This is a genomic window from Serratia sp. M24T3 (assembly GCF_000257645.1).
GTDB lineage: Bacteria > Pseudomonadota > Gammaproteobacteria > Enterobacterales > Enterobacteriaceae > Rouxiella.
The window spans coordinates 1-41,187 of the sequence record NZ_AJHJ01000041.1 but is presented as its reverse complement, the minus strand read 5'-3'; the positions used below and the strand labels follow the sequence as shown (position 1 = coordinate 41,187).

Here is a 41,187-nt window from a genome sequence, read left to right as displayed (position 1 = left end):
TTTAGAAACGCAGAAATTGTTAAGGTCAATTGCATCTTAAATCAACAGCATAGGCTGCGCTTACTGGGCATCGGCCCAGACCGACACAAGAGGAATTCAAGGCCATTCCCCTTGTGAATCCCCGGCCTTGTTATCTCGATAAGATCGAGGCAGAAGTATGAGTTCGTTTCAGTTACCACTGCGCATGACGTAGGTCGCGCCGCTTCGCGGTTTCTTCACTGCGGATTCGAAACAAAATCGTTTCTCATCACTTCGTTCAGCGCCGTCCTGATACCGCCAATATGAGCATCAAACCAAAAGCGGCAACCTTGAGGTCAAGTCCACGATCCTTCAAACTTCAAACTTCAATATCCGTCATTCCATTTGTTAAATTTTAAGCCGCTTAAACGAAACCCGTATTACGCGCAAAATTACAGCGACATTTTACTGTTATCAGAGTATTTTGTTTAGCATACAAAACAAATGAGCCTCAAAAAGGCTTGAACTGATGATTTGCCGGATGATTGACGGCTGAAAGAGATGATGAGCAATGAGTGAGACATTGGACCTGAACGCGGCGGTTTACCCTTTTCCTCCTAAGCCCGCTTCGCTAAACGACGATGAGAAAGTCTTCTATAAAGAGAAAATTAAAAGACTGCTTAAAGAACGCGATGCGGTGATGGTTGCTCATTACTATACCGATCCTGAAATCCAGGCACTGGCGGAAGAAACGGGCGGCTGCGTCGCCGACTCTCTCGAGATGGCACGTTTCGGCAGCCAGCATCAGGCTTCAACCTTGCTGGTTGCAGGAGTGCGTTTTATGGGCGAGACCTCTAAGATTTTGAGCCCTGAAAAAACCGTGCTCATGCCGACACTGAACGCCGAGTGTTCGCTGGATTTAGGCTGTCCCGAACAGGCCTTCTCTGATTTTTGCGATGCCCATCCCGATCGCACCGTGGTGGTTTACGCCAACACTTCGGCAGCGGTTAAGGCGCGTGCCGACTGGGTGGTCACGTCAAGCATTGCCGTAGAGTTGATTGAACATCTTGATAGTCTGGGTGAAAAAATCATTTGGGCACCTGATCGCCATCTGGGAAATTACGTTCGTAAGCAGACCGGCGCAGATATCCTCTGCTGGCAAGGTGCCTGTATCGTTCATGACGAGTTCAAGACCCAGGCGCTGACCCGCATGAAAGCTTTATACCCTGAAGCTGCCGTGTTGGTTCACCCTGAGTCTCCTCAGGCGATCGTCGATCTTGCTGATGCTGTGGGTTCTACCAGTCAACTGATTCAGGCGGCAAAAACCTTGCCTAACAAGAAGCTGATTGTCGCCACCGATCGCGGTATTTTTTACAAGATGCAGCAGGCTTGCCCGGACAAAGAACTGTTTGCCGCGCCGACTGCGGGTGAGGGGGCAAGTTGTCGTACCTGCGCGCACTGCCCGTGGATGGCGATGAACGGCCTCAAGGCGATAGCTGAAGGGTTAGAGCAGGGCGGAAGCCAGCACGCGATAGAGGTCGACGAGGCGCTGCGTGTGAAGTCTTTGATACCGCTGAATCGTATGCTGGACTTTGCTGCCAGCCTGAAACTTCGCGTTCAGGGTAATGCCTGAGGTTGATGCTTCAGAAAATGGGCCTGTTGCCAGGTGCAGCAGGCCGCCAAAACAATCAGTGATTAATTATCCCCGCCACTGACGATAGGCACGCTGCAAATCTACTCCCACTCGATGAGCAGAACCTCGCAGGGTGCGTTTACTGTCAATCAGCGTGACATTTCCTGCACAAGATAAGGTGTGTAAACCATCCGTGAAGGGAGCTGCGCTGGCAGGAGCTTGCAAAAACGCCCCTAAAGACAGCTCGGGCGCTTGTAAACTGGCTAACGGCATCTCCAGCAGACGCAAGGCACCGCCATAAGTGTGGCTGCAATCCTGCGTGGGTAACACCAGCGTGCCATCCTGTACAAAGGGCGTTCCTCCCATTCGAGCACCACTTTTATCCTGCCGCAGCGGCTGCTCCGTGACATTTTCCCATGGGCCAAACAGATGATTGGCGCGCGCCAGCATCAGCGTGCGGGTCCGCGCTTCTTTTGGCGACGGTGGGGTATAGAACATCCACCAGCTACCCTCGGCAAAAAATGGCGAGGCATCAATCGCGGCACAGGGAAATGAAAACTCAGGCACTTTTTCCCACTGCCATGGAAAATCAATAGCACGATATAGCGATAGCTGGCCGGATTTGTAGGCTTCGGGCAGCATCCAAGTCTCGCCATCAGCCTCAAAAACCACGGGATAGGAAAGATGCCATTGCTCTGAAAGCACCGTGCGCTGTTCAATCACCTTCAAATTGGCATCCAGCACGAAAACAGCAATGTCTCCTCGCCGGGTGCGATAGTCATAAAATTCTGCAAAAATATAGAGATAGCCATTACGCCAGAGACCAAAAGGATCGGCTAAAAAGCAGAGCGAGCGATCGGCTTCAATCCATTTAATGGCAAACGCATCCAGCTTTCCCGCGCTGGCAACCTGCTGAATGGGAGCCTGAATAATGCCAATACGCCATAAATCCGTAAGCAACATATCCATTGATTGATGAGTCTATTTAGTTGAAGTTTGGTAATGCAGCTTGTCGCCAAGGCTGGTGGTAATATTGGCAGTAATGCTGGCCGCAGCCTGGACGTAAAGCTCCCGGCTAAACCTGTTCAGCACGTATTGGCGTGCCTGTTGACCATATTGCCGTAGCGCAGCCGGCTGGGCAAAAATGCGCTCTAGCACGTCAATAAACGCGGCGGTCAAATCACCCTCTAGAATAAAGCCCGTTTGTCCTTCTAAAACGGCCTCGCGTAACTCACCAACCGGCGTGGCAATAACGGGTAGCGCAGCGTTCATCGCTTCATGAGCGGCAATGCACATCCCTTCATATCTAGAGGTTTGCACATAAACATGCAATCCGGCGAGAAAGCATTCTACTTCACCAGAAAACCCGGGCAATGACACGACTTCCTGCAAGTCATGCTGCTCAATTTTAGCCTGTAAAGCCTCGTGCTCAGGGCCGTCCCCAAGAATAGTCAAACGAATATGCGAAGCAAGCTGAGGATGTTTATTTAAAAATGCCGCTAATGCGTCAATTAAATATGCATAGTTTTTCACTTCATGCAGGCGGCCGACGCTGCCCAACTGCAAGACTGACTGGCCATCCCAGGCATTAGCCTGCGGAGCCTGGGGATTGCTGCAGAAGAATGGCCACGGCATGATCTGTTGAGCAGGAATGTGCATTTCGTCACGCAAGAATTGAACAACGGTTTGAGAGTCGCCAATCCACAGGCGTGACATTTTCCGCAGCCAATAGGTATGGAAACGCACGCTGGCGCTGTGTTTAAAGCTCACGACAGGGATGTTCAGAATACGACCGGCTAATTGGCCGATAACGGTTCCCCAGCTTAAAGATGTCCAAATGACGTCTGGGCGATCCGAGAAAATTGTTGCTAGATAGCTGCCGAGAATAATCGGCAAACTACGCCGCCGCTTCGCCAGCAGGCGATAGGTCAGCCCGGCTTCTGTAAGCCGCACCGCGGCCCCCAGATCGCGAGGTTCACAAGCGATAATAGAAACCTGATGTCCAAGTTTCTCAAGCGTTTGGACAATATCCGGGATAGCAAACTCAGCGCCTCCGGTTTCAAGGCTGGTGACGAGATAATGTATTTTCATTATTTACGCTTACCCAATTTGCAGATATTTACAGGGGCCTAACCCGTTAAAAAATCGTCATTACGTTTTGTGAAAATTACTTTGACGATTTGCACAAAACAGTGATTCAGAAAGGCAGGTATTGGCTTTTTGTCAGTGATTTTTGAAGTGTAAACACGGATTGATACACGATTTATAAACCGTAGTGATGAGGGGAAGTTTTCAAACAACTGGTTGAGCTGGCGTTGATATTGGTCTTGGAAAAGTCGCGGTAAGGGGGATGTCGACGATGCTTGTTGCAGGATTGAGATTGCAATAAACCCGCGTTTTATAAAACAGCTTTAAACGCGGGTCAGCAGGATTAAAGATCAGTGACGATGCACGTGATCGCCTGCATGGTCGTGATCCTCATGATCATCAGTAGAGCCATGACTGTGTGCATGATTGTGTCCGTGATGCCCGGAAGCTGCCGCGGTGGCAGCCTCGTCGCTAAGCGTGCAGTCATACATTTCACAAGCACCGAACTCCATCTGAATCGTCGAATGCCCGATTTTGTATTTTTCAGAAAGATGATGCTGGATCCGAGCGAGCAAGCCGTCGTGATCGTGCGGCGGAACCACCTGCGCGTGCAGAGTCATCAAACGCTGCTCGCCAATCTGCCAGACGTGGACGTGATGCACGTTGCGCACTTCGGGGATCACTAGCGACAGGTCTTTACGCAGTTTATCAATATCAATTTCCTGGGGGGTGCCTTCCAGCAGTTCGTGGAAACTCTCGCGCAGCAGTGCCCAGGCATTGCGCAGAACCAGGCACGAAACCAGCACCGATAAAATCGGGTCGATCGGTGTCCAGCCAGTATTCATGATGATCAGTGCCGCAACGACAGCGCCAATTGATCCCAAAAGGTCGCCCATAACGTGTAATGCGGCGGCTCGCACATTGATATTCTCTTTTTCTTCCCCCTGATGTAGCAGCCAGAAAGACAGCAGATTGGCAAAAAGACCCGCAATCGCGATAGCCAGCATGGGGCCACCCAGCACTGGCTCCGGCGTAGCAAAGCGGCGAATCGCCTCCCACAGTATCAGTACGACAATCAGCAGCAGCGCTGCGGCGTTAACGAAGGCCGCCATGGTGGTCAGGCGCAAGTAACCAAAGGTCAGGCGTGAATTGGGTTTACGGCGTGCAAACCGCACCGCCATCAGCGCCATCAGCAGGGCTGCGGCATCGGTCAGCATGTGACCAGCATCGGCGAGCAGCGCCAGCGACCCTGAAATCAGGCCACCAATGACTTCCGCCACCATAAAGACTACGGTAACCAGGAAGGCCAGCAGCAAACGGCGGCTGTTCCTGTCCTCAGGTAAAAGAGACCGAACTGACATTATTATTCCCTATATTTTCTAAGTATTGATAAAACGCTGGACAGCATCGGCGTTTAAGTCTGCGCACTTTTCCGTAAAATTTCTAACTGATGCAGCAAGGTCTGCAACAGATTAATTACCTTATTATAGGCCTGCTGGTGTTTCTTGCCGTGTTGACAGGCCTCGATTAACCGCTGGCACAGCGCAGCCTGATGCTCGTCGCCGATGATAAGCAGGCTGCCCTTGATTCTGTGCGCCGCCTTTGCCATCGACGGCCAATCTTGTGCAGCCGCCGCCTCGACCAGCTTTTGCCGATCCTCGCCAAGCGTCTGACAGAGCGTATCGATCAGGCGTTTAACCAGCGAAGGATTGCCATTGCCTCGCTCGTGTAATTTATCCTCGAAGGCCGCCAGCTCGGCCTGACGAGCGTTTAGCACCGATGTCAGAATAGCCTGAATAGCCGCTAACGATACCGGTTTGGTAAGGAAATCGTTGACCCCAAGCCGCTGAATCGGCAGGCGCGTGAATTCCTGTACATCCGCCGAGCACAGCACGATATGACAGGGAGAACGTCCGTGCTGTCTCTCTTGTCGGCGAATTAATCGACCGAGCAACGCGCCATCAGGGCGTGGCATATTGTAATCGATAAACAGCAAGTCAAATGTCTGTGTTGCGCAGGCAAGCAGGAAAATTTTGCCGCTTTCAAAAGTGCTTGCCACAATGCCGCAAGATAATAGCTGGCGCTGCATTAACAGTAAATTGGTCGGGTGATCGTCGATTACTGCTACCCGCAATGGATAAACCAAGTCATGGCTGGCCTGTTCCGCGCTGAAAGACACTTCAGGCTCCTTTAGCGCGCTCAGCGGCAGTGTAGAGCTAGGCAGGCTAATGTTTACCGACGTCCCCTCGCCGAGGATTGACGTCAGCCGGATTGTTCCCGACATTTTCTCGACAATCTCTTTGCAGACCGACAGCCCCAGGCCACTGCCCTGCACCGAGACACGCTGCGCTCCCGCCGCCCGATAAAATGGTTGAAACAGTTTTTCCTGTTCATCTGCTGCAATGCCGCTGCCTGTATCGCTGATGACAATCTGCAGTTCACCAGCCGTGGCTTCTACCGTCAACCAGCTCAGAGTGAGATCAATTCGACCCGACTCGGTGAATTTAATCGCATTGCTGACCAGATTATTGATGATTTGCATCAGTCGATTGCCGTCTATCAGCACTACCTCGGGCAACGGTTCTACCGTATGCAGAGTAAAGACAATAGGGCGCTGGCCAATGAGCGGAATAAACAACTTCGGCAGCTGCAACAGCCAGGATCGCAACGCCAGCGGTTGCGGGGAAAGCGTCAAAACGCCGCTATCGAGCCGTGCATAGTCTTGTAAATCGTTAAGCAGATTCATCAGCGACGAAGCCGAGCTGTAAACCAGCGGCAGATTATCACCGTTTGGCCGCCCATCTTTCAGCTCCAGCTCTAAAAGTCCGAGGATGGCGTGCATGGGAGTTCGTAATTCATGGCTGATGGTCGCCAGAAAGTGACTTTTAGACCGGTTGGCTTCCTCGGCCTGGCGTCGCGCAAGGTCCAGCCGCTGTCGCTCCTGTTTATCACGACGCTGCAGATAAAGGCGGCGAGAGAGAATAATCAATAGCACCACCACCACCGCCGCCAGCAGACTTAGCAGCCAGGTGGTTTGCGGCTGCATGCGGTTATCGTTTACCGCATCGATTACGTTACGCCGATCGCTAACCCATTGGTCGCGCAACGTTTGCAGGGTTTGCGACGGGATCTGTTGCAGATTTTTATCCAGAATACCCAACAGTAGCGGGGCGTTTTTCGGTACGCCGAAGGCAATCGGATAAGAAATATTGTTGGCGGCAAATGCCAGCTTGATCACCCCTGCATATCGCGACAGGGCAGTGAAGTTGGCGGTGACAATGTTATCAACCAATGCATCTATCTGGCCGTTGGCCAAAGCGTTATACAGCGAGGGGCTGTCATTAAATATTTGCACATTTAGTGAAGCGGGAATAATCGAAAGTGACAGATCGCCACGCAAGGCGCCGATACGTTTGCCGCTCAAACCCTGCCAGGTCGAGACATTCCCTGCCGATTGCGGAACGTACACTCCCCACAGCGAGCGATGATAGGCCATGCTGCTTTCATACTGCCGTTTGGCCTGTTCAAACAGCGGAAGTACGGCGCGAAAAGCCGCTTTGTGTTGATCGACTTCCTGATCCGCCTGCTGCTCATTGGCAGACCACACCGGGGAAAATCGCAGCCCGCTGTTCTGGGCAATAATATTCAGAATATCAACAACAAAGCCGTGCGGTTGTCCATCTGAACCGCGATAGACGAACGGGTAATCGTTTTCGGTCGCCGCGTAATGCACCAGCGGATTTTGCTTCACCCACTGTGCTTCCATGGGCGTTAGCGCGGCGTTGCCGGTGTCGAGATAGCTGGGGATTGGCTTATTCCAGCGGCCCTGTAGCTGATTCATAACCTCGACCGGTGTCGCGCTGATGGTCTGATTCAGCACATCCAATAGCTGCGCATTCTGGCTTGAAAAAATGAACGACAGGCTGCCGAAATTAAGCGTAGTTTCGACCTGATAAATTTGCCCGAGTTGGAGTTGGTCAATAATGAAGCTGGCGCTGGCTTCGTCGGCTATCAGATAATCACTTTTGCCGTTTAGCAGCGAGTAAATCGCCTGCAGGTTGCTGTCGAAAGACTGAATGCTGTGGGTGAGTTTGCTGATGCGATCATAGGCTTCCATGCCGGTCATTTTACTGATGGCAATTTCCGCGCTCTGCGAATTGACCATGACTTGACGAGCATTTTGTCGACTGCGAAGCACCCGTAACGGGCTAATGTAATAGGGTTTACTGGACCACACGCCCGGTGGCAACTAGTTTTGCGGCACACCAAAAATAGCGTCTATCTGCCCCTGTTTAAGCGCCTCGAGCAGGGCTTCCGGGCTGGAATAACCACTGATGGCAAAATGGATGCCAGTAACCTGTTGCACGTAGCTGAGATAGTCAGCATTCAAGCCGTAATAATCGTTGGCAATCAGGATATTATACGGGCTGCTGTTATCACTGAGGATCCCCGCGCGCAGCGTTTTTCCTCGCCAGGGATTTTGCACGCCATTTAGCAACATATCGGTCGGTAAGGTCAACGTGCTGACCAAATGGTAATTGGTGACAGACGCGGCATAACTGGCGGGCATTAGCAGACATCCTACCAGCAATATCAGCAGCTTCAGGCTTTTCATGGCTTCTGCAATTCTTTGTAGACTGCAGCCAGCTCGAACAGGTTATTGGCTCCGGTCTTGCGCAAGATATTCTTTTTGTGGGTGCTGACGGTTTTGTTGCTGATATTCAACATGTTGGCAATTTGCAGATTAGAATGGCCCTGCGCCAGCAAACCAATGATCTGCAACTCTTTTGGTGTCAACGAACCACTGGCGTCGTCGTTATCCGTTTCCGCATCTTGATCAAGCCAGGCGGGAAACACTGTCTCTCCTCGACTCAGTGCCTCAAGAGCTTCTACCAATATGCTCATCGACTGGCCTTTATTAATAAAGCCGCTCGCGCCACCGGCAAAAGCCAGTCTGGCATAAACCTCTTCTTCCTGGGCGGTATAAATCAGCACTGACTGAGCTGGATAGTGGCGCAGGATTCGTTTAAGCAGTTGCAAACCGTCAACCTGCGGCAGGCCGATATCGAGCACCACCAACTGATATTGACAGCTGGCCAGATTGGCCATCGCAGCCTGGTCGTCCTCGACACTGTGCAGTTGCCAGTCACGGCCGGAACGTTGTAGTGCGGCCTCAATGGCAACTTCTACTAAAGGATGGTCATCGACTAAAAGTAACCTTGGCATGCGGCACTCTGCAAAGATAAAAACGGGAAGCCGAAGCCTCCCGTCAGGATAGAACCAGATAATGCCATAAACCTGCTAAGCTGCAGCCTGTTTACCGGTAATTATTTGCCTGAAAAAAGGCTTATTTGCCGGTGTCAGCAGACTGTTTGGTGCCCGGAGTTTGATTAGGGCAGCGACCGTCTTTACACATGGTAATCTTGTGGTCTTTGTTTTTGCTGGTTTTATGGTGCATCGTGGTCGTTTTTTTATGTGGCGACTGCTGAGCGACATTGGTATTCGAGGTATTGATTTTACTGTTAACAACGCCGTTTGGTGCCAGTTTCTGAATCGAACCTGGGCTGTCAGACGCATTGGCGTTACCATTGTTGTTGGAACCAGAGCCATCTTCGGCGTATGCACCGGCGCTCAGTGCCAAACCTGCGGTCAGAAGTATTATTGCGAGCTTTTTCATTTGCTATCTCCTTATAAGTTTGAGCTTCAACCATCAATTCTTGTAAATGCTTATCAATATAAAAGCTTAGTCGATGATTAAGGGTAAGCAATGAGATTAATGCCGATTAATGGCGGAAAGTCGATTTACAGCTGTACACATTGCCGCTAGATTGGTCGCGATTAGAAAAACAGAACCGCACTTTTTTGAAATACCCAATGGAACAGTTATGAATTATCAAAACGACGATTTACGTATCAAAGAAATTAAGGAACTTTTGCCGCCGGTTGCTCTGCTGGAAAAATTCCCCGCAACGGATAAAGCCGCTAAAACGGTTTCCCAGGCGCGCAATGCTATCCATAAGATATTGAAGGGTAATGACGATCGTTTACTGGTAGTCATTGGACCCTGTTCCATTCATGACCCGAAAGCGGCAAAAGAGTACGCTACGCGTCTGCTGACCCTGCGCGAAGAACTGCGCGGAGAGCTGGAAATTGTGATGCGTGTTTACTTTGAAAAACCGCGTACCACAGTGGGATGGAAAGGTCTGATTAATGACCCGCAAATGAACAATAGTTTCCAGATTAACGACGGTTTAAGAATCGCGCGTAAATTACTGCTGGATATTAATGACACCGGATTACCTGCCGCCGGAGAGTTCCTGGATATGATCACTCCTCAGTATCTGGCGGATCTGATGAGCTGGGGCGCTATCGGCGCGAGAACGACCGAATCACAGGTTCACCGCGAGTTGGCTTCCGGGCTGTCTTGCCCGGTGGGCTTCAAGAACGGCACCGATGGCACGATTAAAGTGGCGATCGACGCGATCAACGCCGCCGGTGCGCCGCACTGCTTCTTGTCTGTGACCAAATGGGGCCATTCTGCCATCGTCAATACTGCCGGTAACAGCGACTGCCACATCATTCTGCGCGGCGGAAAAAAGCCAAACTACAGCGCCGAAGATGTTAAAGAAGTGAAAGAAGGCCTTAAAAAAGGCGGCCTGCCAGCCTCGATTATGATCGACTTTAGCCACGCTAACAGCAGCAAGCAGTTCAAAAAGCAGATGGAAGTTTGTGAAGATGTTTGCGGTCAGATTGCTCAGGGCGAGCAGGCAATCATGGGCGTGATGGTTGAAAGTAATCTGATTGAAGGCAATCAGAGTCTGGATACCGGTGCACCGCTGGTTTATGGCCAAAGTGTGACCGACGCCTGCATCGGCTGGCAAGACACTGAAACTCTGCTGCGTAATCTGGCGAACTCTGTAAAACAGCGTCGCGGATAATTCTTTCGCATTGCCGGTAATGTTATACCGGCAAATTGCAGCCAATAAAAAAAGAACGCCGAGGCGTTCTTTTTTTCGCATTCAGTTCAGCACTGAATTACTTGGCTTTACCCTGATTGGCAACCGCAGCAGCTTTTGCAGCGATTTCGTCAGCATTACCCAAGTAGTAGCGTTTGATTGGTTTGAAGTTCTCGTCGAATTCATAAACCAGCGGCACGCCAGTAGGAATATTCAGCTCAAGAATTTCATCTTCGCTGAGGTTATCCAGATATTTTACCAGCGCACGCAGGGAGTTACCGTGTGCAGCAACGATAACGCGTTCGCCGCTTTCCAGACGTGGCTTGATAACGTCAGTCCAGTAAGGAATAACGCGTTCGATGGTCAGAGCCAGGCTCTCGGTGGTTGGCAGCTCTTCTGGACGCAGTTTTGCATAACGCGGGTCATGACCGGGGAAACGCTCGTCGGTTTTTTCCAACTCTGGCGGAGTAACGCGGAAGCCGCGACGCCATTGTTTAACCTGCTCGTCGCCGTATTTCGCAGCGGTTTCAGCTTTGTCGAGACCCTGCAACGCACCGTAATGACGTTCGTTCAGTTTCCAGGATTTTTCAACCGGCAGCCATGGCTGATCCAGTTCATCCAGCACGCTCCAGAGAGTGTGAATCGCACGTTTCAGTACAGACGTGTAAGCGAAATCAAACTGGAAGCCTTCTTCTTTCAGCAGTTGACCTGCCTGTTTTGCTTCAGTACGACCTTTATCCGAAAGATCAACATCATGCCAACCGGTAAAACGGTTCTCTTGGTTCCATTGACTTTCGCCGTGTCTTACAAGAACCAGCTTGGTTACAGCCATAGCTAAACTCCTCAATTTACTGAAATTCCAAATGACGACTGTGATCATTATATGGCCTGACCCCCCGCGTCGGCAATCAATAAACGAAACGCGCAGCCCGAGTTGGCAGGCTGCGCGTTAATGGGAGTTTGCTTTACCGCTGATTACGCAGCTTTTTTCAAACATGTGCTCATATAGGTTTTACGAGCATCACCTTTGAGTTCTTTTTTGGCAGCATCCGCGTTACAAGTCTTCATTTTGTTTTGCTGCGGTGTCATGGCTTTGTCACCGGTTTTGGATTCCGCTTTCAAGCAGTGGCTCATGAAAGTCTTACGCTCGTCGCCTTTGAGGCTTTGCGTGGTGGCCTGCTGATTACAGTCGGTCATTTTCTGACGTTGAGCTGCCTGAGCCGGGGAAGGGGCCTTCATGGCATCGGCGGCCATAACATTGCCGCTGATGCACAGCGTAGCTAACAATGACAATAAAATGGGTAGACGCATAACGTATTCCTTTTTTAAACGTCCTGCTCACCAGGACACTCTGTAAGCGTAGATGGACTGTTGAATATTGGTTGGGGAAATTCCCGTCCAGCGAGGATAGATATCACATTTTTCGATAAATGATCGCTAAACAATCGTAACAACTCGGTTTTTTTATCCTGTCAAAAACTTACCTAAAAATTACATAAGATCACGGAACTTAGCGGTGAACTTCTATTGACATGAATGGTTATGATAATTATTATCATTTTCATTACGAATATTGATTATATAAAACCTGATAAATAACAGGGTATTGCTGTGCGTATGATTTGTCTTTTTTCGCTGGAAAAATGGCTGAGTAAAATAATAATCCTAATCTTCCTAAGGCCTTTTTTATGTCTCCACACAAGGGAAAACGTCACCTTAAGACCTTGCTGTCTTTAAGCCTGGTTGCCAGCTCGATTATGAGTGCCGTCGCAGCGGAAAATGCAGTTTCTACACCAGTGGTTAAGAACTCTGATAATAAAAACGCCGATACCGGCGATGTCATGACCGTTATTTCACCAAAAATTGAAAGAAAGGCCGGTGATGAAACCAAGATTACCGCCAAAGATATGCAACGTGATGGCGGCAATGATTTTGGTACTATCATGCGGTACCAGCCGCTGGTGAGCGCCACAGGTTCAGCGGGTGGATCTTCTGTCGGCAAAAGCGGTTTTGATCGCGGTGGTTATACCGGTTACAACATCCGTGGTCTGGAATCCAACCGCGTGGCGATAGACGTTGACGGTATCGCCCAGCCTAACGCCACAGGGCGACCTTATGTCGGACGCGCCGGGCAGGACACCTTTGGAATAGGCCGTGACTATATTGATCCTTATATGTACGGCACCGTCGATATTCAGTCTGGTGCGACCAACGTTTCCTACGCCAACACCGCCATTGGTGGCGCAGTTTCCTTCAAGCCGAAGACCGCCGACGATTATTTGAATGCCAGCAAGCACAGCTACTTTGGTTACCAGAGTGATTACGATTCGGCCAACCGCAGCTGGCACAACGGCATTACCGTTGCCGGTGGCGATCGCGACCTCAGCGGTATTGTGGTGCTGAGCCGCCGCGACGGGCAAGAGACGCGCAACAATAGCGGTACGCGAGATGCCTATCCGGCTAACTGGCATTCCGACGCGCTGATGGCGTCTGGAACCTGGGCTGCGACCGATACTCATACTCTGACGGGTACCGTCGATCTCTATCAGAAAACAAATCACACCAATTTTGACTCATGGAACACCGCTGGAACCGCCATTAACGGCAGGGATTATCAGAGCAGCGAAACTCGACGTTTCAGCGCAAGCCTGCTGGATCACTGGACGCCGTACTCGCTGCTGGTGGACACCATCGACACTCGCGTTTTCTATCAAAGAACCCAGGCGCACGATAATACCTACGGCCCGAATACGACTACCGGCAGCGGCATGGTGCGTACCTTCTCAGACTCGAATGCCCACACTCTGGGTTTCGATAACAAGATGGCCAAATCCTGGGGGATTCACGAATTCCGTTGGGGCCTGAACGGCAATATTTCTGAAACTGAGCGTCCGTTTAGCCAGTCGCCGAATCAAAGTGCATACACCTATATCATGCAGCCGGCTGCCAATAGCCGCACTTACGTATTTGGCGCTTTTGCCGAAGACACCATGACCTGGGATCTTGGCGGGCATAATTTCTCTGTAGTGCCGGGCCTGCGATTGGCCTACCAAAAATCCGAACCTAAGGATCTTTCTGCACTGGCCAGTGGTTCTCTGTCGGAATCAGAGCTGTCAACGCTGTACAGCAAAACCAGCGACACAGAGCTATTGCCGTCTTTGGCCTTTATCTATGATATCGCGCCAAAAGTGCAAACCTATCTGCAATACAAGCGCGGCGCACAGTTCCCGGATGCCAGCCAGCTTTACGGTTCCTGGAACCTTAGTTCAAGCTACGCCGGAACAGCTCAGTATGCGTTAATCGGTAATCCGAATCTGAAGACCGAAACCAGCAACAACTATGAGTGGGGCATCAAAGGCGAGGCGACGCCGGGGATCACTTTTAACCTCAACGCCTTCTACAGTCAGTACAAAAACTTTATCGCCTACACTCGCTATACCCGATCCGGCAGCCCAGCGGTATTTACCAATATTCCGAGCAACATTTATACGGCGTATGAAGCAGAAAACCGCGACAAGGCCTATATCTATGGCACCAGCCTCAGCGCCCGTTTCAACTTCGGCACCTGGTATCAGCAAGTGGATGGTTTAAGCGCCCGTCTGGCGTTCGGTTATGCCAAAGGCGCATCGAAATCGAGCTATGAAGGGGATAAATACGTCTCTCTGGAAAGTGTAGCGCCAATGAAACTGGTCACTGGACTGGCCTATGACGACCCGTCGAAACTTTACGGCATGGCAGTCACTGCAACCTTCAATAAAGGCAAGCAGGCAACGCCAACCAATCGTGAAAGCTATACCAATACCGGCGGAAATCTGGGAAGCTCCTCAACCGAATATGCGCGTATTCCGGGCTACGGAATTGTCGATTTGACCGGCTATGTGCAGGTCGCGCAAAACGTCAAAATCAGCGGTGGTATCTATAACGTCACCGACAGAAAATACTGGGATTACCTGAGCACTCGCGATACCGAGACTTCAACCGCCCAGGACAAGTCTGACCTGGCTCTGGCAACCATGCCGGGCAGAACCTTCCAGCTGGGTGTGAACGTCGACTTCTAATCTCGGCAATGGATAAGGCAAGATAAGCAAAGGGCCATCCTGTCGAGATGGCCCTTTTTTATGCGCGGTGAAAAGTTACAGCGCGAAAAACTGATACACTGTGGCTGAACGATAAATCTGACCCGGTTTCAACCAGCAGCTCGGCTGCGGCCAGGTTGAATGATTCGGGCTATCTGGCAGGAATTCGCTCTCGAGCGCAACGCCGCTATAATTGGCATACTGCCCCCCGCTGCGGTTCGGCGTGCCGTTGAGGAAATTACCGGTATAAAGCTGTAGGGCAGGGGCCGAGGTAAATACCGACATTTTGACTTTTTCGTCGGATGACCACAGGTGCGCCGCCGCGTTGTCACTGGCGTTACAGGTGGCGTATAGCAGGTAAGCGTGATCGTAGCCTTTAACCCGTTGCTGATCGCGATCGGCAAGAAAATCTTGAGCCAGCGTTTTCGGCTTGCGGAAATCCATCCCAGTTTGTTGTACCGAAGTTAAATCAGCGCACGGAATCCCGTCGCTATCAATAGGCAGGAAACGCTCTGCGAACAGCTGTAGCTTATGCTTACGCACGTCGTGACCTTCGCCGTCGAGATTGAAATAGGCGTGATTAGTCAGATTCACCGGACAAAGCTTATCAACCTGCGCCTTGTAGCTGATTTCCAGGCGGTTATCATTGGTCAAAACGTAGTGAACCTCGGCGGTCAGCTCGCCAGGATAACCCTGATCGCCATCTGGCGATACCAGCTGGAAGCTCACTTTTTGCTCCGTATAGTTAAGGATTTTCCAACGACGAGCGTTAAAACCCTCTGGCCCGCCGTGCAGCTGGTGGACGCCCTGATTGGCAACCAATAAATGCGGTTTGCAGTCGATCTGGAACTGCGAACGGGCGATGCGGTTGGCATAGCGGCCCACTGTCGCGCCCAGATAAGCGGTTTGCCGAGGATATATTTCCGGGCTCTGACAGCCCAACAGCAGCTCGCGCTGTCCACCCGCTTGCAGAGGCAGAACCAAAGATAACCAGGTAGCACCCCAATCCATAAAGGTAGCCGTTGTCCCAGCAGGATTTTTTAGCGTAACCAACTGAAATGGCGAGCCGTCCGGGGCTCGCTGTGTGTCGACGGGTGTTAACATATGCTGGCACCTTCTGAAGCCTGGCAAACGTAGAATGTTTCTTTGATACCCGTTTTAGCGTGATATTCATGAGCGACGGTTTTGCGCACTTTTTCAACCAGCTCGCTCGGCATTAATGCCACAATGCAGCCACCAAAGCCGCCGCCGGTCATGCGTGCGCCGCCTTTATCACCAATAACTGATTTAACGATTTCAACCAGCGTGTCGATGGGTGGCACGGTGATTTCGAAATCGTCACGCATCGAGGCGTGAGAATCCGCCATCAATACGCCCATGGTTTTCAAATCACCGTGGCTCAGGGCAATAGCGGCTGCCTGAGTGCGATCGTTTTCAGTAATTACGTGACGTGCGCGACGGGCAGTCAGCGGATCAAGGCCGGCTTCCCTGGCGGCAAACAAGGCAATATCCACGTCACGCAGCGCCTTAACGCCAAAGAAACGTGCCGCTTCCTCACACTGTTTGCGACGCGTATTGTATTCGCTGTCGACCAGACCGCGTTTCACGTTGGAGTTGATGATCACAACCGAGGCATCTTTTGGCATCGAAACCGCTTTGGTTTCCAGCGATCGGCAGTCAATCAGCAGCGCGTGATTCTCTTTGCCCAATGCGGAAATCAGCTGGTCCATGATGCCGCAGTTGCAGCCCACGAACTGGTTTTCTGCTTCCTGACCGTTTAGCGCCAGTTGTACACCGTCGATATCCAGATCATAGAGACTTTTCAGCGCCTGGCCGACCGCCACTTCCAGCGAGGCCGATGAACTCAGGCCCGCGCCCTGCGGTACATTGCCGCTTATCACCATATCGGCACCGGAAAATTCGCTGTTGCGCAGTAACAGATGTTTGACCACGCCGCGCACGTAGTTGGCCCACGGTAGCGCATTGGTGCTGACTATGGGATCGTCGAGCGAGAATTCGTCTTGCTCATTTTCATAATCTGCGGCGATAACGCGGATAACGCGATCGTTGCGTTGACCGCAGGCAATTACCGTTTCGTAATCAATGGCGCAAGGCAGGACAAAGCCGTCGTTATAGTCGGTGTGTTCGCCAATCAGATTGACGCGGCCAGGGGCCTTGATAGTCACGGTGGCCGGATAGCCAAATTTCTGTTCAAAGATTTCCAGGGTTTTGTTTTTCAATTCCATCATTTAACTCCGGCTTCACGATAGTGAACGTCGCTCACTGCTCGCAGACGTTCAGCGGCCTGTTCGGCAGTCAGGTCTCGTTGGGTTTCAGCCAGCATTTCATAGCCGACCATGAATTTTCTTACCGTCGCCGAGCGCAGCAATGGCGGATAAAAATGGGCATGCAGCTGCCAGTGCGAGTAATCACCCTCGCTAAACGGTGCGCCATGCCAACCCATTGAATACGGGAAAGAGCACTGGAACAGGTTATCGTAGCGGCTAGTGAGTTTTTTCAGCGCCAATGCCAGATCGCTGCTTTGCGCTTCGCCAAGCTCGGTGAGGCGCAGAACTTTGGCTTTTGGCAGCAGCAGCGTTTCAAACGGCCATGCAGCCCAGTAAGGCACTACCGCCAGCCAGTGTTCAGTTTCAACTACCGTTCGGCTGCCGTCTGCCAGCTCGCGCTGCACGTAATCAAGCAGCATCGAAGAACCATACTGCGCCAGATATTGACGCTGTAGATGATCTTCACGGTCAGCTTCATTAGGCAGGAAGCTGTTGGCCCAAATTTGACCGTGCGGATGCGGGTTAGAGCAGCCCATCGCCGCGCCTTTGTTCTCGAAAACCTGAACCCACGGGTAAGTTTTGCCTAAATCCGCGCTTTGTTCCTGCCAGGTATGCACGACCTTTTCAAGGGCGGGCAGCGACAACTGAGGCAGGGTTTTGCTGTGGTCGGGAGAGAAGCAAATAACCCGGCTGGTGCCGCGCGCACTCTGACAACGCATTAATGGATCTTCGCTTTCCGGCGCAAAAGGTGTATCCGGCATCAGCGCCGCAAAATCATTGGTAAACACGTGCGTCCCCTGGTAATCGGGGTTGACGTCACCGGTCACGCGAGTATTGCCTGGACACAGGAAACAGTCTGGGTCGTGTTTAGGCAAAGTTTCCTGCGAAGGCGTTTCCTGCTGACCCTGCCACGGTCGCCTGGCACGGTGCGGGCTGACCAATACCCACTGATCGCTCAGCGGGTTATAGCGGCGGTGCGGATGCTCGATGGGATCAAAATCAGACATTCTCTTTCCTTAATCTGGATAGCCCTGTGGGTTTTTTGATTGCCACAGCCAGGTATCGTCCGCCATGTTTTCCAAAGTACGGCTTACACGCCAATTCAGCTCTTTGGCCGCCTTGCCCGGATCAGCCCAATAAGCTGGCAGATCTCCAGCGCGGCGCGGGGCAAAGTGGTAATTCACCGGCTTGCCACAGGCTTCGCTGAAGGCATTGATAACATCAAGAACGCTCTTGCCGACACCTGCTCCGAGGTTGTAAATGTGTACGCCCGGTTTGTCATGCAGGGTTTTCATCGCGGCGATGTGACCATCGGCCAGATCGACCACGTGAATGTAGTCACGCAGACAGGTACCGTCTGGAGTGTCATAGTCGTTGCCAAATACTGACAGCGACTCGCGACGGCCTACGGCAACCTGCGCGATAAACGGCATCAGGTTGTTGGGGATACCTTGTGGATCTTCACCCATCAGGCCCGACGGATGTGCACCGACTGGATTGAAATAGCGCAGCAGAGAGATGCTCCAGTTCGGTTGCGCGCGCTGCAAATCTTGCAGGATTTTCTCAACCATCAGTTTGCTTTGGCCATAAGGGCTGGAAGGCGTTCCGGTTGGGAAATCTTCAACGTAAGGGGTTTTAGGCTGATCGCCGTAAACTGTGGCCGATGAACTAAAAATGAGGTTAGTCACGCCAGCGGCGCGCATTGCTTCGACCAGCACCAGCGAGCCGTGAACGTTGTTATCGTAATATTCCAGCGGTTTGTTCACCGACTCACCCACGGCTTTCAGGCCGGCAAAGTGAATAACCGAATCGACTTTATATTCGCTGAAGATTTTGTCCAGCAATGCGCGGTCGCGAATATCGCCCTGGATCAGAACGGGAGTTTTACCCGTCAGAGTAGTGATGCGTTCCAAAACGCTGGCTTTGCTGTTGCAAAGGTTATCCAGAATGATTGGCGAATAGCCCGCTTCAATTAATTGAACGCAAGTGTGGCTACCAATGTAACCGCTACCACCTGTCACTAGAACGTACATATCGACTCCTTGATGGAAATGATGTGGGTAACAATATCATGCTGTGGTGCGCAAAAAGGTGATCCATCTTATAAAATGGAATCGTTTACACCTCTAGTTTACCACTGTGATAGGCTTCCTACCATGGGGATAGGGAAGGGGATAATCCCCTTTGAACCCTTGGGATACGGATAGTGTAATCGATTACAGTGATTTTTTTATTGCAAAATTGTTTTTTTGGGGCAATTTTCGAGGTTGGTTTTTAATCAATTATTCAGGCTGACTCTTGTGGTCAATGCCCTGTATCAATTCTTAAACCAATAAACTATGAGGCGTTTTTCCGGTTCACCAAATTCAATGGTCAATTAACTGGCAGCATCTCCGCGTTTTGGGTGCTGCGCACAGGCTTTTTAAGGTCAATGATCACCGAGGAGTTTTTTCCGGTTCACTCATTTTAATGGTCATTTAACCGGCAGCGCCGGAACCGGGCAAGAGGTCTCCAGGGCGAGCCCTCTTGCATCTCCGCGTTTTGAGTGCTGCGCACGGGCTTTAGATGCTGCGCATGGGCTTTTTAAGGTCAATAATCACTGAGGAGTTTTTCCGGTTCAATAATTTCAATGGATATTTAACCAGCCGCGCCGGAACCGGGCAAGAGGTCTCCAGGGCGAGCCCTCTTGCATCTCCGCGCCCCTTTGGTGTCGCTTAGCTGCACGGCACCAGACGATGAGTTCGTTTCAGTTGCCACTGTGTGTGGCGTTGGTCGCGCCGCTGCGCGGTCCCCTCGTTCGTTCGAAAGCCAAAAACGTCTTTCTCCCTCCCTCAGCGCCGCCCCGAGGCCGCCAATTCGGTCTATCAAAGAAAAACCGGCAACCTAAGCTGAGGCCAAAAGACCATTCTTCTGACAAGAGTTTTCTTTTTGAAGGTGACATTCTGTGAATATCGGTTTTATTAATTCAGAAACGAAAACAAAAGTTATATCTAGTCTCGAACAAACCTAAGAGATCTATCTTTCTGAGATCGGGTTTTGACCGCCGTAGAGTTGCCGGTTTTTCTTTTTAGCTGCTATTGGCGGCCTCAGGCCTACGCTGAGCGAAGGAAAGGGAGACGTTTTTGGCTCCCGACTGAGTGAAGGCAGCCCGCAGGGCCGTGGCCAACGCCACGCACGTGGGCTGCTGAAACGATCTACTTTTTTTGCACCAATCTGGTCACAAGAAAAGGGCCCGGGATTCTTAAGGGTGGCGGCCCAAGGGCCACCCTTGAGGCGGTCTGGGCCGCAGCCCAGTAAGCGAAGCGCATGAAGTTGAAGTTGAAGTTGAAGTTAAGCTAAAGGCCGTGCGCAGCATCAAGAGTTGCGTTGGACGCGAGTAACTTTTAAAGCCATTAAACTCTGAGCCGTTTTCCGGTTCACTAAATTCAATGAGCATTTAACCGGCCGCGCCGGAACCGGGCAAGAGGTCTCCAGGGCGAGCCCTCTTGCATCTCCGCGTTTTGGGTGTCGTTTGCCTGTACGGCACCAGACGATGAGTTCGTTTCAGTTGCCACCGCATGTGGCGTTGGACGCGCCGCTGCGCGGTCCCCTCGTTTGTTCGAAAGCCAAAAACGTCTTTCTCACTCCCTCAGCGCCGCCCCGAGGCCGCCAATCAGGGCTATTAAAGAAAAACCGGCAACCTAAGCTGAGGTCAAAAGGCCTTTCTTCTGACAAAAACTTTCATTTGAAGGTGACATTTTGTGAATATCGGTTTTATTAATTCAGAAACGAAATCAAAAGTTATATTTAGTCTCGAACAAACCTAAGAGATCTATCTTTGTGAGATCGGCTTTTGACCGCCGTAGAGTTGCCGGTTTTTCTTTTTAGCTGCTATTGGCGGCCTCAGGCCTACGCTGAGCGAAGGAAAGGGAGACGCTTTTGGCTCCCGACTGAGTGAAGGCAGCCCGCAGGGCCGTGGCCAACGCCACGCACGTGGGCTTCTGAAAAGATCTACTTTTTTTTGCACCAATCTGGTCGCGAGAAAAGGGGCCCGGGATTCTTAAGGGTGGCGGCCCAAGGGCCACCCTTGAGGCGGTCTGGGCCGCAGCCCAGTAAGCGCAGCGCATGAATTTGAATTTGAATTTGAAGTTGAAGTTGAAGTTGAATTTGAAGTTAAGCTAAAGGCCGTGCGCAGCACCTAAGCCATGCGCAGCATTAAAGGCCGTGCGCAGCACAAGATGCTGAATTAAACCCTAGTGCGCTGCCCCAATCCCTAAAACAAAAAGTTGCCTTTAGATTCCCAATCTAAAACCAACCTAACCGCGATCCAGCTCATCAATCTGGTATTGATAAATCTCCCCATCCGGCACAAAAGTCAGTCGATGCGAAATACATTGCGGGGCATCTTCCGCATGATGGGAAACGAACAGTAGCTGGGTGTTGCCTTCACCGATCAGCACGTCGATAAAGCGTCGCACCAATTGGCGGTTAAGCGGGTCAAGACCTTGTAATGGTTCATCGAGGATCAGCAAGGCAGGATGTTTGACCAGCGCACGCGCAATTAGCGCCAGTCGTTGTTGACCCCAGGAGAGGCTATGGAATGGCGTATCAGCCGTGCGTCCGCCCAATCCAAGCAGTTCCAGCCATTGGGTGGTCAGCTGCTGTTGGCGATCGGAAACGGCCTGATAAATGCCAATCGAATCAAAGAATCCGGATAGAATTACGTTGCGAACATTTGAACTGACGCGGTAATCGAGATGCAGGCTACTGCTGACATAGCCGATATGGCGCTTGATATCCCAGATGGTTTCTCCGCTGCCACGACGGCGACCAAACAAGGTTAAATCGTTGCTGTAACCCTGTGCATGATCGCCAGTGATAAGGCTTAGCAGGGTCGATTTCCCGGCTCCGTTTTGACCGACGATTTGCCAGTGCTGTCCCACATCAACCTGCCAAGTCAGCCCGTGCAAGATAGGTTTGTCGTTGTACTGAACCACACCATTACGAAGTACGATCAGCGGTTGATCGGCAGGCAACAGGGCTTTCTGGGTCGGATCCTCAGCTTCGGGCAAATTCATCCCGCTCAGCGTTTCGCTATGCGCCAACTGGGCAACCAACGCCTCTGACAACACTTGCTGACGCGGCCCGACAGACGCCAAAGAGCAGTCAGCAAGCACGCCAACGTATTGGATAAAATCAGGAATATCATCGAAGCGGTTCAATACCAGCACCATCGTCTGGCCCTGAGCGGCAAGCTCTGCCAGCATCTCCGCCAGCTGTTCCCGCGCCTTGACGTCCAGCCCGTCAAACGGTTCATCGAGCACCAAAAGATCGGGTTGTTGCATCAATACCTGGCACAGCAGCGTTTTACGTGTTTCGCCAGTTGAAAGATATTTGAAGCGTCGACTCAACAGGTGCGCAATACCAAACTGCGCCGCCAGCTTCTCGCAGCGGGCCGCATCATGGACCTGCTCCTGAATAATTTCAGCAGTGGTTCGGCCAGTATCGTCTTCATCGGCGCTTAACATATCGGTGTTATTGCGCTGCCATTCGTCGGCGACTAGCTTTTGCAACTGCTCAAAAGAGAGGCGAACAATGCTGCCGAAATCGCTGTTGCGCGAGCCTTCCAATAACACCAAATCTCCAGCAATGGCACGCGCCAGGGCCGATTTTCCGCTACCGTTCGAGCCGACGAAAGACCAGGTTTCACCCTGGCGCAAGGTTAACTCGGGTAAATCGAGAGTGCGCGTATCGCTAAGACGGAAAATGGCTTGTGAAATAGATAAAGATGACATTTTGCTCCTGCCTGCTTATGACCTTGGGGTTGCCCGCGCGGGGTCTTATACCCTGAGATTCTTATTAAAATGAATCATTAAGAATTTTAGGGATAAGCTCATCACCGGCCCAAGTCAATTGACAATTCTGCAAACTGTCAGCGCTAAAAATGCAAGATATTGATTAATAATAGCTTTAGCACAGCGTGGCGATAATCACCTTGTCAGCATCAAATTGTGCGTAGACCTCTGCATCTTCTTTGAGTGCCATTTTATCGACTTCTTTAGTCGCCAGAGTGGCACACAGAATTTCGCCCCCTTGCAGGGCAATCAGTACCTCACAGTTATCCGCACCATGCTGGATACTCTGAACCTTACCTAACAGCGCGTTATCGTTATTGCTGGCCTGATAGCTCAGGCTTATCCACGGCGCTTTTATCAGTGCGAGGATCTCTTTGCCCGGGAGCAAAGAAAGACGGTCGGCGCTTTGTTGTGTGAGAGCGGCACGAATCCGCGTTTTACCATCGGCAAGCAGGACATTGATATGCTGTTGGACCTCTTCATGGTCGCGCTCGATGACTGTACCAAAAAGCTGATTACGCGCGCTGGTTTGCAGTGAGAAACGAGAGATCGCCGCGAGCAGGCTGTCGAGGGGCAGGCCGTCATCTTTAAGCACATCAAAAGCTTTTTGCTGGATTTGGGCAAGTAAATCAAACAGCTGGATCAGGCGCTCGCCGTAGCGAGTCAGCACCGCGCCGCCACCGCCTTTGCCGCCGGTGTTGCGTTCAACCAGCGTTTGGTCGGCTAGCTGGTTCATTTCGTTAATCGCATCCCAGGCACTTTTATAACTAATTCCGGCCAGCTTTGCCCCTTGGCTGATTGAGCCGGTAATTTTTACCTGTTTAAGTAATTCGATACGGCGCGGGTCGGCGAACACGCGCTGTTGCAGTTTCAGGGTTAACAGGATTTCAGCTTGCATAAATGAGGGTCCAACCTTGGCGTCAGCAAAAGTTATGGTTTGAGGCATAACTTGATAATAGGGCATTGTCGCCGATTGCTGGGAGTTCTTAAAGAGTTGGCGAAAAGCTAAAGTAAATCAGCCAAAACGCTGTTAAGATTAGTTACATATTTTTGCATTTGCTTAAAAGGCTGATGCTTTAGCGAAGAGAGGCTATCATGTTGGAACTACTGGAAAGTTTGCTGTTTGCGATAATTATGGTGCCTATTTTTATCGCCTTGGTATTAGGTCTGATTTACGGCATGGGCGAGCTGTTTAACGTGATTTCCAAAGTCGGTCACTCAAAAGAGTCACACAGCGAACCTAAAAGCTGAATCTCTGCCTATTGCTAATGAAACCCGGTCATCACGCCGGGTTTTTTTATGGATAACCCGCAATTTTTCACGGGCTAGAATACTCTAAAGCACTTTTGTACGGATCACATCTGCAATGCCCGGTTGTTCGTTGTCGGCGATCACCAGCCCGGCACGTAACTTAATCTCATCAACGGCGTTACCCATCGCCACGCCAAGGCCGACGTTTTCCAGCATGCTAAGGTCATTGAAATTATCACCAAAGGCGATGACTTCGCTCATGCTTATCCCTTGAGATTCTACCCACTGTTGCAGGCGTTTACCCTTGCTATTGCCACCTTTGGCGACGTCAACCTGATCGTGCCATGACCATTCGCATGCGAGACCCAGCTCTTTCTCGGCCTGTTGTGCGAAGGCTTCCAAAGCGTCTAAATCGTGATGCGAGGTAGCAAATTTCCAGATCGACTGTGCTTCGTCTGCGGCTTCACGCAGGCTGTTGACCTGACTAATCGTCGGCTGCTGGCCTTCTGGCAAGGTTTTTCCCCAGATAATCGAACGTTCAACGTGGCCGCTGGTCTGCTGATACAGCATCGCATCATCAACGTACAGCAAGCCGTGGATCCCGTAAAACTCCAGCAGGTCGATCACCTTTTTGGCTTTGATTTTATCCAGCGGATCGGAGGCCAACACTTTTTGCGCCTGAAAATCATAAAGATAAGTGCCGTTGCAGCAAATGGCCGGAGTATCTAATTCTAAGGTTTTATAAAACGAACGGATTGCCACGTGATGGCGTCCGGTCACCACGATGACTTTAACACCCGCAGCGCGCGCGTCAGCCAAAGCAGCCAGAGATTCAGGGAGAATACGTTTTTGACGGTCAAGCAGCGTGCCGTCGAGATCGAGCGCGATAACGCGGTAAGTCATGAGCGGTTCCAGCAGAGTGTCATTGTCTAAAATTAAGGCTATAGATGTTACACCTTAAATCTAAATGTTAAAACCTCGCATCAAGGGCTAATGCTTTGGCAAGGTGTTAAGCTATGCTGAAACCCTGCTCTTTTAATAAAACGTACCCATTTTCAGATTTAATAAGGAGATATGATGAAACAAGTCGTTTATGTTGCCAGTCCCGACAGTCAGCAGATTCACGCCTTCAACCTCCACGAAGACGGTGAGCTTTCACTGCTACAGGTGGTGGAAGTTCCGGGTCAGGTTCAGCCAATGGTTGCCTCGCCGGACTCACGTCAACTTTATGTCGGCGTGCGCCCGGAATTTGCCATTGTGACTTATGACATCGGCCACGACGGCAAGCTGGAACTGGCTGGGCAAGCACCTTTACCAGGCAGCCCAACGCATCTTGGTATCGATTTACAAGGCCGTTTTGTTTTCAGCGCTTCCTACAGTTACAACAATGTCAGCATCCACAAGATTGGCGATGATGGCGTGGCACTGGCTCCGCATCAGGTGCTTGAAAACCTGCAGGCTCCGCACTCGGCCAATATGAATCCGACCAATCAATTGCTGATGATCCCGGCGCTGAAAGAGGACCATATCCGCCTGTTCGATTTTAATCTGCAAGGCGAAGCAACCGCGCACAAGCCTGCCGAACTTTCTACTGTGTCAGGCGCAGGCCCGCGTCATATGGCGTTCCATCCAAATCAGCATTTCGCCTACTGCGTCAATGAGCTTAATGGCACCGTGGACGCGTACCAGAAAGACGTAACCAGCGGCGAATACCGGAACGTGCAAACGCTGGATATCCTGCCTGCTGATTTCAGCGGCGAGCGCTGGTCTGCCGATCTGCATATCACTACAGACGGCCAGTATCTTTATGCCTCCGACCGAACCGCAAGCACGCTGTCAGTGATTAAAGTGTCTGCCGATGGCAGCGAGTTGACGCTGGTAGGGCATCACCCAACCCAGACACAGCCACGCGGCTTCAATATCGACCATCACGGCAAATATGTGATAACCGCCGGTCAGAAATCCCCTGATATTGAAGTGGCGAAAATTGATCAGGCCACAGGCAAACTGACTCGCCTTAAGACCTATCCGGTCGGCAAGGGCGCGATGTGGGTCACTATTATCGAGCTGCATCACTAGTCTGTTTGCTTTTCAGGATCGAAAAAAAACGCCAGGCTGACGAGTCTGGCGTTTTTATTTTTAACGTCTTGTCGTAGAACGTTATTTCACCGCAGGCACGGTGTTGTTGTACTGCCACAGGCGGTTGAAGCCGGCGTCATTAAGATTGCGGTTCGGTGCCACGTTGCCAGAGAACGGACGCTGAGAGTAAAGCGCTTCGCCCCACGGCTGTTGCAGGTTATAGCTGGTCGCATCAATCTGGCTGTCGCGGATCACCAGTTGGCCGTTTGGCGTTGAACCGGCAGTGTAACCGCCCTGATCTGCACCTAAATCAACCGATCGTCCCAGTATCGCTTTCGCTGCTGCGCCTTGTCCTGCAAAGCCTTTATCGGCAGTCAGGTTACTGTCGGTGACTAGATAACCGTAAGGCACATTAGCTGGAGTAATCGGTGCGAAAATGCTGGCCTGCTTAACGCCACGGCTCGAAAGAGTGTGGAATTCAACGTGGTCAAACACGGCGTCAGCCTGTCCGGTCACATAATCTACATCGCCTGCAATCAGGCTGTTGTGCACGTAAACGCGGCTGTAGCGGCTGGTTACCGGTTTATTATTGATGTCGGCAGTATTGACCATCAGGGTGTTTTCGCGGCCCAGCAGGTGCACGTTTTCCAGCAGCGTCCGATCGCCGTCAACGCGCAGCGCAACAGCAGGATGTTCGCCCGCGTCGGTGCTGTCCTGCAAGCTGTTGGCGATGGTCAGGTTCTGCAATTGCAGGCCATTACCCTGTGACCACAGCGTTGCGCTACAGCTTGCACCAAGGGTCTGGTTTTGCGGATTGGCGCACAGGTTGTACATGTACCACGCGCGATCGCCCGGCAGGAATTCGCCGTTTGGATTGACTGACTTGCGGTAATCCGCAGGCGCTACGCCCGCTTCCAAACCAAGCTGCAACACCACCTGGTCGGCACTGTCACCGGCACCAAACAGGCTGATTGGCGCAGAACCGGCAGGGATGTAAATCGCGCCGGTATAAGTGCCTGGCAGAACTTTGATGTATTCACGTTCGCCGTGATTGTGGTCAGCCAGTGCAGCTTCAACGGCCTGTTGCACTGAGGTGAACTCTGCGCCGTCAGCCCCTTTCTTGGGACCGACGACGTAAACCTTTTTCACGCCGTCGGTTTTTGCCAGCACTGGCGTCCAGCCCTGCTGCTGCACTTGAACGGATGGCCCACCAAAGGCCAGATAGGATTTCGCCGTATAGTTTGCCGCTTCATCGGCGCTCAGGACTGGCAGTGCCGCGGTGCCCGGTGCAATCTGAGTAGATTGATTTTCCGGACTATGGCTACAGGCAGCCAAAAGCAATGTGGCGGATAAAGCAGCGCTGGCACGCGACAGGGTGGAAATTTTCACTGTGTCTGACTCCTTGATGCACAAAAAAAGCGGCCAGCACGGCTGACCACTTATCATTTCGAATGCGGTTTGTTTTGCTAACTGGGTTGCAGCTTACAAACTTCCCAGACAAAAACATGGTTGTTTTGTATCACAAACCGGATTTTATCATTAGAAAATATTTATTGTGCAAACAAAAAAGCGTCAATCTTAGCTATAAATCACCGTCAGAGAGGCTTTGCCCAGCGTGTGGAAGTGAATGTTGAAGCCGAGATAAGCACCGCTGGACTCTTCGCTGACTTCAAGATGTTCAACGTCGAGCGCGTAGACAGTGAAGATGTAACGATGATGCTCGCCCTGCGGAGGTGCAGCACCGCCGTAACCCGCTTTGCCGAAATCGGTGCGCGTTTGCACTGCACCCGCAGGCAGGCCGCCCTTGTCCGACCCAGCGCCGCCAGGCAACTCATGCAGACTGGCAGGCAGGTTGGCGACGCCCCAGTGCCACCAGCCAGAGCCCGTCGGCGCATCCGGGTCGTAGCAGGTGATAGCAAAGCTTTTGGTTCCGGCCGGGGCATTTTCCCAGCTTAGGTGGGGAGAGAGGTTGTCACCCTGATAACCCATGCCGTTGAATACTTGACCATTAGGCATCTTGTCGCCGTCTTTGAGATCGTTACTTTTAATCGTAAAAGCCATTATATCCCCTGCAAACTGGTTAAATTTACGCTTTGAAATTTTCAGACCGAGCCTAACATTTTCAACAATGCCTGAGCAACGCCTGCGGAAGAGGCCGGATTCTGGCCGGTGATCAGCTTGCCGTCAACCAACACGTAAGGACGCCAGTCGGCCGCTTTGCTGTATTCGCCACCGTTTTTCTTCAGCTCGTCTTCAACCAGGAAAGGCACAACATTGGTAAGCTGAACCGCTTCCTCTTCACTGTTACTAAAGCCGGTAACATGCTTGTCTTTGACCAGAGGTAAATCATCTATTTCGACATGGCGGAACACGCCGGGCGCGTGACACACAGCAGCCACGGGTTTGTCGGCACGCCAGAAGGCCTCGATTAGCGCAATAGAATCAGCATCTTCCGCCAAATCCCACAGTGGACCGTGACCTCCGGGATAAAACACCGCATCAAAGTCACTTTCATAAACTTCCGATAACTTGCGGGTGGTAGCCAGAAGTTTTTGGGCATCTTTGTCGTGACGAAAACGTTCTGTGGTTTCGGTTTGCGAATCCGCTTCATCACTTTTTGGATCAAGCGGAGGTCGGCCCCCCTTGGGGGAGGCCAAAGTGATGTCCGCACCAGCGTCGAGAAATTCATAGTAAGGGGCAGTGAATTCCTCGAGCCAGAATCCGGTTTTCTTGCCGGTATCGCCAAGTTTATCGTGAGAAGTTAATACCATAAGTAATTTCATATCATCTATCTCCAATGATTTCAGTAACGTACCTGTAAAAACTTAGGCTTCTTCCTGGCCTACCTGAATCACCATCTTGCCGAAGTTTTTGCCCAGCAAAACGTCATTCAACGAGGCTGGCGCACTTTCCAAATCTTTAACGATTTGTTCGCGGAATTTGATTTTATCGGCCGAGAACCATTCACTCATCTGGGCCGCAAATTCTGGATAGCGATGACCGTAGTCATCAAAAATAATGAAACCTTCAACGCGCAGGCGTTTCTTCAAGATAGTGTTGGTCAGCAGGGTCATAGCCTCGCCACCTTTCTTGTTGTCGACGTCATTATATTGCGCGATCACGCCGCACACCGGTACGCGAGCCTTGGTATTGAGCAGAGGTAACACCGCCTCAAACACTGCACCTCCAACGTTTTCGTAATACACGTCAATGCCGCGCGGGCAGGCTTCTTTCAGGCGCTGTGGGAGATTGGCCGCGCGGTGATCCAGGCATTCATCAAAACCGAAATGTTCGACCGCGTAGCGACACTTCTCTTCACCACCGGCGATACCCACCACTTTACAGCCTTTAAGCTTGGCGATTTGCCCAACCAATGAGCCGACCGGGCCGGTTGCTGCGGCAACGACCACTGTTTCACCGGCTTTTGGCTGGCCGATATCCAACAGCCCCATAAAGGCGGTGAAGCCAGGCATGCCGAGCACGCCAAGTGCCAGCGAAGGATGCTTCAGTGCAGCGCCTTCGAGTTTTCTGGCTTCTTTGGCATTAACCACTGCGTAATCCTGCCAGCCGTTGGTGGCTACCACCCAGTCACCGGTCTTGAAGTTGGCGTCTTTAGATTCAACTACGCGCGATACGGCACCGCCAGTCATGACGTGATCAATCTCAACCGGTGGCGCATAAGAAGGACCGGCACTCATACGACCGCGCATGTAAGGGTCAAGCGACAGATACACCGTGCGCAGCAGCAGTTGGCCTTCTGCCGGTTTTGGCAGCTCGGTTTCTTCCAGACGGAAATTTTCTGCCACTGGCAGACCGGTTGGACGAGAGGCGAGAACGAAGCGACGATTAACGGATGATTTCTGAGACATACTGATTCCTTATATTTAAAAACTTCCACCAAGTATAAGTATAGAACGCAAGGCGAAACGTGGAAGCGACACTACAGAGGACCCGCGGCAAGGTACAGGAATTGGCAGGAGTATTTTGTTAATGAATAATAATAAAAGGATTATTGCGGGGAATGGTCAAGTTATCCGCCACCATCTGATGATAGTGGCGGGAGAAACCTCAAGCTTATTTGGCAGTTACGTCGAGATCGCCAAAATATTTTTTCGCCAGCCGGGTAACGACGCCGTCTTGCTTGATTTGCGCAATGGCTTTGTCGAGGCGCTCTTTGTTGGCGGTATCGCCTTTACGCACGCCAAAAGCAATGCCGCTGCCGAGGATTTTGTCATCACGCACGGAATCGCCGACGAAGCCATAACCCTTGCCGTCTGGACGATCGAGGAAGCCTTTCTGGCCCGCCGGTGCCATGACAAGCGTTCCGTCAAGACGGCCTGAGGTCAAATCGAGATAGACCTGATCCTGGTCCTGATATGACACAATATCGACACCCTGCGGCGCCCAGTGAGCCTGCGCATAAGTTTCCTGAATCGAACCCTGTAACACGCCAATGTGCTTGCCTTTCAACGACGCGGCATCCGGCAGCAGGCCAGAGTCGGTTTTCGCAATCAGTTTGGTCGGAATACGATAAATAACATTCGTGAAATCAATCGCCTGACGACGTTTATCGGTGGCGTTCATGGCCGAGTTGATGGCGTCGAACTTACGCGCCTGAAGGGCAGGGATTAGGCCGTCGAACGAGGTTTCGCTCCACTCACATTTGGCCTTTGCCGCCGCACAGACCGCATTGCCGACGTCGATATCAAACCCTTGCAGCTCGCCAGTGGCCGATTTGGATTCAAACGGCGGATACAGCGCCTCAAGGCCAAACTTGATGGTCGAGCTTGCAGCCAGGGAAGAAAAAGATGCCAAGGCACAGCTCAGCAGCATCAGGCTTTTCAATTTATGCATTTTTATTGCTCCAGAAGTGATGTTTTAAACGCCGCTCAAACGGCGCGCGCCTTCAATTAATGTCGCATCGTCTTTGGCAAAGCTTAGGCGAATCAGTCCAGTAGGTTTATTACCGCTGTAAAATGCCGATAGCGGAATACTGGAAACCTGATGATCGCGAATCAGACTCAGCACAAACTCATCGTCACTCAGCGGGCTGAAATGACTGAATCTGGCGAGCATAAAGAAGCTGCCGCGCGTTGGCAGCAGTTCGAAACGTGACCCCTGCAACGCATTAATCAGTAAATCACGTTTTTGCTGATAAAAATCAGCCAGTCCCAAATAACTTTGCGGACTGGCCAGCGCCTCGGCAAACGCGTATTGCATTGGGGTATCGGCGGTAAAGACCATAAACTGGTGGATCTTGCGGATCTCGTCCATCAGCGCCGCCGGGGCCAGCGTGTAGCCCACGCGCCAGCCGGTAACGTGATAGGTTTTGCCAAACGAGGAAACAATTACGCTGCGCTCGGCCAGTTCCGCATGACGCGCCATGCTCTCATGACGTTCGCCGTCAAAAACCACGTGCTCGTAGACTTCATCGGACAGGATCACGATGTTGGTATTGCGGGTCAACGTGGTGAGTCTGTCGACGTCGTGCTGGGTGAAAATCGCGCCCGTCGGGTTGTGCGGGCTGTTGATAATGATCATCCGCGTCCGGCTGTTGATAGCGCTCGACACTTCATCCCAGTTGATGCTGAAATCTTCCATCGACAGAGTGATCGGCACTGGCGTTGCACCTTGCAGTCTGACAATCGGCGAGTAGCTGTCGAAGGCCGGTTCGAAATAGATTACCTCGTCGCCCGGATGAACCAGCGCGCTGATGGCAGAATAAATCCCTTCACTGGCGCTGGCAGTAATGGTGACTTCCTCGTCGGCATCATAATGGCTGCCATACAGCGCTTCGACCTTGGCAGACAGTGCCTGACGCAGCGCCGCAACGCCGCTCATTGGCGCATACTGGTTTTTGCCTGCACGCATCGACTGGGCTACGGCGTCAATCAGCGCAGGTTGGCATGAAAAGTTTGGCGCGCCCTGAGACAGGTTAAGTGCGTTATGCTCGGCGCTTAGCTGGCCAATAACGGTAAAAATCGTGGTGCCGACGTCGGGTAATTTCGACTGCGGGGACATGGCGCTTTTCATGCTAACTCCTGTGTGCAGTAACGGATGGGCAGAATAGTGAAGTTTGATTAAGCAATAGATTCGTTAGGTCCACAATAGAAAGTTTGTCATACTTACCATGATCTGACGTCATGGCTGGAGCCAAACCACAATGCGTTCACACTCGGATTTTTCGCCTCATTCTGTGCCAAATTCGGCACTCAATTTACCGCCGCTAAACTTGCTCAAGACATTTGTCATCGTTGCTCAAGCCTTGAATCTGACGCGCGCCGCCGAGCTGTTGCACATCACGCAAGGTGCGGTAAGCAGGCAGGTCACCGGGCTAGAAGCGCATCTTGGGTATCCGCTGTTTGTCAGGCAGGCAAGGGGATTGACGCTGACACCGCGAGGTGCGCAGCTGTTGCCGCCGATACAGATGGCCATGACACAAATGGGCGAGGCGCTGCAAAGGGTAGCGAGTCATCCTGATACCGTGCGCATCAAGTGTCCAACCTGTTCGATGCGCTGGCTGTTACCGCGGGTGATCCAGCTGCAAAACGATCGTCCGGATATGCAGATCGAGCTCACTGCTTCGGTGGCGCATGGGGTGGATTTTAGCAGCGAACATTTTGATGCGGCGGTGGTGTTTGGACGACCGGTTGAGAATGCGGCCAACGTGCTGCATCTGTTCGATGAAGTACTGACGCCCGTTTGCGTACCGGATCTTTTAGCGACAAAGCCTGATCTTCTAAGGACAAAGACAGAAGATATCGGGCTTGGCAGTCTGGCGGATCAAACGCTGCTGCATCCGACCCGCGATCGTCGTGACTGGCTGCTTTGGCTTAAAACCGCTGGCGTACAGGTACTTCCCTCAAGCAAGTCCCAGCATTTTGACACCCTGGATCTGGCGATTAACTCGGCGTTGCAAGGTTACGGCGTGGCGATCGGCGATCTCACGCTGATTGAGGATGATTTGCAGGCCCACAGAGTGATCGCGCCGTTTACTCTTTGTGTCGCCAGCGGGGCAAGTTATCAACTGCTTTACCCCGATAATCCAAGCCCGGCGCTGCAGGTTGCCATCGATTTTCTCAATCAGCAGGCTGGTGAAAGCCGCAACAGGCTTGATACCCTGCTGGCCGCCTCGCGACAACTAGTCCGTACTGGCGGCAAGGTTTAGCTCGCACCTGCGGCAAAGTTCAGTTCGCACGGGCAGCAAGCTTTAATAAAGCTGTTGCAGAGCGCTGGCCACTGCCTGCGTGAGCTGACGCAACTGCTCAGGGGTAATCACGTACGGCGGCATTAGATAAATCAGTTTGCCAAACGGCCTGATCCACACTCCTTGCGCAACAAAATGCTGCTGCAGGCGTGCCATCTCCACGGGTTGGCGCATTTCCACCACGCCGATCGCTCCCAACACTCGCACATCAGCCACTGCCGGATGATGTTTGAGTGGCGCAAGCTCGGCGTTAAGCTGCTCTTCAATTGCTGCGACCTGCTGCGGCCAGCGGTTTTCCGCCAGTAATGACAGGCTGGCGCTGGCGACGGCGCAGGCCAGCGGATTGCCCATAAAAGTCGGGCCGTGCATAAAGCATCCCGCTTCGCCATTGCTGATGACGTTAGCGACCTCGCGGGTCGTCAGCGTGGCGGACAGTGTCATGTAGCCGCCCGTCAGCGCCTTGCCGAGACAAAGAATGTCCGGTGCGATCCCGGCATGTTCGCAGGCGAACAGCTTGCCGGTGCGGCCAAAGCCGGTCGCTATCTCGTCGGCAATCATCAGAATGCCTGTTTCATCGCAAAGTTTTCGCACCTGACGCAGATACTCGGGGTGATAAATTCGCATCCCGCCTGCGCCCTGAACTACCGGCTCAAGAATGACTGCGGCAATGTCTTTTTCATGCTCTTTCAACAGTGCCGCAAAAGGTGCAATGTCCTCTGCATGCCATTCGCCATCAAAACGGCACTGAGGCGCAGGGGCAAACAAATGTTCTGGCAAATATCCCTGATACAGACTGTGCATCGAGTTCTGCGGGTCACACACTGCCATCGCGCCAAAAGTATCGCCGTGATAACCGTGGCGCAGGGTTAACAGCTTTTGACGTTTTTCGCCGCGCGCCTGCCAGTATTGCATTGCCATCTTTAGTGACACCTCAACTGCCACCGATCCTGAATCAGCCAAAAATACGCATTCCAGGCCTTCTGGCGTGATGGCTACCAACTGTTTTGACAGCGCGATCGCCGCCGGATGAGTGATACCGCCAAACATTACGTGCGACATCTTGCCAATCTGTTCAATTGCCGCCTGATTTAACTGCGGGTGGTTATAGCCGTGGATTGCGGCCCACCAGGATGACATGCCGTCAATCAGTTGGCGGCCATCGGCCAGATTGAGCAGCACCCCTTGCGCAGATTCCACCGCATAGGTTGGCAGTGGCTGGGTCATAGAAGTGTAGGGATGCCAGATATGTCGTTGATCAAATTCGAGGTCGGCGGGCGTCATGAAAATTCCTTGCAAAAGTCAGGTCGAAAATTAGTCGTAAACCAAAAATAAAATATTACGTTGACCGTAAACTAAAATAAATCAAAAATGGTTGACGGTATATCATTACTTTTGGAGATGTCTTATGACAACCCGCCCTCGTTGGACTTATGAGCAAACAGAAGCGCTATTCGAAAAACCCTTTCTGGAACTGATGTTTGAAGCGCAGCAGATTCACCGTCAACATTTCGACTCGCGACAGGTGCAAGTCAGCACGCTGCTGTCGATCAAGACGGGTGCCTGTCCAGAAGACTGCAAATACTGTCCGCAAAGTTCGCGTTATAAAACCGGGCTTGAATCCGAGAAGCTGATGGAAGTTCAGCAAGTATTGGAGTCGGCGCGCCAGGCCAAGGCTGCGGGTTCGACTCGCTTCTGCATGGGCGCGGCGTGGAAGAATCCGCACGACCGTGATATGCCGTATCTCGAGCAGATGGTGCAGGGCGTCAAAGCGCTGGGCATGGAAACCTGCATGACGTTGGGCACGCTGAATACCTTGCAGGCGCAGCGTCTGGCGAGCGCCGGGCTGGATTTTTACAATCATAATCTCGACACCTCGCCGGAATTTTATGGCAGCGTAATCACGACTCGCAGCTATCAGGAAAGGCTGGATACGTTGCAGGAAGTGCGTGGTGCGGGGATCAAAGTTTGCTCGGGGGGGATTGTCGGACTGGGAGAAACGGTTAAAGACCGTGCGGGCCTGCTGATGCAGCTGGCGAATCTGCCGGTGCCGCCCGAGAGTGTGCCGATCAACATGCTGGTCAAGGTTAAAGGCACCCCGATGGCCGATAACGCCGACGTCGATCCGTTTGATTTTATTCGTACTATTGCGATTGCGCGCATCATGATGCCGACATCTTACGTGCGCCTTTCCGCCGGTCGCGAGCAAATGAGCGAGCAGACGCAGGCGATGTGCTTTATGGCCGGTGCAAACTCGATTTTCTACGGCTGCAAACTGCTGACTACGCCGAATCCGGCAGAAGATAAAGACCTGATCCTGTTCGGCAAGCTTGGCCTGAATCCACAAAATTTCGCCACCGAAATGGGCGATGAAGAACAGCAGCAGGCGTTGAGTTCACAGTTGCTGCATGCCGACAGCGAGCAATTTTACAATGCTGCGCGCTAACGTGCGGCTGCGGTTTATGCCAAGGTTTCGTTTTCGTCACCAGCAATGGGGGCATTGATGATGTCGTGGCATGCGCGTTTTGATGCAGCGATTGCCGAGCGGCGACAGGCCGACGCTTTTCGCCAGCGGCAGCCTAATCACGGCGGCAATGGCCGCTGGCTGCAACAGGGCGATCGCCACTATCTGAACTTTTCCGGTAACGATTATCTCGGGTTGTCGCAGCATCCTGAGCTGATCGCCGCCTGGCAGCGCGGTGCGGAAAAATATGGTGTCGGCAGCGGCGGTTCAGGCCACGTTACCGGCTTTTCTCAGGTACATCAGCAGTTTGAACAGCAGCTGGCGGAGTGGCAGGGTTATCCCCGCGCCTTGCTTTTTATCTCTGGTTTTGCCGCTAATCAGGCGGTGTTGGCGGCGATGATGCAGGGAGAAGACCGGATCCTCGCCGATAAACTCAGTCACGCCTCGCTGCTGGAGGCGGCGGTGCATTCCCCGGCCCAGTTGCGGCGTTTTGCCCACAATCAGCCTGCGGCATTACAACGATTGCTGGAAAAGCCTCTGGCGGGAGAAACACTGGTAGTCACCGAAGGTATCTTCAGCATGGACGGCGATGCGGCACCTTTGGCCGCCCTGCATAGGCTGACAAAACAATACGGCGGCTGGCTGATGGTCGATGATGCACACGGCGTCGGCGTACTGGGCGAGCAAGGTCGCGGTAGCTGCTGGCAGCAAGGGATTAAACCCGAGCTGCTGGTGCTGACCTTTGGAAAAGCGATGGGCTGCAGCGGTGCGGCGGTGCTATGCGATGAAGCTACCGCCGATTACCTGTTGCAGTTTGCTCGCCATCTGATTTACAGCACCGCAATGCCCGCGGCCCAGGTTTGTGCGTTACAGGCCGCGTTGACATGTATTCAGCAAGGCGATGACCTGCGTGATAAACTGGCCAATAACATTGCCCGTTTTAGAACGGGTGCCGGGCAGTTGGGTCTAGAGCTTGCCGATTCATCGAGCGCGATTCAGCCCTTGATCATCGGTGAGAATCAGCCAGCACTGCAATGGGCGCAGCGGTTGCGCAAGCAGGGTCTGTGGGTCAGCGCGATTCGCCCGCCGACGGTGCCACCAGGCAGTGCACGGTTGCGTCTGACCCTGACGGCTGCCCATCAGCCTGAAGATATTGATATTTTGCTGGAGTCCCTGAATGGGTGCAGTTACCGAATTAGTGAATAAAAAAGCGGTCGCCAATGCGTTTAGTCGTGCGGCCCACAGCTACGAAGGTGCCGCAGAGTTGCAGCGTCTGAGTGGCGAAACCCTGATAGCCATGGCTGAGCAACAGGGCGTTGAATTAGGGCCACAAGTGCTGGATGCCGGTTGCGGCACGGGCTATTTCAGCCGTTGCTGGCAGGCGTTGGGTAAAACAGTCACCGCTTTAGATCTCTCCGAGGGCATGCTGGCGCGGGCGCGGGAGTTAAATTCTGCCGCACATTATTTACCCGGTGACATTGAGCGCCTGCCGCTGGAAAGCAACTCGGTGGACGTCAGTTTCAGCAATCTTGCCGTGCAGTGGTGCAATGCGTTGCCGCGCGCGCTGCAAGAGCTGGTGCGGGTAACGCGTCCGGGTGGAGTGGTGCTGTTCTCGACTCTGGCAGAACATTCTCTGCTTGAGCTGTCGCAGGCGTGGATGAAGGTCGATGGCCGTCCTCACGTTAACAAGTTTCTTACGCCGGATAAAATCGCCGAAGCCTGCGCGCCCTTTACCCATCACGTCGAGTTCAGTCAGCATACTGCGCTGTTTCCTGATGTGATGAGCCTGATGCGTTCGCTCAAGGGCATTGGGGCTACCCATATCAAAGGCGGGCGACTGGGCGGCTTGGGCGGACGGTCCCGTCTGGCAAGTGTCGAACAGCATTTTGCCCGTCAGGATGGGCAACTGCCGCTGACCTATCGTTTGGTTTACGGGATTATTTATGTTGAAGAAGAATAATGGATAGGGCGATCGACAAGCAGCGCTGGTTTATTACCGGCACGGATACTGAAGTCGGCAAAACAGTGGCTACTTGCGCCTTTTTACAGGCTGCGGCCGCGGCGGGTTTCACCACGGCGGGCTACAAGCCTGTCGCCTCGGGCAGTGAAATCACGCCACAAGGCCTGCGCAACAGTGATGCGCTGGCGCTACAGGCTAACAGTTCAGTAGCGCTGAGCTACCAACAGGTCAATCCTTATACCTTTCGTGAGCCGACCTCGCCACATATTGTCAGCGAGCTTGAGGGCAAAGCTATCGTGTTGGCGGAGCTGTCCCGGGGATTGCGTGAGCTGGAACCTTTGGCCGATTGGGTCGTGGTAGAGGGCGCGGGAGGCTGGTTTACGCCGCTTAACAAGGAGCACACCTTCGCCGACTGGGTGATCGACGAGCAGTTGCCGGTGATATTAGTGGTTGGTATGCGTTTGGGCTGCATCAACCATGCGCTGCTGACCGCGCAGGCTATCTTGCGAAGCGGGCTAAAGCTGGCGGGTTGGATCGCCAATGATGTAGAGGAAACGGGGCAGCATCATCAGGCTTATCTTGCAACCCTGACCCGGCTGCTGCCTGCGCCACTACTGGGCGAGATCCCGTATCTTCAACATCATCAATTTAACGATCATGGCCGCTATCTTTCGTTGAAAGCTTTGATTTTGGCCTAAGCGTCAGACGGTAAGATAAGTTTTCACCAGATTATCGTCCAGCTGTTCCAGCGTGCCCTGAGCGACGTTGCGCCCGCCGTCCAGCAGGCAGAAACGGTCTGCGACGCTGCGAATAAACGGCAGTTTATGACCGACCAGCAGCAATGTCAGGCCAAGGTCGCGGTTGAGACGATGGATAATATTGCCCATGTTGGCTTCCATCGCCTCGCTGGTATGCTCTGTTGGTTCATCGAGGATCAGCAGCTCTGGCTCCTGCACCAGCGCCCGGCTGATAGCCAGTTGCTGCTGCTGACTTTCATCCAGTTCTCCGGCCTTGCGAGAACCCATTTCTTTCATCGAAGGAAACAGATCGTAAACCTGCGAAGGAACGCGGCGGGTTTTGTTACGCCCGGCCATCATGGCAATCTGCAGGTTTTCATCCACGCTCATCTGCGAGAAAATCTGTCGCCCCTGAGGTACATAGCCAATCCCCATCTGCGCGCGGGTTTCCACCGGCATCATCAGCAAATTCTGCGGTTCATGATTGGCCGACTGCCAAGTCATCGATCCACTTTTCACGGGTAAATGACCCATGATGCAGTTGATCAACGTCGTTTTGCCAACACCGTTGCGGCCGATCAGGCAATTACATTGTCCGCGATACAATTCGAGATTGATGTCCCAAAGGATATGGTTTTGACCATAAAATTGGTTAACTGCTTTTACGCTTAGCATCAGTTGTTCCTCACTTATTAGGCGTTCCGTTGAACACATCATTGACGACCCCTGTCATATTTCTGACATTTTTACGATGCCGTTAATCTGTTAACACAGGATTAAATTCCGTTTAAGTCTCGTATTTCAACAGCATTAACAGGTGACAAACGGCTATCCCGCAGTGCTAAACGGCTAAAACTGACGTTTTTTGGCCTTAAAAGCATTCACTGTTGCTAAAAAAGTAGAGAGTTAAGTTGTTTTAGATAACACAGCAGATAATTCGTAAAGGTTACCTGCTGAAGTAATGTTGCAACTCTTGGGCCAAGTTTAAAAAGATAACTCCTAAACACTATTGATTGAGGTTTTGTAAGGCTGCGCAAGTAGGGGGAAGGGGCAATTCATTATCAGGGATAATGTTTATGTGAGATCCGCGATCCTGAGGTGCACTTTGCCAGTGCCGAGATCGCAATTTTTGGTGCAAGCTTAAACCGACTTAAGAGCAGAAAAGTCCCGATAGGATGCACATACTGATTTTGCAATCTAAAAGATCGACCTTTTCTAGGTCAAATCTGAATATATAAAGAAATAAAAGTGTAAAAAAATAACTAAAAAAATGCCAAACGAGTCCGGATTAGGAAAATGTCGATTTTTGTCAACGCAGGTCCCGTGCGGCGCGCTGTGAGTTATCCACCATTCCTGTGGATAACCTTGTGCATGAGAGACATAAAACTTGCTACAGGCGAGTCAGGGCGCGGGTTGAGCTTAGTTTGTCCGCATTCGCAGCTTTTTAAGTAAATTTATATTTTTCAACAGCTTAATTAAAGTCAATAGCGCTAATAATTTGCCTGCAAGGTTGTGTAAATTTTCGTCAGCAGACCTTGTAAAAGTTTAGTCGCGACAAAATCTGGGGATAAATGTCCTTTGATGGGGAAAAGAGGAGGACGTGTTGCCCTAAAATGAACAACTTAACCGTTTAACAAAAAATAGCCACTTGAGACTGGTTTTTTATCCAGTATAATGGTTGACCAAAACGCTGCTCAGGCTGATGCAGCGGTAAATTCGCAGGAAAGTGATCCATTTGACATAGTGGGGGAGTATTCCATACTTCCTGACCTGTCTCGCACGTTCTCATCTCAGGTAGCCCGCAATGAGCAAAGTTTTCAAATTACATTCCGAATTTAAACCTTCGGGCGATCAGCCTGAGGCGATCCGCCGTCTTGAAGAAGGGCTGGAGAACGGTCTGGCACATCAGACATTGCTGGGTGTGACCGGCTCGGGCAAAACCTTTACCGTCGCCAACGTGATTGCCGATTTGAATCGTCCTACCATGGTGCTGGCGCCTAACAAAACGCTGGCAGCCCAGCTTTATGGCGAAATGAAAGAGTTTTTCCCCGAGAATGCGGTGGAATATTTTGTCTCTTATTACGATTACTACCAGCCTGAAGCCTATGTGCCGAGCTCGGATACCTTTATTGAAAAAGATGCGTCGGTAAACGAACATATCGAGCAGATGCGTCTTTCCGCAACTAAAGCGCTGCTGGAGCGCAAAGACGTGATCGTTGTAGCGTCGGTGTCGGCTATCTACGGCCTGGGCGATCCCGATCTCTATCTTAAAATGATGCTGCATCTCACCAAGGGTATGATCATTGACCAGCGAGCGATCCTGCGTCGTCTGGCCGAGCTGCAGTATGCGCGTAACGATCAGGCATTTCAGCGCAGTACTTTCCGCGTGCGCGGTGAAGTGATCGACGTCTTCCCGGCGGAGTCTGACGATCTGGCGCTGCGAATCGAGCTGTTCGATCAAGAGGTCGAGAGGCTGTCACTGTTCGATCCGTTGACCGGCCAGATTTCCACCGAGGTGCCGCGTTTTACTATTTATCCCAAAACGCACTACGTTACCCCGCGTGAGCGCATTGTGCAGGCGATGGAAGAGATCAAAGTCGAGCTGGCCGATCGTCGCAAAAATTTGCTGGCCAACAACAAACTGCTCGAAGAGCAGCGC

Annotated in this window: 35 protein-coding genes; 11 read left to right on the top strand and 24 right to left on the bottom strand. The window is 52.0% G+C overall.

Features of this window, described 5'->3' with window-relative positions:
• The first annotated feature begins 529 nt into the window (after window positions 1–529).
• Window positions 530–1,591, top strand: a complete 1,062-nt coding sequence (gene nadA, locus SPM24T3_RS21260) for a quinolinate synthase NadA (RefSeq protein ID WP_009638891.1) — start codon at window positions 530–532, stop codon at window positions 1,589–1,591.
• Window positions 1,592–1,657: 66 nt separating this feature from the next.
• On the opposite strand, the gene SPM24T3_RS21255 is transcribed toward nadA, so the two are convergent.
• From SPM24T3_RS21255 to SPM24T3_RS21230, 7 genes are all read right to left on the bottom strand, one after another.
• Window positions 1,658–2,560 carry a hypothetical protein gene (locus tag SPM24T3_RS21255; protein WP_009638890.1) on the bottom strand — a complete coding sequence of 301 codons (903 nt, stop codon included), beginning with the start codon at window positions 2,558–2,560 and terminating at the stop codon, window positions 1,658–1,660.
• A 12-nt stretch (window positions 2,561–2,572) separates the two neighbouring features.
• Window positions 2,573–3,682: a glycosyltransferase family 4 protein gene (locus SPM24T3_RS21250; protein ID WP_009638889.1), complete on the bottom strand. Its 1,110-nt coding sequence runs from the start codon at window positions 3,680–3,682 to the stop codon at window positions 2,573–2,575.
• Between the two features lie 347 nt (window positions 3,683–4,029).
• Window positions 4,030–5,040, bottom strand: a complete 1,011-nt coding sequence (zitB, locus tag SPM24T3_RS21245; protein WP_050956196.1) for a CDF family zinc transporter ZitB — start codon at window positions 5,038–5,040, stop codon at window positions 4,030–4,032.
• 53 nt (window positions 5,041–5,093) lie between these two features.
• The gene (locus tag SPM24T3_RS21240) at window positions 5,094–7,916 is read right to left on the bottom strand and encodes a transporter substrate-binding domain-containing protein (RefSeq protein ID WP_255346533.1); all 2,823 of its coding nucleotides are present in this window, start codon (window positions 7,914–7,916) and stop codon (window positions 5,094–5,096) included.
• A 12-nt stretch (window positions 7,917–7,928) separates the two neighbouring features.
• On the bottom strand, window positions 7,929–8,294 hold the full coding sequence (locus SPM24T3_RS25985; protein WP_237713127.1) for a hypothetical protein: 366 nt from the start codon (window positions 8,292–8,294) through the stop codon (window positions 7,929–7,931).
• Window positions 8,291–8,905 carry a response regulator transcription factor gene (locus tag SPM24T3_RS21235; RefSeq protein WP_009638887.1) on the bottom strand — a complete coding sequence of 205 codons (615 nt, stop codon included), beginning with the start codon at window positions 8,903–8,905 and terminating at the stop codon, window positions 8,291–8,293. Before SPM24T3_RS21235 ends, SPM24T3_RS25985 begins: the two co-directional genes overlap by 4 nt.
• A 121-nt stretch (window positions 8,906–9,026) precedes the next feature.
• On the bottom strand, window positions 9,027–9,356 hold the full coding sequence (locus tag SPM24T3_RS21230; RefSeq protein ID WP_009638886.1) for a protein YbgS: 330 nt from the start codon (window positions 9,354–9,356) through the stop codon (window positions 9,027–9,029).
• Between the two features lie 208 nt (window positions 9,357–9,564).
• Between SPM24T3_RS21230 and aroG the strand changes: the two genes are divergently transcribed.
• On the top strand, window positions 9,565–10,617 hold the full coding sequence (aroG, locus tag SPM24T3_RS21225) for a 3-deoxy-7-phosphoheptulonate synthase AroG (protein WP_009638885.1): 1,053 nt from the start codon (window positions 9,565–9,567) through the stop codon (window positions 10,615–10,617).
• Window positions 10,618–10,714: 97 nt separating this feature from the next.
• On the opposite strand, the gene gpmA is transcribed toward aroG, so the two are convergent.
• Together gpmA and SPM24T3_RS21215 are read right to left on the bottom strand one after the other, a co-directional pair.
• On the bottom strand, window positions 10,715–11,467 hold the full coding sequence (gpmA, locus tag SPM24T3_RS21220; RefSeq protein ID WP_009638884.1) for a 2,3-diphosphoglycerate-dependent phosphoglycerate mutase: 753 nt from the start codon (window positions 11,465–11,467) through the stop codon (window positions 10,715–10,717).
• A gap of 143 nt (window positions 11,468–11,610) precedes the next feature.
• A complete protein-coding gene (locus SPM24T3_RS21215) occupies window positions 11,611–11,946 on the bottom strand; it encodes a PsiF family protein (protein ID WP_009638883.1) in 336 nt (111 codons plus the stop codon).
• A gap of 377 nt (window positions 11,947–12,323) precedes the next feature.
• Here SPM24T3_RS21215 and SPM24T3_RS21210 point away from each other — a divergent pair, with 377 nt between their 5' ends.
• Entirely contained in the window at window positions 12,324–14,693 is a 2,370-nt protein-coding gene (locus SPM24T3_RS21210) for a TonB-dependent receptor domain-containing protein (protein ID WP_009638882.1), read from the top strand.
• A 75-nt stretch (window positions 14,694–14,768) separates the two neighbouring features.
• Here SPM24T3_RS21210 and galM read toward each other — a convergent pair whose 3' ends face one another.
• The 6 genes from galM to modE all read right to left on the bottom strand — a co-directional run bounded on the left by galM (window position 14,769) and on the right by modE (window position 23,731).
• Window positions 14,769–15,815: a galactose-1-epimerase gene (galM, locus tag SPM24T3_RS21205; RefSeq protein ID WP_009638881.1), complete on the bottom strand. Its 1,047-nt coding sequence runs from the start codon at window positions 15,813–15,815 to the stop codon at window positions 14,769–14,771.
• The gene (gene galK / locus SPM24T3_RS21200; protein ID WP_009638880.1) at window positions 15,809–16,957 is read right to left on the bottom strand and encodes a galactokinase; all 1,149 of its coding nucleotides are present in this window, start codon (window positions 16,955–16,957) and stop codon (window positions 15,809–15,811) included. Before galK ends, galM begins: the two co-directional genes overlap by 7 nt.
• The gene (galT, locus tag SPM24T3_RS21195) at window positions 16,957–18,006 is read right to left on the bottom strand and encodes a galactose-1-phosphate uridylyltransferase (protein ID WP_009638879.1); all 1,050 of its coding nucleotides are present in this window, start codon (window positions 18,004–18,006) and stop codon (window positions 16,957–16,959) included. The genes galK and galT overlap by 1 nt, the downstream gene beginning before the upstream one ends.
• Before the next feature lie 9 nt (window positions 18,007–18,015).
• Window positions 18,016–19,032, bottom strand: coding sequence for a UDP-glucose 4-epimerase GalE (galE, locus tag SPM24T3_RS21190; RefSeq protein WP_009638878.1), 1,017 nt, complete (start codon window positions 19,030–19,032; stop codon window positions 18,016–18,018).
• 2,262 nt (window positions 19,033–21,294) lie between these two features.
• On the bottom strand, window positions 21,295–22,773 hold the full coding sequence (gene modF, locus SPM24T3_RS21185) for a molybdate ABC transporter ATP-binding protein ModF (protein ID WP_009638877.1): 1,479 nt from the start codon (window positions 22,771–22,773) through the stop codon (window positions 21,295–21,297).
• Window positions 22,774–22,948: 175 nt separating this feature from the next.
• Complete coding sequence (gene modE / locus SPM24T3_RS21180) at window positions 22,949–23,731, bottom strand: molybdenum-dependent transcriptional regulator (protein WP_009638876.1); 783 nt, start codon at window positions 23,729–23,731, stop codon at window positions 22,949–22,951.
• A 197-nt stretch (window positions 23,732–23,928) separates the two neighbouring features.
• Between modE and SPM24T3_RS24900 the strand changes: the two genes are divergently transcribed.
• Window positions 23,929–24,084, top strand: a complete 156-nt coding sequence (locus tag SPM24T3_RS24900; protein ID WP_009638875.1) for an AcrZ family multidrug efflux pump-associated protein — start codon at window positions 23,929–23,931, stop codon at window positions 24,082–24,084.
• A gap of 84 nt (window positions 24,085–24,168) precedes the next feature.
• Here the strand turns inward: SPM24T3_RS24900 and SPM24T3_RS21170 are convergent, their stop codons facing one another.
• The gene (locus SPM24T3_RS21170) at window positions 24,169–24,987 is read right to left on the bottom strand and encodes a pyridoxal phosphatase (RefSeq protein WP_009638874.1); all 819 of its coding nucleotides are present in this window, start codon (window positions 24,985–24,987) and stop codon (window positions 24,169–24,171) included.
• A 174-nt stretch (window positions 24,988–25,161) separates the two neighbouring features.
• On the opposite strand from SPM24T3_RS21170, the gene pgl reads away from it, so the two are divergent.
• A complete protein-coding gene (gene pgl, locus SPM24T3_RS21165) occupies window positions 25,162–26,163 on the top strand; it encodes a 6-phosphogluconolactonase (RefSeq protein ID WP_009638873.1) in 1,002 nt (333 codons plus the stop codon).
• Window positions 26,164–26,244: 81 nt separating this feature from the next.
• On the opposite strand, the gene SPM24T3_RS21160 is transcribed toward pgl, so the two are convergent.
• The 6 genes from SPM24T3_RS21160 to SPM24T3_RS21135 form a co-directional block, all read right to left on the bottom strand.
• Window positions 26,245–27,552, bottom strand: a complete 1,308-nt coding sequence (locus SPM24T3_RS21160; RefSeq protein WP_009638872.1) for a putative acyl-CoA thioester hydrolase — start codon at window positions 27,550–27,552, stop codon at window positions 26,245–26,247.
• A gap of 189 nt (window positions 27,553–27,741) precedes the next feature.
• The gene (locus tag SPM24T3_RS21155) at window positions 27,742–28,224 is read right to left on the bottom strand and encodes a kinase inhibitor (RefSeq protein ID WP_009638871.1); all 483 of its coding nucleotides are present in this window, start codon (window positions 28,222–28,224) and stop codon (window positions 27,742–27,744) included.
• 41 nt (window positions 28,225–28,265) lie between these two features.
• A complete protein-coding gene (locus SPM24T3_RS21150) occupies window positions 28,266–28,946 on the bottom strand; it encodes a type 1 glutamine amidotransferase domain-containing protein (RefSeq protein WP_009638870.1) in 681 nt (226 codons plus the stop codon).
• A 42-nt stretch (window positions 28,947–28,988) separates the two neighbouring features.
• A complete protein-coding gene (locus tag SPM24T3_RS21145; RefSeq protein ID WP_009638869.1) occupies window positions 28,989–30,032 on the bottom strand; it encodes an NADP-dependent oxidoreductase in 1,044 nt (347 codons plus the stop codon).
• A 205-nt stretch (window positions 30,033–30,237) separates the two neighbouring features.
• Window positions 30,238–31,017, bottom strand: coding sequence for a transporter substrate-binding domain-containing protein (locus tag SPM24T3_RS21140; protein ID WP_009638868.1), 780 nt, complete (start codon window positions 31,015–31,017; stop codon window positions 30,238–30,240).
• Between the two features lie 24 nt (window positions 31,018–31,041).
• Complete coding sequence (locus tag SPM24T3_RS21135; protein WP_009638867.1) at window positions 31,042–32,196, bottom strand: methionine aminotransferase; 1,155 nt, start codon at window positions 32,194–32,196, stop codon at window positions 31,042–31,044.
• Window positions 32,197–32,326: 130 nt separating this feature from the next.
• Here SPM24T3_RS21135 and SPM24T3_RS21130 point away from each other — a divergent pair, with 130 nt between their 5' ends.
• The gene (locus tag SPM24T3_RS21130) at window positions 32,327–33,331 is read left to right on the top strand and encodes a LysR family transcriptional regulator (protein WP_009638866.1); all 1,005 of its coding nucleotides are present in this window, start codon (window positions 32,327–32,329) and stop codon (window positions 33,329–33,331) included.
• A 42-nt stretch (window positions 33,332–33,373) separates the two neighbouring features.
• Here the strand turns inward: SPM24T3_RS21130 and bioA are convergent, their stop codons facing one another.
• Complete coding sequence (gene bioA, locus SPM24T3_RS21125; protein ID WP_009638865.1) at window positions 33,374–34,651, bottom strand: adenosylmethionine--8-amino-7-oxononanoate transaminase; 1,278 nt, start codon at window positions 34,649–34,651, stop codon at window positions 33,374–33,376.
• 124 nt (window positions 34,652–34,775) lie between these two features.
• Between bioA and bioB the strand changes: the two genes are divergently transcribed.
• The 4 genes from bioB to bioD are packed head-to-tail and all read left to right on the top strand — an operon-like array spanning window position 34,776 to window position 38,489.
• Window positions 34,776–35,813, top strand: a complete 1,038-nt coding sequence (bioB, locus tag SPM24T3_RS21120) for a biotin synthase BioB (protein WP_009638864.1) — start codon at window positions 34,776–34,778, stop codon at window positions 35,811–35,813.
• Window positions 35,814–35,873: 60 nt separating this feature from the next.
• The gene (bioF, locus tag SPM24T3_RS21115) at window positions 35,874–37,037 is read left to right on the top strand and encodes an 8-amino-7-oxononanoate synthase (protein WP_009638863.1); all 1,164 of its coding nucleotides are present in this window, start codon (window positions 35,874–35,876) and stop codon (window positions 37,035–37,037) included.
• Window positions 37,009–37,791 (top strand): malonyl-ACP O-methyltransferase BioC, encoded by a 783-nt coding sequence (bioC, locus tag SPM24T3_RS21110; RefSeq protein WP_009638862.1) that lies wholly within the window; start codon window positions 37,009–37,011, stop codon window positions 37,789–37,791. The genes bioF and bioC overlap by 29 nt, the downstream gene beginning before the upstream one ends.
• Window positions 37,791–38,489 carry a dethiobiotin synthase gene (gene bioD / locus SPM24T3_RS21105; protein ID WP_009638861.1) on the top strand — a complete coding sequence of 233 codons (699 nt, stop codon included), beginning with the start codon at window positions 37,791–37,793 and terminating at the stop codon, window positions 38,487–38,489. Before bioC ends, bioD begins: the two co-directional genes overlap by 1 nt.
• A 3-nt stretch (window positions 38,490–38,492) precedes the next feature.
• On the opposite strand, the gene SPM24T3_RS21100 is transcribed toward bioD, so the two are convergent.
• A complete protein-coding gene (locus SPM24T3_RS21100; RefSeq protein ID WP_009638860.1) occupies window positions 38,493–39,203 on the bottom strand; it encodes an ABC transporter ATP-binding protein in 711 nt (236 codons plus the stop codon).
• 1,129 nt (window positions 39,204–40,332) lie between these two features.
• On the opposite strand from SPM24T3_RS21100, the gene SPM24T3_RS21095 reads away from it, so the two are divergent.
• Window positions 40,333–41,187: DEAD/DEAH box helicase family protein (locus SPM24T3_RS21095; RefSeq protein WP_009638859.1), on the top strand; the 855-nt coding region annotated here is incomplete at its 3' end.

Excerpts from the sequence above, each read along its gene's own strand:
- nadA (WP_009638891.1), top strand. The coding sequence starts at position 530 with ATGAGTGAGACATTGGACCTGAACGCGGCGGTTTACCCTTTTCCTCCT.
- SPM24T3_RS21255 (WP_009638890.1), bottom strand. The coding sequence starts at position 2,560 with ATGGATATGTTGCTTACGGATTTATGGCGTATTGGCATTATTCAGGCT.
- SPM24T3_RS21250 (WP_009638889.1), bottom strand. The coding sequence starts at position 3,682 with ATGAAAATACATTATCTCGTCACCAGCCTTGAAACCGGAGGCGCTGAG.
- zitB (WP_050956196.1), bottom strand. The coding sequence starts at position 5,040 with ATGTCAGTTCGGTCTCTTTTACCTGAGGACAGGAACAGCCGCCGTTTG.
- SPM24T3_RS25985 (WP_237713127.1), bottom strand. The coding sequence starts at position 8,294 with ATGAAAAGCCTGAAGCTGCTGATATTGCTGGTAGGATGTCTGCTAATG.
- SPM24T3_RS21235 (WP_009638887.1), bottom strand. The coding sequence starts at position 8,905 with ATGCCAAGGTTACTTTTAGTCGATGACCATCCTTTAGTAGAAGTTGCC.
- SPM24T3_RS21230 (WP_009638886.1), bottom strand. The coding sequence starts at position 9,356 with ATGAAAAAGCTCGCAATAATACTTCTGACCGCAGGTTTGGCACTGAGC.
- aroG (WP_009638885.1), top strand. The coding sequence starts at position 9,565 with ATGAATTATCAAAACGACGATTTACGTATCAAAGAAATTAAGGAACTT.
- gpmA (WP_009638884.1), bottom strand. The coding sequence starts at position 11,467 with ATGGCTGTAACCAAGCTGGTTCTTGTAAGACACGGCGAAAGTCAATGG.
- SPM24T3_RS21215 (WP_009638883.1), bottom strand. The coding sequence starts at position 11,946 with ATGCGTCTACCCATTTTATTGTCATTGTTAGCTACGCTGTGCATCAGC.
- SPM24T3_RS21210 (WP_009638882.1), top strand. The coding sequence starts at position 12,324 with ATGTCTCCACACAAGGGAAAACGTCACCTTAAGACCTTGCTGTCTTTA.
- galM (WP_009638881.1), bottom strand. The coding sequence starts at position 15,815 with ATGTTAACACCCGTCGACACACAGCGAGCCCCGGACGGCTCGCCATTT.
- galK (WP_009638880.1), bottom strand. The coding sequence starts at position 16,957 with ATGGAATTGAAAAACAAAACCCTGGAAATCTTTGAACAGAAATTTGGC.
- galT (WP_009638879.1), bottom strand. The coding sequence starts at position 18,006 with ATGTCTGATTTTGATCCCATCGAGCATCCGCACCGCCGCTATAACCCG.
- galE (WP_009638878.1), bottom strand. The coding sequence starts at position 19,032 with ATGTACGTTCTAGTGACAGGTGGTAGCGGTTACATTGGTAGCCACACT.
- modF (WP_009638877.1), bottom strand. The coding sequence starts at position 22,773 with ATGTCATCTTTATCTATTTCACAAGCCATTTTCCGTCTTAGCGATACG.
- modE (WP_009638876.1), bottom strand. The coding sequence starts at position 23,731 with ATGCAAGCTGAAATCCTGTTAACCCTGAAACTGCAACAGCGCGTGTTC.
- SPM24T3_RS24900 (WP_009638875.1), top strand. The coding sequence starts at position 23,929 with ATGTTGGAACTACTGGAAAGTTTGCTGTTTGCGATAATTATGGTGCCT.
- SPM24T3_RS21170 (WP_009638874.1), bottom strand. The coding sequence starts at position 24,987 with ATGACTTACCGCGTTATCGCGCTCGATCTCGACGGCACGCTGCTTGAC.
- pgl (WP_009638873.1), top strand. The coding sequence starts at position 25,162 with ATGAAACAAGTCGTTTATGTTGCCAGTCCCGACAGTCAGCAGATTCAC.
- SPM24T3_RS21155 (WP_009638871.1), bottom strand. The coding sequence starts at position 28,224 with ATGGCTTTTACGATTAAAAGTAACGATCTCAAAGACGGCGACAAGATG.
- SPM24T3_RS21150 (WP_009638870.1), bottom strand. The coding sequence starts at position 28,946 with ATGAAATTACTTATGGTATTAACTTCTCACGATAAACTTGGCGATACC.
- SPM24T3_RS21145 (WP_009638869.1), bottom strand. The coding sequence starts at position 30,032 with ATGTCTCAGAAATCATCCGTTAATCGTCGCTTCGTTCTCGCCTCTCGT.
- SPM24T3_RS21140 (WP_009638868.1), bottom strand. The coding sequence starts at position 31,017 with ATGCATAAATTGAAAAGCCTGATGCTGCTGAGCTGTGCCTTGGCATCT.
- SPM24T3_RS21135 (WP_009638867.1), bottom strand. The coding sequence starts at position 32,196 with ATGAAAAGCGCCATGTCCCCGCAGTCGAAATTACCCGACGTCGGCACC.
- SPM24T3_RS21130 (WP_009638866.1), top strand. The coding sequence starts at position 32,327 with ATGCGTTCACACTCGGATTTTTCGCCTCATTCTGTGCCAAATTCGGCA.
- bioA (WP_009638865.1), bottom strand. The coding sequence starts at position 34,651 with ATGACGCCCGCCGACCTCGAATTTGATCAACGACATATCTGGCATCCC.
- bioB (WP_009638864.1), top strand. The coding sequence starts at position 34,776 with ATGACAACCCGCCCTCGTTGGACTTATGAGCAAACAGAAGCGCTATTC.
- bioF (WP_009638863.1), top strand. The coding sequence starts at position 35,874 with ATGTCGTGGCATGCGCGTTTTGATGCAGCGATTGCCGAGCGGCGACAG.
- bioC (WP_009638862.1), top strand. The coding sequence starts at position 37,009 with ATGGGTGCAGTTACCGAATTAGTGAATAAAAAAGCGGTCGCCAATGCG.
- bioD (WP_009638861.1), top strand. The coding sequence starts at position 37,791 with ATGGATAGGGCGATCGACAAGCAGCGCTGGTTTATTACCGGCACGGAT.
- SPM24T3_RS21100 (WP_009638860.1), bottom strand. The coding sequence starts at position 39,203 with ATGCTAAGCGTAAAAGCAGTTAACCAATTTTATGGTCAAAACCATATC.